48 protein-coding genes (2 of these 48 cut by a window edge) are annotated in these 57671 nt (G+C 60.5%); 32 read left to right on the top strand and 16 right to left on the bottom strand.

Features of this window, described 5'->3' with window-relative positions:
• Positions 1-36 carry the 5' end (the start) of an MBL fold metallo-hydrolase gene (locus QWZ03_RS11560; protein ID WP_290332856.1) on the bottom strand. 834 nt of this gene lie to the left of the window's left edge, so the window shows 36 of its 870 coding nt (coding positions 1-36); its start codon is at positions 34-36; its stop codon lies beyond the left edge, outside the window.
• A gap of 87 nt (positions 37-123) precedes the next feature.
• Here QWZ03_RS11560 and QWZ03_RS11565 point away from each other — a divergent pair, with 87 nt between their 5' ends.
• From QWZ03_RS11565 to QWZ03_RS11585, 5 genes are all read left to right on the top strand, one after another.
• On the top strand, positions 124-456 hold the full coding sequence (locus QWZ03_RS11565) for an ArsR/SmtB family transcription factor (RefSeq protein WP_290332857.1): 333 nt from the start codon (positions 124-126) through the stop codon (positions 454-456).
• Positions 446-883, top strand: coding sequence for a YeeE/YedE family protein (locus tag QWZ03_RS11570; protein WP_290332858.1), 438 nt, complete (start codon positions 446-448; stop codon positions 881-883). Before QWZ03_RS11565 ends, QWZ03_RS11570 begins: the two co-directional genes overlap by 11 nt.
• A gap of 1 nt (position 884) precedes the next feature.
• Positions 885-1304 carry a DUF6691 family protein gene (locus tag QWZ03_RS11575; RefSeq protein WP_290332859.1) on the top strand — a complete coding sequence of 140 codons (420 nt, stop codon included), beginning with the start codon at positions 885-887 and terminating at the stop codon, positions 1302-1304.
• Between the two features lie 8 nt (positions 1305-1312).
• On the top strand, positions 1313-3010 hold the full coding sequence (locus QWZ03_RS11580; RefSeq protein WP_290332860.1) for a SulP family inorganic anion transporter: 1698 nt from the start codon (positions 1313-1315) through the stop codon (positions 3008-3010).
• Positions 3011-3152: 142 nt separating this feature from the next.
• Complete coding sequence (locus QWZ03_RS11585; RefSeq protein ID WP_290332861.1) at positions 3153-3374, top strand: DUF2061 domain-containing protein; 222 nt, start codon at positions 3153-3155, stop codon at positions 3372-3374.
• Here QWZ03_RS11585 and QWZ03_RS11590 read toward each other — a convergent pair.
• Positions 3362-4462, bottom strand: coding sequence for an anhydro-N-acetylmuramic acid kinase (locus QWZ03_RS11590; RefSeq protein WP_290332862.1), 1101 nt, complete (start codon positions 4460-4462; stop codon positions 3362-3364). The two genes, QWZ03_RS11585 and QWZ03_RS11590, sit on opposite strands and share 13 nt — an antisense overlap.
• A gap of 293 nt (positions 4463-4755) precedes the next feature.
• Between QWZ03_RS11590 and tyrS the strand changes: the two genes are divergently transcribed.
• Positions 4756-6030 (top strand): tyrosine--tRNA ligase, encoded by a 1275-nt coding sequence (tyrS, locus tag QWZ03_RS11595; protein WP_290332863.1) that lies wholly within the window; start codon positions 4756-4758, stop codon positions 6028-6030.
• A 64-nt stretch (positions 6031-6094) separates the two neighbouring features.
• Here the strand turns inward: tyrS and QWZ03_RS11600 are convergent, their stop codons facing one another.
• Positions 6095-8521, bottom strand: a complete 2427-nt coding sequence (locus tag QWZ03_RS11600; RefSeq protein WP_290332864.1) for a penicillin-binding protein 1A — start codon at positions 8519-8521, stop codon at positions 6095-6097.
• Positions 8522-8718: 197 nt separating this feature from the next.
• A complete protein-coding gene (locus QWZ03_RS11605; RefSeq protein WP_284196286.1) occupies positions 8719-9705 on the bottom strand; it encodes a malate dehydrogenase in 987 nt (328 codons plus the stop codon).
• A gap of 282 nt (positions 9706-9987) precedes the next feature.
• Between QWZ03_RS11605 and QWZ03_RS11610 the strand changes: the two genes are divergently transcribed.
• From QWZ03_RS11610 to QWZ03_RS11675, 14 genes are all read left to right on the top strand, one after another.
• On the top strand, positions 9988-10716 hold the full coding sequence (locus QWZ03_RS11610; protein WP_290332865.1) for a GntR family transcriptional regulator: 729 nt from the start codon (positions 9988-9990) through the stop codon (positions 10714-10716).
• Between the two features lie 208 nt (positions 10717-10924).
• Complete coding sequence (sdhC, locus tag QWZ03_RS11615; protein WP_284196284.1) at positions 10925-11299, top strand: succinate dehydrogenase, cytochrome b556 subunit; 375 nt, start codon at positions 10925-10927, stop codon at positions 11297-11299.
• Positions 11293-11640, top strand: coding sequence for a succinate dehydrogenase, hydrophobic membrane anchor protein (gene sdhD / locus QWZ03_RS11620; RefSeq protein ID WP_284196283.1), 348 nt, complete (start codon positions 11293-11295; stop codon positions 11638-11640). Before sdhC ends, sdhD begins: the two co-directional genes overlap by 7 nt.
• Complete coding sequence (sdhA, locus tag QWZ03_RS11625; RefSeq protein WP_290332866.1) at positions 11640-13409, top strand: succinate dehydrogenase flavoprotein subunit; 1770 nt, start codon at positions 11640-11642, stop codon at positions 13407-13409. Before sdhD ends, sdhA begins: the two co-directional genes overlap by 1 nt.
• A gap of 26 nt (positions 13410-13435) precedes the next feature.
• Positions 13436-14131, top strand: a complete 696-nt coding sequence (locus QWZ03_RS11630; RefSeq protein ID WP_308447025.1) for a succinate dehydrogenase iron-sulfur subunit — start codon at positions 13436-13438, stop codon at positions 14129-14131.
• Positions 14132-14395: an FAD assembly factor SdhE gene (locus QWZ03_RS11635; RefSeq protein ID WP_284196280.1), complete on the top strand. Its 264-nt coding sequence runs from the start codon at positions 14132-14134 to the stop codon at positions 14393-14395. It abuts the gene before it with no gap.
• An 83-nt stretch (positions 14396-14478) separates the two neighbouring features.
• Positions 14479-15771 (top strand): citrate synthase, encoded by a 1293-nt coding sequence (gene gltA / locus QWZ03_RS11640; protein ID WP_284196279.1) that lies wholly within the window; start codon positions 14479-14481, stop codon positions 15769-15771.
• 123 nt (positions 15772-15894) lie between these two features.
• A complete protein-coding gene (locus QWZ03_RS11645; protein ID WP_290332867.1) occupies positions 15895-18717 on the top strand; it encodes a 2-oxoglutarate dehydrogenase E1 component in 2823 nt (940 codons plus the stop codon).
• A gap of 87 nt (positions 18718-18804) precedes the next feature.
• Positions 18805-20031 (top strand): 2-oxoglutarate dehydrogenase complex dihydrolipoyllysine-residue succinyltransferase, encoded by a 1227-nt coding sequence (gene odhB, locus QWZ03_RS11650; RefSeq protein WP_290332868.1) that lies wholly within the window; start codon positions 18805-18807, stop codon positions 20029-20031.
• Positions 20032-20156: 125 nt separating this feature from the next.
• Positions 20157-21593 (top strand): dihydrolipoyl dehydrogenase, encoded by a 1437-nt coding sequence (gene lpdA, locus QWZ03_RS11655; RefSeq protein ID WP_290332869.1) that lies wholly within the window; start codon positions 20157-20159, stop codon positions 21591-21593.
• Positions 21594-21689: 96 nt separating this feature from the next.
• Positions 21690-22862: an ADP-forming succinate--CoA ligase subunit beta gene (sucC, locus tag QWZ03_RS11660; protein ID WP_284196275.1), complete on the top strand. Its 1173-nt coding sequence runs from the start codon at positions 21690-21692 to the stop codon at positions 22860-22862.
• A gap of 27 nt (positions 22863-22889) precedes the next feature.
• Positions 22890-23777 (top strand): succinate--CoA ligase subunit alpha, encoded by an 888-nt coding sequence (gene sucD, locus QWZ03_RS11665; RefSeq protein ID WP_290332870.1) that lies wholly within the window; start codon positions 22890-22892, stop codon positions 23775-23777.
• A gap of 213 nt (positions 23778-23990) precedes the next feature.
• Complete coding sequence (locus QWZ03_RS11670) at positions 23991-25892, top strand: metallophosphoesterase (protein ID WP_290332871.1); 1902 nt, start codon at positions 23991-23993, stop codon at positions 25890-25892.
• Positions 25893-26437: 545 nt separating this feature from the next.
• Positions 26438-27625: an HD-GYP domain-containing protein gene (locus tag QWZ03_RS11675; RefSeq protein ID WP_290332872.1), complete on the top strand. Its 1188-nt coding sequence runs from the start codon at positions 26438-26440 to the stop codon at positions 27623-27625.
• A 4-nt stretch (positions 27626-27629) separates the two neighbouring features.
• Here QWZ03_RS11675 and QWZ03_RS11680 read toward each other — a convergent pair whose 3' ends face one another.
• Entirely contained in the window at positions 27630-29801 is a 2172-nt protein-coding gene (locus tag QWZ03_RS11680; RefSeq protein WP_290332873.1) for a putative bifunctional diguanylate cyclase/phosphodiesterase, read from the bottom strand.
• 252 nt (positions 29802-30053) lie between these two features.
• On the opposite strand from QWZ03_RS11680, the gene QWZ03_RS11685 reads away from it, so the two are divergent.
• Both QWZ03_RS11685 and QWZ03_RS11690 read left to right on the top strand, forming a co-directional pair.
• Positions 30054-30521 carry a thioredoxin family protein gene (locus tag QWZ03_RS11685; RefSeq protein ID WP_290332874.1) on the top strand — a complete coding sequence of 156 codons (468 nt, stop codon included), beginning with the start codon at positions 30054-30056 and terminating at the stop codon, positions 30519-30521.
• A 128-nt stretch (positions 30522-30649) separates the two neighbouring features.
• On the top strand, positions 30650-30943 hold the full coding sequence (locus QWZ03_RS11690) for a hypothetical protein (RefSeq protein WP_290332875.1): 294 nt from the start codon (positions 30650-30652) through the stop codon (positions 30941-30943).
• A gap of 23 nt (positions 30944-30966) precedes the next feature.
• On the opposite strand, the gene QWZ03_RS11695 is transcribed toward QWZ03_RS11690, so the two are convergent.
• Together QWZ03_RS11695 and guaB are read right to left on the bottom strand one after the other, a co-directional pair.
• Entirely contained in the window at positions 30967-32946 is a 1980-nt protein-coding gene (locus QWZ03_RS11695; protein ID WP_290332876.1) for an O-linked N-acetylglucosamine transferase, SPINDLY family protein, read from the bottom strand.
• A gap of 136 nt (positions 32947-33082) precedes the next feature.
• Positions 33083-34546: an IMP dehydrogenase gene (gene guaB, locus QWZ03_RS11700; protein ID WP_290332877.1), complete on the bottom strand. Its 1464-nt coding sequence runs from the start codon at positions 34544-34546 to the stop codon at positions 33083-33085.
• Positions 34547-34742: 196 nt separating this feature from the next.
• On the opposite strand from guaB, the gene QWZ03_RS11705 reads away from it, so the two are divergent.
• Genes QWZ03_RS11705 through QWZ03_RS11720 form a run of 4 tightly spaced genes read left to right on the top strand, consistent with a single transcriptional unit; the run spans position 34743 to position 37592 of the window.
• Positions 34743-35918 (top strand): patatin-like phospholipase family protein, encoded by a 1176-nt coding sequence (locus QWZ03_RS11705; RefSeq protein WP_284196266.1) that lies wholly within the window; start codon positions 34743-34745, stop codon positions 35916-35918.
• A 22-nt stretch (positions 35919-35940) separates the two neighbouring features.
• Positions 35941-36549 carry a hypothetical protein gene (locus QWZ03_RS11710; protein WP_290332879.1) on the top strand — a complete coding sequence of 203 codons (609 nt, stop codon included), beginning with the start codon at positions 35941-35943 and terminating at the stop codon, positions 36547-36549.
• A gap of 2 nt (positions 36550-36551) precedes the next feature.
• Positions 36552-37073, top strand: coding sequence for a FlgO family outer membrane protein (locus QWZ03_RS11715; protein ID WP_290332880.1), 522 nt, complete (start codon positions 36552-36554; stop codon positions 37071-37073).
• 21 nt (positions 37074-37094) lie between these two features.
• Positions 37095-37592 carry a disulfide bond formation protein B gene (locus QWZ03_RS11720; protein WP_290332882.1) on the top strand — a complete coding sequence of 166 codons (498 nt, stop codon included), beginning with the start codon at positions 37095-37097 and terminating at the stop codon, positions 37590-37592.
• A gap of 71 nt (positions 37593-37663) precedes the next feature.
• On the opposite strand, the gene QWZ03_RS11725 is transcribed toward QWZ03_RS11720, so the two are convergent.
• On the bottom strand, positions 37664-38389 hold the full coding sequence (locus tag QWZ03_RS11725) for a hypothetical protein (protein ID WP_290332884.1): 726 nt from the start codon (positions 38387-38389) through the stop codon (positions 37664-37666).
• An 18-nt stretch (positions 38390-38407) separates the two neighbouring features.
• A complete protein-coding gene (locus tag QWZ03_RS11730; protein WP_290332885.1) occupies positions 38408-39085 on the bottom strand; it encodes a hypothetical protein in 678 nt (225 codons plus the stop codon).
• A gap of 85 nt (positions 39086-39170) precedes the next feature.
• Here QWZ03_RS11730 and QWZ03_RS11735 point away from each other — a divergent pair, with 85 nt between their 5' ends.
• Both QWZ03_RS11735 and QWZ03_RS11740 read left to right on the top strand, forming a co-directional pair.
• The gene (locus tag QWZ03_RS11735; protein ID WP_290332886.1) at positions 39171-41075 is read left to right on the top strand and encodes an ATP-binding cassette domain-containing protein; all 1905 of its coding nucleotides are present in this window, start codon (positions 39171-39173) and stop codon (positions 41073-41075) included.
• 138 nt (positions 41076-41213) lie between these two features.
• On the top strand, positions 41214-42371 hold the full coding sequence (locus QWZ03_RS11740; protein WP_290332887.1) for an MFS transporter: 1158 nt from the start codon (positions 41214-41216) through the stop codon (positions 42369-42371).
• Between the two features lie 94 nt (positions 42372-42465).
• Here QWZ03_RS11740 and QWZ03_RS11745 read toward each other — a convergent pair whose 3' ends face one another.
• From QWZ03_RS11745 to QWZ03_RS11765, 5 genes are all read right to left on the bottom strand, one after another.
• The gene (locus tag QWZ03_RS11745; RefSeq protein ID WP_290332888.1) at positions 42466-44058 is read right to left on the bottom strand and encodes a peptide chain release factor 3; all 1593 of its coding nucleotides are present in this window, start codon (positions 44056-44058) and stop codon (positions 42466-42468) included.
• 122 nt (positions 44059-44180) lie between these two features.
• On the bottom strand, positions 44181-45314 hold the full coding sequence (locus tag QWZ03_RS11750) for an HD-GYP domain-containing protein (RefSeq protein ID WP_290332889.1): 1134 nt from the start codon (positions 45312-45314) through the stop codon (positions 44181-44183).
• 23 nt (positions 45315-45337) lie between these two features.
• Positions 45338-45895 (bottom strand): SiaB family protein kinase, encoded by a 558-nt coding sequence (locus QWZ03_RS11755; RefSeq protein WP_284196256.1) that lies wholly within the window; start codon positions 45893-45895, stop codon positions 45338-45340.
• Between the two features lie 57 nt (positions 45896-45952).
• Entirely contained in the window at positions 45953-46342 is a 390-nt protein-coding gene (locus tag QWZ03_RS11760; protein ID WP_290332890.1) for a DUF1987 domain-containing protein, read from the bottom strand.
• Positions 46343-46369: 27 nt separating this feature from the next.
• Entirely contained in the window at positions 46370-47602 is a 1233-nt protein-coding gene (locus QWZ03_RS11765; RefSeq protein ID WP_290332891.1) for a SpoIIE family protein phosphatase, read from the bottom strand.
• A 181-nt stretch (positions 47603-47783) separates the two neighbouring features.
• Between QWZ03_RS11765 and QWZ03_RS11770 the strand changes: the two genes are divergently transcribed.
• Complete coding sequence (locus QWZ03_RS11770; RefSeq protein WP_290332892.1) at positions 47784-48533, top strand: substrate-binding periplasmic protein; 750 nt, start codon at positions 47784-47786, stop codon at positions 48531-48533.
• A 40-nt stretch (positions 48534-48573) separates the two neighbouring features.
• Here the strand turns inward: QWZ03_RS11770 and QWZ03_RS11775 are convergent, their stop codons facing one another.
• Positions 48574-50496, bottom strand: a complete 1923-nt coding sequence (locus tag QWZ03_RS11775) for an ATP-binding cassette domain-containing protein (protein ID WP_290332893.1) — start codon at positions 50494-50496, stop codon at positions 48574-48576.
• Positions 50497-50708: 212 nt separating this feature from the next.
• Between QWZ03_RS11775 and QWZ03_RS11780 the strand changes: the two genes are divergently transcribed.
• The 3 genes from QWZ03_RS11780 (at position 50709) to QWZ03_RS11790 (ending at position 54323) form a co-directional block, all read left to right on the top strand.
• Positions 50709-52337: a flagellar assembly protein A gene (locus QWZ03_RS11780; RefSeq protein WP_290332894.1), complete on the top strand. Its 1629-nt coding sequence runs from the start codon at positions 50709-50711 to the stop codon at positions 52335-52337.
• A 106-nt stretch (positions 52338-52443) separates the two neighbouring features.
• Positions 52444-53046 carry a LysE family translocator gene (locus QWZ03_RS11785; protein WP_290332895.1) on the top strand — a complete coding sequence of 201 codons (603 nt, stop codon included), beginning with the start codon at positions 52444-52446 and terminating at the stop codon, positions 53044-53046.
• A 104-nt stretch (positions 53047-53150) separates the two neighbouring features.
• A complete protein-coding gene (locus tag QWZ03_RS11790) occupies positions 53151-54323 on the top strand; it encodes an O-succinylhomoserine sulfhydrylase (RefSeq protein WP_290332896.1) in 1173 nt (390 codons plus the stop codon).
• Positions 54324-54378: 55 nt separating this feature from the next.
• On the opposite strand, the gene QWZ03_RS11795 is transcribed toward QWZ03_RS11790, so the two are convergent.
• Positions 54379-57671, bottom strand: partial view of an NAD-glutamate dehydrogenase gene (locus tag QWZ03_RS11795; RefSeq protein ID WP_290332897.1) — the 3' portion only. It continues 1471 nt past the right edge of the window; 3293 of the gene's 4764 nt are visible here — the last part of the coding sequence; the start codon falls outside the window, past its right edge — the gene reads right to left on this strand; its stop codon occupies positions 54379-54381.

The raw sequence follows: 57671 nt of genomic DNA on the forward strand, positions 1-57671 counted from the left end.
ATGGAAGGCTTGAATCTGGGCGTTGGCGGGATGCATACGTATGCTCCTAATCAATATTCTTGAAAACATAATGTAAAAAAGTATAATGTGTCAACCATCAGTCTGTCATGAGAGGTTGAAACGATGACACCAGAACAGCTGGAAGGCTTGCGTGGCGCGGCAGGCCAGGCCGCCGCGCTGCTCAAGGCGCTGGCCAATGAAGACCGCTTGCTGCTGCTCTGCCAACTGGTGGAGAGGGAGAGAACCGTGTCTGAACTCGAATCCATGACCGGGATACGCCAGCCTACCTTGAGCCAGCAACTGGGCGTGCTCCGTAACGAGCAGCTGGTCAGTACCCGCCGTGAAGGCAAATATATCTATTACAGCCTGGCCAGTGACGAAGTCAGCCGGGTACTGGGCTTGATGTACGAACTGTACTGTCCGCCAAATCAGAAGGAGACTACGCATGCAGCTTGATACCTTGCACTTCACACCGCTGGCGTCATTGTCTGGGGGCGCGCTGATAGGCCTGGCTGCGGGCGGTTTTGCGCTGCTGCTGGGACGTATCATGGGCGTCTCAGGTATTGTGGGTGGGCTGTTGAGCCGAGGTGGCCAGGGCGACCGTGCCTGGCGCCTGAGCTTTATAGTGGGTCTGCTGGCGGCCCCGCTGGTATGGCAGTTGGGTTGGCGCCTGCCCGATATCCAGGTGGCAGCAGGCCCTGTCACCTTGGTGGTTGCCGGCCTGCTAGTGGGGTTTGGTACACGCCTGGGGTCGGGATGCACCAGTGGTCACGGCGTCTGCGGCCTAGCGCGAGGAACCCTGCGCTCGCTGATCGCCACCATGACCTTCATGCTGGTTGCCGTGGTGACGGTTTACATCATGCGTCATGTATTGGGAGCTTGAGATGAAATCGTCACTGACCGCGGGCCTCTTGGGGCTATTGTTTGGCTTGGGCTTGTTGCTGGCCGGGATGGCGAACCCAGCCAAGGTATCTGGCTTTCTGGATATCGCCGGGCTTTGGGACCCTAGCCTGGCCCTGGTGATGGTTGGCGGGATTTGCGCAGCGACGGGATTGCTGGCCTGGGCAGGGCATCGCCAGCGCAGCCTGCTGGGCTTGCCGATGCAACTACCCAAGCCCGGCAAACCGGATTCTAGCCTGCTGCTGGGGGCTGCCTTGTTTGGTCTGGGCTGGGGGCTGGCGGGTATTTGCCCTGGCCCGGCACTATTGGGCCTGGCGACCGGTGAGACGGCCTTCGTGCCATTTGTACTCGCCATGCTGGCCGGCATGGGCTTATATACGCTGCTGCCCACACCTCGCTCCTGAGTGCCGCCATGCCTGATTGGCTTAGACATTATCGCCGTGGCGATCTCCCTCACGATCTTTTGGCCAGCCTGACATTGTTGGTGCTGTTGATTCCGCAGGGGCTGGCCTACGCCCTGTTGGCCGGCTTGCCACCCCAGGCGGGCTTGTACGCCAGCATCGTCCCGGTGGTGGTGTATGCCTTGCTGGGTTCCAGCGCCACCCTGTCGGTCGGGCCTGCTGCCTTGCCCTCGCTGATGACCGCTACCGCGTTGGCAGGCATGGCTGCACCGGGCAGTGCCGCCTGGATGGCCCTGGCGGGCATGGTTGCACTGCTGTCAGGTGTCTTGCGCATGGGCCTGGCCTGGCTGCGTTTCGGCTTTATCGCCAATTTTCTGTCGCACTCGGTGGTGGGGGGCTTTGTCAGTGGCTCGGCGCTGTTGATCGTACTGAGCCAGCTGCCGCAACTGCTGGGCATCAGCGCCCATGGCGCTACGGCCTGGCAGATTGCCACCGAACTGGTGCGGGCATTGCCGCAGACCAATCTGCCTGCACTGATGCTGTCCGCAGCGGCGCTGGTCTTGCTGCTGGCCGGCCGGCGCTGGATCAAGCCCTGCCTGCAGAAACTGGGTCTGAGTGCACAGGCAGCCGATCTATGGGGCAAGGCTTTCCCCATCGTGGTGGTGGTGGCAGGTGCCGTCGCCAGTAGCCTGCTGGCTTTGCCGGTGCGCTCTGTAGGTGTGTTGCCGGCCGGTTTACCGCCATTGGCCTGGCCCGCCATGGATATCGCCAGTGCAGGCGCCATCGTGCCGGCCATACTGGCCATTGCTCTGGTCGGTTTTGTCGATAGCTATTCGATTGCCCAGTCCCTTGCACTCAAGCGCCGCGAAAGCGTGGACCCGGATAGGGAGCTGTTGGCGCTGGGTGCTGCCAATACGGCGGCTGGCCTGACCGGGGGCTTTCCTGTGTCTGCCAGCTTTGGCCGCTCTGCCGCCAATGAGCTGGCCGGCGCCCGTACGCAGTTGGCGGGGGTGCTAACGGCGGCCTGGATAGCCCTGATCCTGCTGTTGTTTACCGATCTGTTCGCCAGCATGCCGCTGGCGGTGTTGTCGGCCACCATCGTGGTCGCAGTCTCGCAGATGATCGATCTGTCCATCTTCAGGCTGGCATGGCGTTACGACAGACGCGATGCCTTGGTCTATCTGGCGACCTTGCTGGGTGTGCTGGTGCTGGGGGTGGTTGATGCCATCCTGCTGGGCGTCGGCCTGTCGCTGGCGCTGTTTATCTGGCGTACCAGCCAACCCCATCTGGCTGTGCTGGGGCGGGTGGCCGGCACCGAACATTACCGCAATGTGCTGCGCTACGAAGTCGAAACCGAGCCCGAGATACTGGCGGTGCGGATAGATGAAAGTCTGTACTTTGCCAATATCCGCTTCGTGCGAGCCGGCCTGGTGACCATGCTGGGACAGCGACCCAGGACACGAGAGCTACTGCTGGTGCTGTCGGCCGTCAATGCCATTGATGTCTCGGCGCTGCAAGGTTTGCGTGAGCTGAACCGGGTATTGCTGGAGCAGGGGGTGAGGCTGCATTTTGCGGTGGTGAAGGGGCCGGTGATGGACCAGCTCAAGCAGAGCGGCTTTCTCGACGAACTGTCCGGACAGGTGCATCTGTCCACCCATGCGGCCATGCAGGCGCTCAAGGCCAGCCATGGCCAGGACTATGTCATCTAGCCCTGATGAGAATGCCTGTTTGTGCTTGATGGTGATAGTGTTATTGCTATCGTTACATGAGAAATGTTTGATTTTTTCTTGGGATGGCAGGGCGCTATGATAGGGCCATCAACTTAAGCGCCATAGCACCAAGGAGTCCATCATGGCCAAGACCGCGACATTTGCCCTTACCCACTTTGGGGTGGCCTTCAGCGTGGCCTATATGCTGACGGGCAGCATAGGTATCAGCAGCACGCTGGCCTTGGTGGAACCCGCAGTCAATACCGTGGCCTACTATTTTCACGAGAAAGCCTGGCTGAGATTTGGCCGAGGGCCCGATGCCGCCAAGCCAGTACAGCACTTCGGCCATGCTCATGCAGGGTAGATGGCGCCCAGTAACCTGGGGCCTGCTGCACCCGTCACGGCGGGCAGGTTGCCCGGCTGCCCAGCCAGGCATTGCTTAGCCAGCCAGGCAAAGGCCACTGCTTCAACCCAGTCAGGATGCAGGCCCAACACCTCCGTGCTGTCCAGCCGGCGCGGGGCCAGCAAGGCGGCCAGCCTGCGCATCAGCAGGCTGTTGCGTGCGCCGCCGCCGCATACATAGACTTCACTGGCTTGCGCAGCGTGTCGGTTGATTTCATCAGCGATGCTGCGCGCTGTGAATTCCAACAGGCTGGCCTGCACATCCTGTGGCGGCATGGCCGGCAGCTGGGCCAGGATGGCATCCAGCCAACGTAGATGGAACAGGTCTCGCCCGGTACTCTTGGGTGGATGCTGGGCCAGATAAGGCTGGGCCAGCAGGGTCGCCAGCAAGACGTCATTGACTGCGCCCGTGGCGGCCCAGCCGCCATCGGCATCATACGCCCAGCCCTGGTGGCGGGTGGTCCAGCCATCCATCAGCACATTGCCGGGGCCAGTATCCCAACCGCGCACTTCGCCGTGGCTGGGCAGATCGGTCACATTGCTGATACCGCCTATGTTGACGATGGCACGATGCGCAGCTGCGCCGAACAAGCCACGATGGAAGGCGGGCACCAGCGGTGCACCCTGGCCACCGGCGGCGACGTCGCGGCTGCGGAAATCACTGACCACCGTAATGCCGGTCTGCTCCGCCAATCTGGCTGCGTTGCCTATCTGCAGCGTGTAGGCCAGCTCGGGCCTATGCCGTATGGTCTGGCCATGCATACCGATGGCACGCACCTGCGCGGCCGCCACATCGGCCTGGGCCAGGGTATCGGTGATCGCGGCTGCATAGGCGTCCGCCAGTGCGTTGGCTGCTAGCGCAGCCTGGTGCAGCTCATCCGTCTGCGGGCTTTGCAAGGCCAGCAACGCGGTACGCAGGGCAGATGCAAACGGCTGTAGCGTGGCATGCAGCAACCGGGGGGCGGTGCCTGCGTAGTCCACCAGGGCACAGTCAATACCATCCAGGCTGGTGCCGGACATCAGGCCGATATAAAGCTGGGGAGTGGGCATGGCGCTTGGGGGGGCGAAGTCGGGAGGCAATAGCCTACCAGTCTGTGAGACTGTTCAGGATCTTTTCCCGATAGGTGACGAGGCGAAATAACTTTGAACAGGCCCTGAGGTCCTGCGCCAGGTTTGCTCCCGCGCCCGCGTGGCCAGCGCCCATCCATGGCTTGAATTCATGACCGGCGCTGATGCAATGACTGTATAGGATGTGGGTAGTACCCCGGTTTGCGCTAGAATCACCGGTTCCGATTTTTGCGGCACCGTGTCGGTGCCTTGTTTGCCCTGTGGAGAGTTCCTACATGTCCCAATCCAGCCTTATCCAGGATCTGCAAGATCGTGGCCTGATCGCACAAGCGACAGATGCTGCGGCGCTCGACGAACTGCTGGCCAAGGAATCGGTGACCCTCTATTGCGGCTTCGACCCGACGGCGGACAGCCTGCACATTGGCAGCCTGGTACCCATCCTGGTGCTCAAGCGCTTCCAGCAGGCTGGCCACAAGCCGATTGCCCTGGTGGGTGGCGCCACCGGCATGATAGGCGACCCCAGCTTCAAGTCGGCAGAGCGCAAGCTCAATACGCCCGATGTGATCGAGGGCTGGGTAGCCAAGATACGTGCTCAAGTGGCGCCTTTCCTCCAGTTCGACGGTGCCAACGCCGCCATCATGGCCAACAACCACGATTGGTTCGGCCCCATGAGCGTGCTGGATTTCCTGCGCGATATCGGCAAGCACTTCTCGGTCAATGCCATGATCAAGAAGGAGTCGGTGCAGCAGCGCATCAACCGCGACGATCAGGGCATCTCCTTCACCGAGTTTGCCTATAGCCTGCTGCAAGGTTACGACTTCACCGAGCTGAACCGCCGCTACGGTTGCCGTCTGCAGATAGGTGGGTCTGACCAGTGGGGAAATATCACGGCCGGTACCGACCTGACCCGGCGTCTGAACCAGCAGCAGGTGTTTGGCCTGACACTGCCGCTGGTGACCAAGTCCGATGGCACCAAGTTTGGCAAGACCGAGACCGGCACCATCTGGCTCGATGCAAAGAAGACCTCACCCTACGCCTTCTACCAGTTCTGGCTGGGCACGGCCGATGCCGATGTGTACACCTTCCTGCGCTATTTCACTTTCCTGTCCCCTTCCGAGATCAATGCCATCGAGGCGGCCGACAAGGCCCGCGAAGGTAAGCCTGAGGCACAGCGCATCCTGGCGGAGCAGGTGACGGCCATCGTTCACGGCCCAGGTGCGGTCGAGGCGGCGCAGCGTATCAGCCAAAGCCTGTTCAGCGACAGCCTTGCGGCCCTGACCGAATCGGACTTCGAGCAACTGGCCCAGGATGGCATGCCCGGTGTCGTATTGGAGCGGTCGGTGACCGGCCTGATCGATGCGCTGGTGGCCGCCAATCTGGCCAAGTCCAAGAGCGAAGCGCGTACCTTTATCCAGAGCGGCGCAGTCAGTATCAATGGCAATCGGGCCGCTACGCTGGAGCATGGCTTTGTTGATGCAGAACGCCTGTTCGGCCGTTTTACACTGCTCAAGCGTGGCAAAAAGAACTATGGTCTGATCAGCTGGCAGTGATGCGGCCCTAAAGAAAAAAACGGCGCACGATGCGCCGTTTTTTTGCGTCCCGCCGGCCTACCGGTCAGCGATCCCGTTTCCCTGATTGCGTCCCATCCGGCACGGGCTCGCTGGTTTCTTCGGGCTCGCCTTCCTCGGTTGGGATTTCCTCGCCCTCCAGCAGCTCGATTTCTTCTTCGGGCTCTGGCATGGCGACGCCGCGCATGCCTATGCCGGCGACAAAGCCATTGCCCCGGGTGAACTCGTCAAAGTACCACTCGCCTCCCTGCTGGCTAACGCCGGTGGGCTGCGGCATGGTGTAAGTGGGTAGACCCTTGAGCATGGGCGTCATGAAGCGCATCCACTGCGGCAGGGCCAACTGGCTGCCAGCCGAGCTGGTGCCCAATGAGCGTGGCTGGTCGAAGCCCATCCAGCTGACGGCTACCAGGCTGTTGTGATAACCGGCAAACCAGGCATCACGCGCCTCGTTGGTGGTGCCGGTCTTGCCGGCAAGGTCGGTACGGCCCATATCGTTGCTGCGGTAGGCTGTGCCGTGCTGAGCCACACCTTGCAGCAGGTTGTTCATCAGGAAGGCATTGCGCGGCGAGATGGCACGGATGGCGTTCTGATCGGCAATCCTGGGCTGCGCCTGGAGCAATAGCTTGCCTTTGCCGTCGCGCACCTCCCGTATCAGGTAGGGGTCGACACGGAAGCCGCCGTTGGCGAACACGGTGTAGCCCCGTGCCAGTTGCAGGGGGGTGACCTGGCCTGCGCCTAGAGCCATGGGCAGATAGGGGGGGACTTGGCGTTTTTCAAAGCCGAAGCGGGTGACGTAATCACGCGCATAGGGCACGCCAATATAGTCCAGTACCCGCACGGCCACGAGATTCTTGGATTTTTGCAGGCCGCGCCGCAAGGTAATGGGGCCGGACTGGCTGTAGTCGTCGTTCTTGGGCTCCCAGGCTTTTTCGTCTTTGGGGTCCAGCTTGATCGATAGGGGGGCGTCGTTGACGATGGTGGCAGGGCCGACACCGCGCTCCAGCGCAGCCGAATAGACAAATGGCTTGAAGGTGGAGCCCGGTTGGCGCCAGGCCTGGGCGGCGCGGTTAAAGTTCTGCACCTTGAAGTCGAAGCCGCCAACCAGTGCCCGAATGGCGCCATCCTGGGGGGCCAATGCCACCAGCGCGCCCTGCACCTCAGGTAGCTGGGCGATCTCGGGCTTGCCCTGAGCATTCTGTATGACGCGTACGATGCTGCCCGGCCTGATGCGCAAAGCATCGTTGGCGCTGCTGCGCAACCCCGCGGCTGCAAAGCGCAGGCCGTTGCTATTGATGACCAGTGCTTCGCCCTCGCGGGTCTGCACGGTCACTTCACGGGGGCTGGTTTTCAGCACTACTGCAGCGATCATTTCCTCGGCATCGGGGTGGGTCTCCAGTGCCTCTTCTATCGCGTCATTGCGATCCTCTTCCGCCGGGGGCAATAGCATCTGCCCTTCGGGGCCGCGATAGTTGCGACGTCGGTCGTAGTCCAGCAGGCTGGTGCGCACGGCATCCCAGGCGGCCAGCTGGGCGGTGTAGTTGATGGTGGTGTGTACCACCAGCCCCATGCCATAGGCTTTCTCGCCATACTGGGCGACCATCTGCTGGCGCGCCATCTCGGCGGCGTATTCCGCCTTGGGCCGGGGCTGGTAGGTTTGCATCTCACCTTCGGCCAGCTTGAGTGGCTCGGCCAATGCCTGCTCGTAGCTGGCCTTGTCGATCAGCTTCAGTTCCAGCATGCGCTTGAGGATATACGCCTGGCGTATCCGTGCCCGCTTAGGATTGACCACCGGGTTATAGGCCGCAGGTGCCTTGGGCAGGCCTGCCAGCATGGCGGCTTCAGCCAGGGTAATGTCCTTGAGTTCCTTGCCATAGTAGATGCGGGCGGCACTGGCATAGCCGTATGCGCGCTGGCCCAGGTAGATCTGGTTCATGTACAGCTCGAGCACCTCATCCTTGCTGCGGACGGATTCGATCTTGTAGGCCAGGAGTATCTCGCGCAGTTTGCGGGTGTAGGTCTTGTCCTTGGTCAGGAACATGTTGCGGGCAAGCTGCATGGTGATAGTGCTGGCGCCCTGGCCGCGGCCGCCGCTACCCAGGTTGGCGAGCCCGGCACGCAGTACGCCTTGCAGGTCAACAGCGCCGTGCTCATAGAAACGGGCGTCTTCAATTGCCAGTACGGCATGCTTGAGCTGCGCCGGCATCTCGGCCAGCTTGACCAGGCTGCGCCGCTCCTTGCCGAATTCACCTATCAATATGCCGTCGTCGGAGAACACCCGTAGCGGCACCTTGGCTTGCAGGTTGTCCAGCTCGGCCAAGGAGGGGAGGTCGCGCAGCAGCCACCAGCCGGCACCGATAAAGGCGGCGAGTATCAGCCCTGCTGTGGCCCAAAGCAGTTTGCGATAGCGTCGTAGCAAGGCACGCAACTTCTGCAGGCGTTTTTTGGGAGGGGCAGGCGTCTGGGTGTCGGTCACGTTGGTGGCAAACGGATGGAAGCGTTGAGGTGTGAAATCAGCCTAGCTCTTGCAGCGAGGAGAGGCGGCGTTTGCAGCTACCGTCCATCGCGCGGCGCGTATTGTGCCCGTTTCAGGGCATCATGGCTTGCTTATACGCCGATGACGGGCAACAAAAAAGGCGAGCCAGGGCTCGCCTTTCGCTGCAGGGGTGAAAATCAGCCCAGCAGATGGGCCACGCCTGCGCGCTCTTCTTCGAGCTCGGCCAGGGTGAAATCCATGCGTTCACGCGAGAAGGCATCGACTTCCAGGCCGGTCACGCGGGTGTACTCACCGTTGGCGCAGGTAACGGGCACGCCGTACATCACGCCTTCGGGGATACCGTAGGAACCATCCGACGGAATGCCCATGGTCACCCACTTGCCATTGGTGCCCAGTACCCAGTCACGGATATGGTCAATGGCGGCATTGGCAGCCGAGGCTGCCGACGACAGGCCACGGGCTTCAATGATGGCGGCACCGCGCTTGCCCACCTTGGGGATGAAGGTGTCTTTGTTCCAGGCTTCGTCGTTGATCTTGGTCTTGAGCGAAGCGCCGGCAGCGGTAGCGAAGCGATAGTCGGGGTACATGGTCGGGCTGTGGTTGCCCCAGACGATCAGGTTTTCGATATCGGCAACGGCTACGCCAGCCTTGTCGGCCAGTTGGCTCAGGGCGCGGTTGTGATCCAGGCGCAGCATGGCGGTGAAGTTCTTGGCCGGCAGATCGGGAGCCGACTTCATGGCGATGTAGGCATTGGTATTGGCGGGGTTGCCGACAACCAGCACCTTGACGTCACGGCTGGCGACCTTGTTCAGGGCGGCGCCTTGGGCGGTGAAGATCTTGGCGTTTTCGAGCAGCAGGTCCTTGCGCTCCATGCCGGGGCCGCGAGGGCGGGCGCCAACCAGCAGTGCCACGTCGACATCCTTGAAGGCGACTTCAGCGTCATCGGTGCCGACTACACCGGCCAGCAGCGGGAAGGCGCAGTCTTCCAGCTCCATGATCACGCCTTTGAGTGCGGCCTGGGCCTTCTCCAGCGGCAGTTCCAGCAGTTGCAGAATGACGGGCTGATCCTTGCCCAGCATCTCGCCAGAGGCAATGCGGAACAAGAGGCTGTAACCGATCTGGCCGGCAGCGCCGGTAACGGCAACGCGAACGGGTTTCTTCATCGTTGGAACTCCTGGAGAGCTTTAAGTAGGGAGAGGCGAGTGTGGCCACCAGTTGCAGCAATCGTTCACTTCAAAGTGTCAGCGAGCGAGAGAGGCAAGGGTTTTCATGTGGCAGCACAGCAATCAGGACGAGTCTAGCATCTCAAGCTGCTGAAATCACCCGGAATACGGTTGAAGGGTGACTTTGTTGCATTGCAATCTTGTGTCTTATATAAGACCGGGATGGACAGCGGCGCGGCGGTGGCGTATAAAGCGCGAAATCCCGCTTCCCGCGAGTCGTCCATGTCCGCAGCATCCGGCCGTCACCCGGCCGAACTCCCAGGTCGCCAGCCTCTGTACACGCAAGTGCGCGGGCGCATCCTTGCAGGCATAGAGCAGGGCGAGTGGGATGCCGGGTCGGCCTTGCCCAGTGAGTTTGAATTGGCTGACCGCTTTGGCGTCAGCCAGGGAACGGTGCGCAAGGGGCTCGACAGCTTGGTGGGTGAGGGCGTGCTGGTGCGCCGCCAGGGGCTGGGAACCTTCATTGCCCAGGCGCAGGACGACTGGGGGCGGGCGGGATTGCCGGGGTCGGACCGGGCGCTCGAAACCTCGGTGGAACTGCTTGCCTGCGCCCGCAGCAATGCCGGCGATGAGCCTGCTGCAGCATTGGGATTGCGGCGCGGTGCCATCCTGATCGCGGTCAAGCGACTGGTCAGGGTGTCGGGTGAGCCCTATGCGGTGATCGAAAGTTTTGTGCCGGCAGAGCGCTTCGATGGCTTGGACGCTCGCCGTATCAAGCAGGCCAATTGCAATTTGCGAACCGTCTGGTGGCGTGAATTCGGCTTGCGCGTGGTATCCAATCCGCCGCAGTTCAGAGCGGGGCTGGCAGGGCGCGAGGAGGCCAGATTGCTGGGGGTCGAGGTCGATAGCCCTGTCCTGGAAGTGGCAAGGACCGCGGGTGGTTTGAGTAGTACGCCGGTGGAATGGTCGGTGTTGCGTTGCCGCACCGATCATTACGTCTATCGTGTCTGATATGACACGGTAATGTAGTCGGGACGGTTTTATAAAGGCCAAGCTGGACGGTAATGGCAAATCCGTTTGCTACAATCGAAAGGCTTTGCCACAGGCGTTGCTGCACTGGCCGGTTTTGCCGGTGCCGACAGCGCCACCCGCGGGTACTGCCGCGGGGCAACGGTGCAGCGGCTTGCACTGTGACTCAAACAAAATAAGGAATCGCGTCATGGAGAAAAAACGGCCCAAGCATCTTGATCTCCCGAAGATCAGGCTGCCTATCCCGGGCATCATCTCGATCCTGCATCGTATCAGCGGTGTGGTCCTGTTCCTCGCCATCCCGGTGGTGCTCTGGCTACTGCATGGCTCGCTCTCCAGCGAGACGCAGTTCGATGCCTTCAAGTCCTTCATCGCCTATCCGGTGGTCAAGCTTGCCTTGATTGGTCTGCTGTGGGCCTATCTGCATCATGCCTGCGCCGGCATCCGTTTTCTCTTCCTGGACGTGCACAAGGGCCTGGAGCTCGAGACTGCGCGTAATACTGCCAAGGCTGTGCTGGTTGTCAGCCTGGCGCTTACCGCCATCATCGGAGGTGTCCTGTGGTAAATCGCCATGTCGTCGGCGCGCACTATGGTTTGCGCGACTGGTTGTTGCAACGCGTTACCGCCGTGGTGATGCTGGTTTACACCGTAGGCCTGCTGGCCTTCCTAATCTTGGCCGCGGGTGCCAGCTACGATAGCTGGAAAGCGTTGTTCGCCTGCACCTGGGTGCAGGTGCTGAGCACCGTCACTATCCTCGCCTTGCTGCTGCACGCCTGGGTTGGCGTGCGTGATATCTGGATGGACTATGTCCAGCCTCTGGGGCTGAGGCTGACCCTGCATGTGCTGACCATCCTGTATCTGATCGGTAGCTTTGTTTATGCAGTTAAAGTGGTGTGGGGTGTCTAATGGCGAACGTCGCTAAACGTCAATTCGATGCAGTGATCGTGGGTGCTGGCGGTGCCGGCATGCGCGCAGCATTGCAGCTTTCCGAAGCCGGCCTCAAGACGGCCGTGCTATCCAAGGTTTTCCCTACCCGCTCGCACACCGTGGCGGCGCAAGGGGGCATTTCCGCTTCGCTGGGCAACGTCCAGGAAGACAAGTGGGAATGGCATATGTACGACACGGTCAAGGGTTCCGATTGGCTGGGTGACCAGGATGCCATCGAATTCATGTGCAAGACTGCACCTGAGGCGGTGATCGAGCTGGAACACTTTGGCATGCCGTTTGACCGGGTGGAATCGGGCCGCATCTATCAGCGCCCCTTCGGCGGCCATACTGCCAACTTCGGCGAGAAGCCGGTGCAGCGCGCCTGTGCCGCTGCCGACCGCACCGGCCACGCGCTGCTGCATACCCTGTACCAGCGCAATGTGCGCGCTAATACCCAGTTCTTCGTCGAATGGATGGCGCTGGACCTGATTCGCGATGCCGATGGCGACGTGGTGGGCGTGACCGCGCTGGAGATGGAAACCGGTGAAGTCTATGTGTTGCATGCCAAGGCAGTGCTGTTTGCCACCGGCGGGGCAGGGCGTATCTATGCGGCCTCCACCAATGCCTTCATCAATACCGGCGATGGCCTGGGCATGTGTGCCCGTGCCGGTATCCCGCTGGAAGACATGGAATTCTGGCAGTTCCACCCGACTGGGGTGGCCGGTGCAGGCGTGCTGATCACGGAGGGTGTGCGCGGCGAGGGCGGTATTCTGCTCAATGGCAATGGCGAGCGCTTCATGGAGCGCTATGCGCCCACGCTGAAGGATCTGGCGCCGCGCGACTTCGTGTCGCGCTGCATGGCGCTGGAAGTGCTGGAGGGACGTGGTGCCGGCAAGAACAAGGATCATGTGCTGCTCAAGCTGGATCACCTGGGCCCGGAGGTGATCAATCACCGCCTGCCGTCCATCCGCGAAATCGCCATCAAGTTCGCTGGTGTCGATCCCATCAAGGAACCGATCCCGGTCATTCCGACCACTCACTACCAGATGGGTGGTATCCCTACCAATTACCTTGGCGAGGTGATGGTGCCCAAGGGCGACAACCCGGAAGTGCGTGTCAATGGCTTCTATGCTGCGGGCGAGTGTGCCTGTGCATCGGTGCACGGCGCCAACCGCCTGGGTACCAATTCGCTGCTGGATCTGGTGGTGTTCGGCAAATCGGCCGGCGACAGCATGATCGACTTCATCAAGCGCGAGCGTCCGGTGCACAAGCCGCTGCCGGAGAACGCCGCCGACTACAGCCTTTCGCGCATTGCCCGCCTGGAAAACCAGACCGGCGGCGAAGAGGTGAACGACGTGCGTAGCGCGATGCAGAAGACCATCCAGCTGCGTGCCGGTGTGTTCCGCAATAGCGAGAACATGGCCTTGGGCGTGAAGGAAATCGCCGAGGTGGCCGAGCGTGCCAAGCGCACCCAGATCAAGGACAAGTCCAAGGTCTGGAACACCGCCCGTATCGAAGCGCTGGAATTGGACAACCTGATCGAGGCCGCCGTGGCGACCATGATCGCCGCCGATGCCCGCAAGGAATCCCGTGGCGCTCATTCGCACGATGACTTCCAGAAGCGTGATGACGACAACTGGATGAAGCACTCGTTGTTCTTCAACCATGACCGTCACCTCGATTACAAGCCGGTGCATACCAAGCCGCTGACTGTCGACTACATTCCGCCCAAAGAACGTACCTTCTGAGCGCGCGCCGGAGAACCAACATGAAGATGCAATTCAAGATCTACCGTTACAACCCGGACGTCGACGCCAAGCCTTATATGCAGGATTGCGAAGTCGAGCTGGAGCCTACCGACAAGAAGCTGCTGGATGCGCTGGTACGCCTGAAGGTGGTGGACGACACGCTGTCGTTCCGTCGCTCCTGCCGCGAAGGCGTATGCGGTTCCGATGCCATGAACATCAATGGCAAGAACGGCCTGGCCTGCGTGACCGATGTGGCTGGCCTCAAGCAGCCGGTTGAAATCCGTCCCTTGCCTGGCCTGCCGGTCATCCGCGATCTGATCGTGGATATGACCCAGTTCTTCAAGCAATACAATTCCATCAAGCCCTACGTGATCAACGACACGCCGCCGCCTTCGCATGAGCGGCTGCAGAGCCCCAAGGATCGCGAGGAGCTGGATGGTCTGTACGAGTGCATCCTGTGTGCCTGCTGCTCGACCTCCTGCCCGTCGTTCTGGTGGAATCCGGACAAGTTCGTCGGCCCGGCTGGCCTGCTGGCTGCCTATCGCTTTATTGCCGATACCCGCGATACCGCCACCAATGAGCGGTTGGATAATCTGGAAGACCCGTACCGGCTGTTCCGTTGCCACTCCATCATGAACTGCGTGGATGTGTGCCCCAAGCACCTCAACCCCACCAAGGCCATAGGCAAGATCAAAGAGCTGATGGTGAAACGGATAGCCTAAGTGACCTATACCCAAGCGGACAAGAACCGACTCCGCTGGCGTTCCCGCCGGGGTCTGCTGGAACTTGATCTCGTGTTTGAACTCTTTCTCGAACACGATTTTGATCAGCTGACCCCTGCGGAGTTGGACGTCTACCAAGACTTGTTGATGCTGCCGGACATTGATCTGCTAGAACTGGTGGATGGCAAAACCGACACCACCGATGACCGCCTCGTTCCTATCCTGACGCGGTTGCGGCACTGGCAAGTCGCCAAGAAACAATAATAATGCGCTTAGTTCGAGGGCCGGGAAGGGCGTAATAAGCGGCCTTCTCTGCTTCACCCGACATTCAATCAGGAGCATTTTCCATGGCTGAAGCCTCCAAAGTAACGCTCTCTTACAACGACGGCCAAAACAGCGTCGAACTGCCCGTGCTCAAGGGCACCCTGGGCCCCGATGTGGTCGATATCCGCGCCTTCGGCAAGACCGGCATGTTTACCCATGACCCCGGCTTCCTGTCGACTTCCAGCTGCGAATCCAAGATCACCTTCATCGATGGTGACCTGGGCCAGCTCTACTACCGCGGCTACCCCATTGAACAGCTGGCAGAAAAGAGCGACTACCTGGAAGTCTGCTATCTGTTGCTGAACGGCGAACTGCCGACCAAGCAGCAGAAGGAGCAGTTTGATTACACCGTCATGCGCCACAATATGCTGCATGACCAGATCCACAATTTCTTCCGTGGTTTCCGTCGCGATGCCCACCCCATGGCCGTGATGGTCGGTGTGGTCGGCGCCTTGTCGGCCTTCTACCATGACTCGCTGGACATCAATGATCCGCGCCACCGCGAAGTGGCGGCCTTCCGCCTGATCGCCAAGGTGCCGACCATTGCCGCTCAGGCTTATCGTTACAACAAGGGGCTGCCGCTGAGCTATCCCAAGGCGGGCCTGAGCTACGCCGAGAACTTCCTGTACATGATGTTCTCGACCCCGGTCGCCGAGTACACGGTCAACCCGATCACCGCTCGCGCCCTGGACCGTATCTTTACCCTGCATGCCGATCACGAGCAGAACGCCTCCACCTCGACGGTGCGTCTGTCGGGCTCGTCGGGTGCTAACCCGTTTGCCTGTATCGCTGCCGGTATCGCCTGCCTGTGGGGCCCGTCGCACGGCGGCGCCAATGAGGCCGTGCTGAAGATGCTGGATGAAATCGGTGATGTCTCCAAGGTTGCCGACTTCATGCAAGGCGTGAAGGACAAGCGCTACAAGCTGATGGGCTTTGGCCATCGCGTGTACAAGAACATGGATCCGCGTGCAGCCATCATGCGCGAGACCTGCCATGAAGTGCTGAACGAACTGGGCCTGCACGATGACCCCAAGTTCAAGCTGGCCATGGCGCTGGAAAAGATCGCTCTGGAAGACCCATACTTCATTGAGCGCAAGCTGTACCCGAATGTGGACTTCTACTCGGGCATCGTGCTGAGCGCCATCGGCATTCCGGTTTCCATGTTCACGCCGATCTTTGCCCTGGCACGTACCGTGGGCTGGATCTCGCACTGGAGCGAGATGATCGCTGATCCGACCATGAAGATCGGTCGTCCGCGTCAGCTCTATACCGGTGCACCGCGTCGCGATTACATCGATATCGAGAAGCGCGGCTAAGTACCGCAATACGCGCCCGGTTCCTTGGAATCGGGCGCGTATTTGCAGCTCTACCGAATTACCCAGTTTGTCGAAATCGTCTCGCCCAAGCGAAAAGCAAAAAACGCCATAGGCCACATCACCATGATGCAAGCATTCCAAGCCCAGTCCCACTTGTTCGGCGGCAATGCGCCGTTCATCGAGGACCTGTATGAGCAGTACCTCGCCGATCCACTCGCCGTGGAGCAGGAATGGCGGGACTATTTCGACAAGCTGCAGCAACAGCCCGGCAATACCGATCGCGACATTCCACGCGCCGCCATCGAAGAGTCATTCGTGCAGATGGCCAAGCAGCCACGCGTTGGCGGCATCTCCGCCGCCGCCCAGCAGGAGGCCATGAAGAAGCAGGTGGCCGTGCTCAAGCTGATCTCGGCCTACCGGGTCCTGGGCGTGCGTTATGCCTCGCTTGATCCGCTCAAGCGCCTGGACCAGCAGCCTTTGGTTGAGCTGGATCCGGCCACCCATGGCTTGTCTGATGCCGACATGGCGCTGACCTTTGACTGTGGCAGCCTGATCGGCCCCGAGCGCGATACCCTGGCCAACATCCTGGCGCGCCTGAAGCAGACCTACTGCGGCAGCATCGGCCTGGAATACATGCACATCACCAACTCGACGGAGAAGCGCTGGATACAGGAGCGTTTTGAGTCGACGCGCTCCACCCCCAGCTTCAACCGCGACAAGAAGCTGCGCATCCTCAAGCAGATCACCGCTGCCGAAACGCTGGAACGTTATCTGCACACCAAGTACGTGGGCCAGAAGCGCTTCTCGCTGGAGGGCGGTGAAAGCATGATCGCTGCGCTGGATCATCTGGTGCAGACCTCGGGCGAGCATGGCGTGCAGGAGATGGTAATCGGCATGGCCCACCGTGGCCGCCTGAATGTACTGGTCAACACCCTGGGCAAGCAGCCGCGCGACCTGTTCTCGGAGTTCGAGGGCAAGTACAGCTACGATCTGCCCTCGGGCGACGTGAAGTACCACATGGGCTTCAGCTCCGACATCCCCACACCAGGTGGTGCCGTGCACGTCTCCCTGGCCTTCAACCCTTCGCACCTGGAGATCGTCAATCCGGTGGTGGTGGGGTCGGCTCGTGCCCGTCAGCAGCGCCGTGGCGACCGCACCGGTGGCCAGGTGATGCCGGTGCTGCTGCATGGCGATTCGGCCTTTATCGGCCTGGGTACCAACCAGGGTACCTTCAACCTGTCGCAGACCCGTGGCTACGGCGTCGGCGGCACGGTACACATCGTCATCAACAACCAGATCGGTTTCACCACCAGCGACACGCGTGATACGCGCTCCTCGCTGTACTGTACCGATATCGCCAAGATGATCGAAGCACCGATCTTCCACGTCAATTCCGACGACCCTGAGGCTGTCTGCTTCGTGGTGCAGGCCGCGCTGGACTTCCGCCGGCAGTTCCGCCGCGACGTGGTGATCGATCTGGTTTGCTTCCGCAAGCTGGGCCACAACGAGGGCGATGACCCAATGTTGACCCAGCCCATGATGTACAAGAAGATCGCCAAGCACCCCGGCACCCGCAAGATGTACGCCGATCGCCTGGTGACCGAGGGTCTGTTGAGTGCAGATGAAGCCGATGGCTTGATCAAGGCCTATCGTGCCGCCCTGGACAAGGGTGAGCATGTGGAGCAGACCACGCTGACCGATTTCAAGCGCAGCTTTGCCATTGATTTTGGCGCGTTCAAGGGCACCCACTGGGCGCACCCGACCGATACCACCCTCAGCGCTGCCGAGATCGGCCGTCTGGCCGACAAGGCGACCAAGACCCCCGAGGGCTTCAAGCTGCACCCGACCGTGGACAAGGTGCTGGCTGCACGTCGTGACATGGCTGCCGGCAAGCAGAATATGGACTGGGGCATGTCTGAAATCCTGGCCTATGGCTCGCTGCTGGAAAAGGGCTACGGCGTACGTATTTCGGGCGAGGATTCGGGCCGGGGTACGTTCAGTCATCGCCATGCCGTGCTGCACGATCAGAACCGCGAGAAGTGGGATGACGGCGCCCACGTGCCCTTGCGCAACCTGAGTGAGAACCAGGGGCACTTCCTGGTGATCGACTCCATCCTGAACGAAGAGGCCGTGCTGGCCTTTGAATATGGCTACAGCTCCTCAGCACCGGATGAACTGGTGATCTGGGAAGCCCAGTTCGGCGACTTCGCCAACGGCGCGCAGGTGGTGATTGACCAGTTCATCACCTCGGGCGAGACCAAGTGGGGTCGGTACTGCGGCCTGACCATGATGCTGCCGCACGGTTACGATGGCCAGGGCCCGGAGCATAGCTCGGCTCGCCTGGAGCGCTACCTGCAGATGTGTGCCGAGCACAATGTGCAGATCGTCATGCCGTCGGAAGCCAGTCAGATGTTCCACGTGCTGCGTCGTCAGCAACTGCGTCCGTACCGCAAGCCGCTGATCATCTTCATGTCCAAGCGTCTGTTGCGCTACAAGGACTCGATGAGCCCGCTGGAGGCCTATACCAATGGCAGCTTCCGCCCGGTGATTGCCGATCCGGACAGCCCGGACGCCAAAAAGGTGAAGCGCGTGGTGGTGTGTTCCGGCCAGGTTTATTACGACCTCGCCAATGCCCGCAAGGAGCGCGAACAGAAGGATGTCGCCATCGTTCGCGTCGAGCAGCTCTATCCCTTCCCCACGGATGAACTCAAGGCCGAGCTGGGTAAGTACAGCGCTGCCAAGGAAATCATGTGGGTGCAGGAAGAGCCGAAGAACCAGGGCGCATGGCACCAGATTCGGCATCGGCTGGAAGCCTGTATGTCGGCCAAGCAAGCCTTGCTGTACGCTGGCCGTCCGTCGTCTGCCTCGCCAGCGGTGGGCTATATGAGCAAGCACACTGCGCAGCTCAAGGCCTTCCTGGACGAAGCCATGACGGTAAGCAAGTAAACCGATCTGTAGGGGCGGCCACCAGGGTGGCCGCCCATTGAATTATCAACATCCCAAGCCAGGCTATTCCCAACGGAGCCGAAAAACATGCTGATCGAAGTCAAAGTCCCCCAACTGCCCGAGTCCGTCTCCGAAGCCACCCTGGTTTCCTGGAAGAAGAAGGTCGGCGATTACGTCGAGCGCGACGAAAACCTGATAGACCTCGAGACCGATAAGGTCGTGCTGGAACTGCCGGCACCGCAAGCCGGTGTGATCGTCAGCCTGGTGAAGGGCGATGGCGCCACCGTGGTGAGCCAGGAACTGATCGCCACCATCGATACCGAAGCCAAGGCCGGTGCTCCTGCGCCTGCAGCCACGGCAGCGGCGCCAGCCGCACCCGAAGCCAGCCGCGTTGCCGCAGCCGCTGCTGCAGCGGGTGTGCCCGAAAACGCCATCGGCTTTGGTACCGCCGTGATGCCGGCTGCCAAGAAGGCAGCTGCCGATGCCGGTATCGATGCCAGCAAGATTGCCGGTTCGGGCCGTGATGGCCGCGTGCTGAAGGAAGATGTGGTAGCAGCTGCCGCCAAGCCGGCTGCCAAGGCCTCCGCCCCAGCCGTTGCCGTACCGGCAGGCGACCGCTCCGAGCAGCGTGTACCGATGAGCCGCCTGCGCCAGCGCGTGGCCGAGCGCCTGATCGAATCGCAATCGACTGCTGCCATCCTCACCACCTTCAATGAAGTGAACATGAAGCCGGTGATGGACCTGCGCAACCGCTACAAGGACCGTTTCGAGAAGGAGCACGGCATCAAGCTGGGCTTCATGGGTTTCTTCGTGAAGGCTGCTGTGCATGCGCTGAAGAAGTACCCCATCGTGAACGCCTCGGTAGATGGTAGCGATATTGTCTACCACGGCTATTACGACATCGGTGTGGCCGTGGGTAGCCCGCGTGGTCTGGTGGTGCCGGTGATACGCAATGCCGATCAGCTGAGCCTGGCCCAGATCGAGAAGCAGATTGCCGACTTTGGCAAGCGTGCGCAGGAAGGCAAGCTGACCATGGAAGAGCTGAGTGGCGGTACCTACACCATCTCCAATGGCGGCACCTTTGGTTCCATGATGTCCACCCCCATCATCAACCCACCGCAATCGGCCATCCTGGGCATGCATGCCACCAAGGAGCGTGCCGTGGTGGAAGAGGGCGTCGTGGTGGTTCGCCCCATGATGTATCTGGCCCAGTCCTACGATCACCGCATCATCGACGGCCGTGAAGCCGTGTTGAGCCTGGTGGCCATCAAGGAAGCCATCGAAGACCCAGCCCGCCTGCTGCTGGATATCTGATGCGCCAGGGCGAGGCGCAAGCGCGGGACACCGTCCTGCCTTGCCCCTCGCGGTAATGCAACACAGCGCCGGACATGATGCGTATTCCATGCCCGGCGCCCAACACCTCACATAGGTTCTGAACCATGTCCCAACAATTCGACGTTGTCGTTATCGGTGGTGGCCCTGGCGGCTATGTGGCCGCCATTCGTGCCGCCCAACTGGGCTTCAAGACTGCATGTATCGATGCCACCAGCAGTGCTGATGGCAAGCCCAGCCTGGGCGGTACCTGCCTGAACGTAGGTTGCATCCCTTCCAAGGCACTGCTGCAATCGTCCGAGAACTACCATCACGCTGTCCACAGCTTTGCCGATCACGGCATCAGCACTGGCGCGGTCAAGATGGACGTGACCCAGATGCTCAAGCGCAAGGAAGAAATCATCGCCAAGAACACCGGCGGTATCGCCTTCCTGTTCCGCAAGAACAAGGTCACCTCTTTCCACGGTACCGGCAGCTTCAAGGGTAGGAACGGCGACAAGTACGTGCTGGAAGCCAAGCTGGCCGACGGCAAGCTGGAAGCGATCGAGGCGACCCATGTGATCGTGGCAACAGGCTCCAGCGTGCGCCAGCTGCCCGGTGTGACCATAGACAACAAGCTGGTGCTCGATAACGAAGGCGCGCTGGCTATCCCGGCCGTGCCTAAGCGTCTTGGCGTGATTGGCGCCGGCGTGATTGGCCTGGAAATGGGTTCGGTATGGAAGCGCCTGGGCGCTGATGTGACCGTGCTGGAAGCCATGCCCACCTTCCTGGGCGCGGCTGACGAGCAGGTAGCACGCGAGGCGCTGAAGTTCCTGACCAAGGAAACCGGCCTGGTCATCAATACCGGTGTCAAGATCGGCGAGATCAAGGTCAGCAAGAAGGACGTGACGGTGAACTACACCGACGCGGCCGGTGCTGAGCACAAGGTGGTGTACGACAAGCTGATCGTTTCCATCGGTCGGGTGCCCAATACTGCAGGCCTGAATGCCGATACCGTTGGCCTCAAGCTTAACGAGCGTGGCCAGGTTGAAGTGAACGACGACTGCCAGACCAGCCTGCCCAATGTCTGGGCTATTGGCGATGTGGTACGCGGCCCCATGCTGGCGCACAAGGCGTCGGAAGAAGGCGTGGCCGTGGCCGAGCGCATTGCCGGCCAACATCCGCACGTCGATTTTGGCACCGTGCCCTGGGTGATCTACACCAGCCCCGAGATTGCCTGGGTAGGCAAGACCGAGCAGCAGCTCAAGACTGAAGGCGTGGAATACAAGAAGGGCCAGTTCCTGTTCTCGGCCAACGGCCGTGCGCTGGCGCTGGGCGAAGCCAAGGGCTTCGTGAAGATGCTGGCCGACAAGAAGACTGATCGTATCCTGGGCGTGCACATCGTTGGCCCTTACGCTTCCGAGTTGATTTCGGAAGCCGTGGTGGCCATGGAATTCTCGGCCAGTTCGGAAGATATCGCCCGTATCGTCCATGCCCATCCGTCGCTGTCCGAGGCCTTGCATGAGGCTGCTCTGGGCTGCGATGGCCGGACGCTGCATAGCTGATTACGTGTGAGGGGTGGGGAGCAAGGCGTGAGTTGTTGCACGCTGCGCTTTTCTCCTCACGCCTCACTCCTCACACCTTAGACAAAGGAAGTTGCAATGAACCTCCACGAATACCAAGCGAAAGACCTGCTGGCCAAATACGGCCTGCCGGTTCAAAAGGGCATCCTGGCCACCACGCCGGAAGAAACCGCCAACGCCTTCCGTTCCATGGCTGGCAAGTTTGCTGTTGTGAAGGCCCAGGTACACGCTGGCGGCCGCGGCAAGGCCGGTGGCGTGAAGGTGGTCAAGAGCGCCGACGAAGCTGCCGATGTGGCCAAGTCGCTGCTGGGTAAGCGCCTGGTGACCTACCAGACGGACGCCAAGGGCCAGCCTGTCAACAGCCTGCTGGTGTGTGAAGACATGTACCCCGTACAGCGTGAGCTGTACCTGGGCGCCGTGGTGGACCGCTCCACCCGTAGCATCGTGTTCATGGCCTCGACCGAAGGTGGCGTGGAGATCGAAGAAGTCGCCCACAACACCCCCGAGAAGATCATCAAGACCGTGGTTGACCCGCTGGTCGGCCTGCAGCCTTACCAGGCTCGCGAAACCGGTTTTGCCCTGGGTCTCGACGATACCCAGATCAAGCAGTTCACCGGCTTGATGATGGGTGCCTACAAGGCATTCGTTGAAAACGATTTCGCCCTGTTCGAAATCAATCCACTGGCCATCCGTGGCAATGGCGAGCTGTGCTGTGTGGATGCCAAGATCGGCATCGACAGCAATGCCGCCTTCCGCCTGCCATCCATCGTGGCACTGCGTGACAAGTCGCAAGAGAATGACCGTGAACTGAAGGCTTCCGAGTTCGACCTGAACTATGTGGCGCTGGAAGGCAATATCGGCTGTATGGTCAACGGTGCGGGCCTGGCCATGGCGACCATGGACATCATCAAGCTCAAGGGCGGTCAGCCAGCCAACTTCCTGGACGTGGGCGGCGGCGCCACCAAGGAGCGCGTGATCGAAGCCTTCAAGTTGATCCTGGCCGATGAGTCGGTCAAGGGCGTGCTGATCAACATCTTCGGTGGCATCGTCCGTTGCGACATGATTGCCGAGGCCATTATCGCTGCCGTGAAGGAAGTGAACGTGACCGTACCGGTCGTGGTTCGCCTCGAAGGCAACAATGCGGAGCTGGGCGCCAAGATTCTGGATGAATCCGGCCTCAAGCTGACTTCGGCCCAAGGCCTGAATGATGCTGCCGAGAAGATCGTGGCTGCCGTCAAGGCCGTTGCCTAATCACCCGCACGAACAAAGGAAAAAACCATGAGCGTTTTGGTTAACAAAGATACAAAAGTGCTGGTGCAGGGCTTTACCGGCAAGAACGGTACCTTCCACGCCGAGCAGGCGCTGAAGGTAGGCACCAAGGTTGTTGGCGGTGTGACCCCGGGCAAGGGCGGCAGCAGCCACCTGGGCCTGCCGGTGTTCAATACCATGCGCGATGCCGCCCGTGAGACCCAGGCAGATGCCTCGGTGATCTACGTGCCGGCACCGTTTGCCAAGGATTCCATCTTGGAAGCCATCGACGCTGGTGTAAAGCTGGTGGTTTGCATCACCGAAGGCGTGCCGACGATAGACATGCTGTACGTCAAGCGTGCCGTGGATGAAGCCGGTATTCGTCTGATCGGCCCGAACTGCCCCGGTGTCATCACCCCGGGTGAGTGCAAGATCGGCATCATGCCTTGGCACATCCACAACCCTGGCCGCATCGGTATCGTGTCGCGCTCCGGCACCCTGACCTACGAAGCCGTGGCACAAACCACCGCCCTGGGCCTGGGCCAGTCCACCTGTATCGGCATTGGTGGCGACCCCATCCCCGGCACCAGCCATATTGATGCACTGAAGCTGTTCCAGGACGATCCGGACACTGACGCCATCATCATGATCGGTGAAATCGGTGGTTCGGCTGAAGAAGAGGCCGCTGAGTTTGCCAAGGCCTATGTGACCAAGCCAGTCGTGGGCTACATTGCCGGTGTGACTGCCCCCAAGGGCAAGCGCATGGGCCATGCTGGCGCCATCATCTCCGGCGGCAAGGGTACGGCAGAAGAGAAGTTTGCTGCCTTCGAGAAGGCAGGTATTGCCTACACCCGTAGCCCGGCCGAGATCGGCAAGACCATGTTCGATCTGCTGAAGAGCAAGGGCATGATCAAGTAAGCCTGATCAAGCCGCGGTAGACAGACGCCACCTTCGGGTGGCGTTTTGTTTTTGGTGCAGTGCTATCTTGTATCGTTGTGTTTGCGTTGCGGCCTGCCGTGCGCTAACAAAAAGCAGACTTATAACAATGGGGGAAGACACATGGGCGATTACAACTATGGCCTTGGCGCACCGCCACATCGCCGATGGCCTGTGGCCTGGTATAACCCAGCCGTGTTGTTACGCTCTGCCCGCGAGATTGTGTCCACGGCCGACCAGAACCGCAATCTGGACCGGCGCGAGCTATACAGTGGCGACTTCGCTGCCTTCGACGCAACAAGCCTGGCGGAGGACGATACATTCTGGTGGGATTTCGTCTCAGATACCGGCGATAGCGGCAATGCTACCTACACGGTGGCCAAGGCGGTGCTGGCGCCGGAGATGCCGCTGCCAGGCGCTGATGCATTGCGCTTGCCGGCTGGCAGGCTGCTGGTTCTGGGGGGCGATATGGCCTATCCCGGTGCTGGCACCGAGGAGTACCAGTACCGTTTCAATGAGATGTGGGAGGCAGCGAGGCCTGCGCAGGACGAAGCGCGACGGACTGTGCTGGCGATCCCGCAGAATCATGACTGGTTCGACAATATCTCCAGCTTTCAGCGGCATTTCGTCGACGATCATGACGATGGCTTCCTAAACGCCCATACGCCACAGTCGCGCAGCTACTTTGTGGCACGGCTACCTCACGGCTGGTGGTTATTTGGCCTGGATTTCGCCTTGCTGGGGGATCTGGATCGCGAGCAGTACGAGGTGCTGCGGGACCTGGTGCGTACACAGGTTCAGACCGGGCAGAACGTGATACTGCTGTACCCGGAACCGTATTGGACCCGCCCCCTGGGCGATGCCGCCCGACCCGGCTATGCCAAGCGCTACCAGCGGCTGGAGGCGCTGCTGCTGGCACAGGGGGCACGCGTACGTCTGCGTCTGGCAGGGGATCTGCATCACTATGTCAGGGAAACCGCCGCGCAAGGCGAGGGTGGCCTGGACTTTGATGATGCGCTGATTACCTGTGGTAGCGGCGGCGCTTTTCTGCACCCCACGCACGCACGCAAGACTTCGCAGGCTAAGCGCATGTGCCTGGAGGTGGACGAGCAGGCCATGACCGACGACCTGCGTCAGCGCGTCAGGGTAGGGACGGTAGACACGCCCGATGCAGCGGAACTGCGCGGCTATCAGGCTCAGTGCAGCTACCCCGATCCAGCCCAGAGTCGTTGCCTGTCCTGGCGCAACTGGCGGGCCTTGTTTCAGTCTGCCGGTGGCCTGCACTGGTCAGAATTGCTGGAGAGCCCGGCTGCGCTGTGGCAGAACATCGTGCAGGGCAATATGTTGTTTCCCTTGCTGCTGGGCGTGCTGTATTGGGCTGCGGTCTATTGCAACGCCTTTGTTTTCTCCCATTCCTTCCATGCCGACGGTTTCCTGCCACCTGCGGCGTTTGCCAGGCTGGACTATGGATCGTTTCTGGCATTGTGGGTGAAGGCGCTGTTCTTCAGCCCGCTGGCGTTTGCCGTGCATGCCGTGCTGCTGGTGCTTTGCTGCGCCATTGCCAGAGAGGACGGGCCCAGGGTGGGGGTGTTGACCGGTGTGCCCCACGCCCTGTTGCATATGTTCTGGGCGGCCAGCCTGTACTGGCTGCTGAGCCGCTATGGGCAATTCCACCTTCTGGCCGGCAGCGTGGCCGCGCCGCGCTATCCCTGGGCAGATGTGGCCAGCATGGGTACCGCCTTGTGCCACTATTTGCTGCCTGTCCTGGCGGGCTTGCTCAAGGGCGCCATGCTGATCGTGCTGGGCGCTGCCATAGGCGGGCTGACCTTTGGCTGCTACTTTGCCCTGATGGCACGCTGTGGCTATCTGGGCAACAATGCCTTTTCACCCCTGGCCTGGCAGGGTTACAAGGGTTTCCTGCGTTTCTGTATCGATGCCCAAGGCAATCTGCATGGCTATATGTTGGGCACGGACCAAGTACCGCAACGCTGGCAAGCTAACCCGGATGCTGCGGCAAAGCGACCCATCTGGGTAGAGGCGGCGGGGCAGAAGGCACCGGAGTGGCGCGTGTGTGACCAGTTCATGCTGCGTCGCTAGAGTTGGGCAAGTATCTGAATTAACGTGAGATTTGTGGTACTTGCGTGCTGTTTTCCTGCTTGCTGGTGTTGGATTGGTTTGTTTATGCCATACCATTTTGACTAAGTGGTGTTGGCCATATCTGCCGTTCGTCGGCTGCCTTAAAATTAGGCAGTCTTTCCATATCAGCAAATAAGATATTTCTGTAGCTTGCCGACTTTGCTAGGGAAAACCCGCATAGATGGGCTTTGCTAGCGTCGGCGGATGACTGGAGGACGCATACGCCCCTGGGGTACTGGATATCCATCCTGTCGTGACGCGACGGTGGCGCTCCCGATAACCTTGCTTTCCCGGTCACGCAGCGCTGCCCGTGAAAATATCGCCTTATATGCCCTGAGTGTGGGGCGCCGATATTTGTCATCCGCGTCTTGCTTGGCCTGGGGGTTGAGGCTGTTGGAGGGTTCCGGCAAGGAGGAATTCAGCGCCATGCAGAACAAGCCGCTTGCAAAGGATACGGCGTGGGGAATGCGCGAGTTCGGCCCTCCGATATACAGATCGGACAGGCCTTGAAATGGGATGTTTGCGATAGCAATGGGCGCTTGCTGCTGAGCAAGGGCCACGTCATCAGCAGTGATGGTCAGCTGGACAGGCTGGTGCGGGTTGGGCTTTATGCCGATGCGGAAGCACTGGCACGTACGCGGGCCGAAGGACCGACCGAGCCTATTAAGCCACCCTCGGTGACGGCAACTCTGGCCGTGGCGCGCAAGAAGCTGGATTACCTGGTGGGCAATGTCGAGCAGGTGATACGGCAAGGCGTGTTCCTTCGGGGGATTGAAGAGATCACCCAGCATATCGATGCCGCCTGCAGCCATGATCAGAACGTGGCCATGGCCATGGTGCTGTTGCGCCAGGAGGGACGCTATGCAACCCGCCACATGATCAATGTGGCGACGGTGGTGCGCCTGGTTGCCCGCGCCATGAATATGCCCAAGGACAGGGAAGGCTCGGTGGTAGCGGCTGCGCTGACCATGAATCTGGCCATGGCGGACTACCAGGATGAACTCAAACAGCAGGCGGAACCGCTGACGCCCACCCAGCGCGCCCGGCTAGACAGGCACCCGCTGGAAGCGCGCGAACTGCTGCTGCGTGCCGGGGTGACGGACCCGCTCTGGTTGACTGCCGTCGAACAGCATCATGAGCATTTTGATGGGTCGGGCTATCCAGGCAGATCACGTTGCATCGTCGAGGCTCAGCTACTGTGCCTCGCAGATGTCTTCTGTGCCCGTATTGTGCCCTGTGCCTATCGCCCTGCAGTCGCCTCCAATGTGGCGCTGCGGGGCATCTTGCTGGAGCGCGGCAAGGCATTCGATCCCACCGTTGCTGCCGTCTTTATCAAGACCCTGGGCATATACCCACCGGGTATGCTGGTACGCCTGGTCAGTGGTGAAGTCGGTGTGGTGTTGCAGCAGGGCAGCAATGCGCAGCAACCGGCGGTGGCGACCTTCATCAGCCCCCAGGGCACACCCACCAGCCTGATACTGCGCCGAGATACCAGCCAGGATTCCTATGCCATTGCTGCCGCCATCGACCCCAAGTCGTTCTCAGCCTATGTCAATATGGAGGCGATCTGGGGCGCCACGGCGGCGGCCCATGGGCCGGAAGCCCATAGTCGCGCCAAGCACGCCGTGCGCGTAGCCGCGGCATTGAGCGCCAATGCGGCCGTGGAACATGGCCGTCCTGGGCTGGCTGCCTGATGCACTAGGCAGGATGCTGCGGGCCGGCATCCTTGACCAGAGCAATGAAATCGCTCTGCGCCATGGGTTTATGGAAGTAAAAACCCTGGTACTCACCTATGCCCAGCTGGCTCAATACCGCCAGTTGGCTACGGCTCTCAAGTCCCTCGGCCACGGTCTCCATATCCAATGCGCGGCACAGATCCACGATGCCAGCCAATAGCTTGGCCGAGCGCTCGTCACGATCGATGTCGTGCAGGAAAGCCCGGTCTATCTTGATCACGTCAAAGGGTAGGTCGCGCAGGTAGCTGAGCGAGGAGTAGCCTGTACCAAAGTCGTCCAGCGCCAGCACGAAGCCATGCGCCTTGAGGGTATGCAGCAGCAAGCCGGTGACCTGCTTGCTGTCGAGAAAGGCGGATTCCGTCAGCTCTATCTGTATACACATCGGCGAGATATCTGCTTCCCGGCAGGCCGACAGTAGCACTTGCTCCAGTTGCGGATCCCGTATCTGCAGGGGTGAGAGATTGATGGCGACCGAGATCTGCTGGCCAGTCTGTTGCAATTGCCTGGCCAGCAGGGCGGCTTCCCGTATGGCCTGATGGCCTATGGTGAGAATGATGCCAGTCTCCTCGGCAATGGGAATGAAGCTGACGGGTGAAACGGCGCCGAACTCCTTGGTTGTCCAGCGCACCAGCAACTCGCAACCCACTACTCGGCCATCGGCTTTCACCTTGGGTTGGGCTACAAAGGTAAGCTGGCTGCGCTCGGCAGCCTGCCGCAAAAGGCTGGTGAGTTTGATACGGCTCAGTGCGTCGCTATCCAGCTCGGGCCGATAGCGGTCTACCCGGTCCCGCCCGCTTTGTTTGGCGGCATACATGGCCGAATCGGCATGGCGCAGTAGCGTGCCCGAGTCGTAGCCATCCTGCGGTGCCAGGGCTATGCCTATGCTGGCGCTCACGCTCACCTGGTGCCCTCTGACAGATATAGGCATGCGCATGGCCTCAAGCAGGCGTGCGGTCAGTTCTTCCAATTGCCGCATGGATGCCGTATCACCCAGCATGGCGACAAACTCATCACCCCCCCAGCGCGCCAGCGTGTCGGCGGGTGACAGCATGGTGAGCAGCCGGCCAGCCACAATTTGCAGCAATTCATCGCCTGCCTCATGTCCCAGCGAGTCATTGATGCGCTTGAACCCATCCAGGTCTATGAACAATACGGCGAGCGGGTTGTACTCGCTGGCATGAGGCAGGCGCAGTTCCAGTTCCTCCTGAAAGGCATTGCGATTGGGTAGCTGGGTCAGCGCATCCTGTCTGGCCATGCGCTCCAGCGCTTTGACTGCTTGCTTGCGCTCACGTATGTCACGCAAGGTGGCAATCAGGTAGGGCGCGCTGCCGTTACTTGAGGCAAAGCTGCTGATGCTGATCTCCACCGGCAGTTGTTGTTCATGGGTCAGTTGCAGCAAGCTTTCTGCCTGGGCGTGTCCCAAGCGCTGCAGCCGTCTGAGCATGGTATCGGGCAGGTCAACAAAGCGACTCAGTGATTCGCCCACCAACTGATGGAGCTTTAGCTTGATCAGGTCAGTAAAGGCGCTATTGGTCTCGATGATCTGCCATTGTTCGGTCAGCACCAGCATGGCATCGCGCGAGCTGGCAAAGGCAGAGGCCATCAAGCGCAGCGACTCTTCGGCCTCGCGGTAGCGCGTAATATCCTTGACCGTACCGACCATCCGCAACGCCCGTCCCTCATCGCTGCGCGACACGGCTTGCCCGCGTATGCGGAGCCAGCGGATATTCCCCTCCATGCAGGCCCTGATGGAGATATCGACGGCATCTGCATTGCCGAGCACATGCATGCTCCAGGCGAGGCGCGCCTGTTCCAGGTCGTCTGCTTCCACGCGGGCAAAGCAATCCTGGCTATTGAGAACGACGATGTCGGGTGGATGGTTAGCGACGATGAAGGTCCGGATGGTAACGGTGTCAGACGCTGCCTCCCATTCCCAAATGGATTCTCCACTGGCCCATAGTGCCAGTTCCAACTGGTGCTGCGCCTCAGAGGCTAGCCGTAATGCTTCATAAAGATGCTGGCTGCCGCCCTCGCCAGGCGGGCGATCTGCAGCATGCTCGGTTGATAGCGGGTTGGCCAAGTGCTCGGGAATGATTGCGTCCTGATCGAGCGACGCTGACGGTAGGGTTGTCATAGCCGCTGAATGTTGCCAATGACATCAGCACACAGGCTTTGCGTGTACGCCAACATGGTTGCCTTGTACAACACTGTGATAGCCAGCAACCGCATGGCAGTTTCCTTGTACTTACGCCCCGTTTCTTGGTTATATGAGATAGGCGAGGCACCTGCCAGTACGGGGCGACCAACGTACTGTGCAGGTTTGGTAGCAGGACAATCACTGACGCGGTAATCTGTTTCGGTCTTTAATTTTTTGTCTGGTTACGTCATGAAGAAAATCAGCCTGCTCCTTGGTCTTTTACTCAGCCTGAACGTATACGCAGGAGAGCAACCTTATAACGAAGCCGCAGATGCCCGTGCCGACGTGAAGCAGGCGCTGATCGAGGCACGCAAGGCGCAGAAGCCTGTGCTGCTGGTGTTCGGCGCCAACTGGTGCAAGGATTGTGTCGCATTGGATACGGCCTTGAAGACCGAAAAGAATGCGGCCCTGATCGCCAAGGAATTCAAGGTGGTCAAGGTTGATGTGGGTCGCTTCGACAAGAATCTGGATATCGATACGGTTTATGGCAACCCGATCAAGAAGGGGATACCTGCCGTGGTTGTGCTGGCACCGGATCAGCGCGTGCTGTATGCCACCCGCGCGGGCGAACTGGCCAGTGCGCGCAGCATGAACGACGAGGGTGTGTATGGCTTTTTCCGCAATGTGGTGGAGCAGGCTGGCAAGCAGGGTAGCTAGTCCTAGGTGGCAGCCGCAGGCAGGCGGGGGACTCATGCACCCAGCACAACACGCCGCAGTGGCAAAGACTGGCGGGCTTGGCAATGGCAAAGCACCCGAGACAATGTCAGACCTTTCAGGCTAGGGGGTTGCCTGCCACCCACTGCGCCTTGTGTGGCCGCTTGCTGCCGGAAGGCACGACGGTAGACGAGCATCATCTGATACCGCGCAGCCTGGGTGGCAGGGAGACTGTGCGCCTGCACAAGATTTGCCATCAGACACTGCACGCAGTGTTTACCGAGCGCGAGCTTGCCGAGCATTTCCATACTGTGGAAAGGCTCCAGGCGCATGCGACGATTGCCAGCTTTCTCGCCTGGGTGCGCCGACGGCCACCCGAGTTCTACGACCGACCGCGCTTTAGCCAGGATCGGCGCGGGCGCTAGGCGCGGCTGGTCCGGTACTGGCGCTAAGGCAAATCGAACCCGGCTGGCGGCAAGCCAGCCAGCTGGCGTGCCCATATGGCCTCATAAGCGCGTTCCAACGCTGCAATGCTGGCCTGGCTGTCGAACAGGGGCCAGTTTTCCCGGTTGTCCGCCAGTCTGGCTCGCAATGCTGCCAATTGTCCCGGCTCGGTCGCGAGTTGGCGGGCCAGTGCCTGGTAGGTGGGCAAGGAGGTAGTGACCAGTTCAGGCAGGCCAATGGCTTGCAGGCAACTGGCGGCAACCCGACTGGCAAAGCTATCAGCCACACAGGTCAGCAAGGGTACACCTGCCCACAGGGCATCGCTGGCCGTGGTGTGAGCATTGCAGGGCAGGGTATCCAAGGCCAGGTCTGCCAAAGCCAGGCGTGCCAGGTGTTCGCCTTGGGCAAGGGGCGGTGCAAACACCAATCGGTCGGCGGCAACGCCGCGCTTGTGGGCTTCTTGTCGCAGTCTTTCGCAATTGTGGGGCGAGGTGGCCAGTAGCCATAACACGCTGCCGGGTACTTGCTGTAGCAACTGCATCCACAAGTCGAACATCGCTGGCAACAGTTTGTAGTGCTGGTTGAAGCAGCAGAAAACAAAACCGGTTTCAGGCAGGCCTACCGCTTGCCGGCCAGGGGCGGGGCTGGCGTTGGCTAGCCTTGCGTTGATCTGATAGCAGTGGGGTAGCCGGATCACCGCCTCGTTGTAGTATTGCTCGGCACCGGGCGGGATCACCCGTTTGTCGGCGATAAGGTAGTCGCACCAATTCGCGCCCAGCGTACCGGGATAGGCCAGGTAGTGCACCTGCACCGGTGCGGGTCGCCAGGCCATGACCTGGCTGCGGCTGTTGCGGGTCCAGCCTTTCAGGTCGATCAGGATATCAATCTCATCGTCTCGCAGGCGTTGCGCCAGCTGTTCGGCATCCAGCGTGTGTACCTGGGCGAAGTGGTCAAAGCTGTTGCTGATCTGGCCTCGCACGGCGGAGTTGTCATCCAGGCCATAGTCGTAGCCCCAGACCTCGAAGCGAGTGCGGTCGTGTCCGGCAAATAGGCCGGCAGTGAGCCAGCTGGTGGCATGGGCAAAGAAATCGGCTCCCACATAGCCCAGCCTGATGCGTTTGCCCGGTGTGACAGCGCGGCCAGGCAAGGGCTGCGGCGTATAGTGGCTGGCCCATCGCTGGGATATCTGCTGCTGCGTGGCTGGGTTGCTATCCACAGCCATATGCACGAATGGCGAGATGCGTGCGGTCTTGTCATGCTGCAAGGCGGTGCTCAGGCTGCCCAATTGCTGTGACAATCCATCCCATTCCAGCAGGTTCAGCCGCATATACAGGCTGCCCGAGATGGCATCGGCGTAATGCAGGCGGTGCCGCACAGCCTGGTCATAGGCGTGCATCGCTTCGGCATAGCGCCCTTGCTCCTGCAGAATGCTGCCGTAGTTTTTCCAGGCGACGGCGTAGCCAGGGTCCAGCTCTATGGCCAGCCTATAGTGTTGGCTGGCCGCATTCAGATCACCCGCCAAGTGGCGCAATGCGGCGTAATTGTTATGTGCCAGGGCCAGGTCGGGTGCCAGTGCCATGGCCTGCAGATAGGCTGCCTCGGCCGTTGCATTGTCACCGCGCTCATGGGCATTGACGCCTAGGTTGTTCCAGCCCTGGGCATAGTCGGGTTGTGTTTCAACAGCACGCCGATAGGCCTTGCCTGCCTCGGCGTGCTGACGCTGGCTACGGTAGAGGTTGCCCATATCAGTCAGGTAGGCGGCAGAGGCCCCCAGGCTATGCCGCTCCACCTTGGCCAGTGCAGCGGCCAACTCTTCAGCCTTGCCCCCCAGTTCTGCTAATTGTGCCTTGAACAGCCAGGCTTCGCGGTAATCAGGATGCTTCTCCAACACCATATTGCTGAAGTTCTCGGCAGCCAGTAGATCGCCGGCCTGACGGCGTTGGTGGGCAATGGCAAGCAGGGCTTGTGGTGTCAGCTGGGTCATGCAGGGGATTCTAGGGCCTACAGGACATGATTTCATCTACTGTAGCCCGCAGTGGCGCTGGCGGTGGCCCGGCGGCATGGCAGTAAGCAACAAAAAGCCCCCGACGCTGCGGGGGCTCTGTTGTCTGATCGAACGATCAATCCACGTGGTAGTTCGGTGCTTCCTTGGTGATCTGCACATCGTGGACATGCGATTCGCGAATGCCTGCCGAGGTGATCTCGACGAATTCGGCCTTCTCGTGCACATCGTTGATGGTGGCGCAGCCCAGGTAACCCATGGAGGAGCGCAGGCCGCCGACCAGTTGGTGGATCACGGCGGTCAGCGGGCCCTTGTAGGGGACGCGGCCTTCAATGCCTTCGGGTACCAGCTTGTCGGCATTGTTGACGTTGTCCTGGAAGTAGCGATCACTGGAGCCCTGCTGCATGGCGCCGAGCGAACCCATGCCGCGGTAGCTCTTGTAGGAGCGGCCCTGGAACAGCTCGACTTCACCGGGGGCTTCTTCGGTACCGGCAAACAAGCCACCCAGCATGACCAGGTTGGCGCCTGCTGCAATGGCCTTGGAGATATCGCCGGAGAAGCGGATGCCACCGTCGGCAATCAGCGGAATGCCCGTGCCCTTGAGGGCTTCGGCCACATTGGCCACGGCGCTGATCTGCGGTACGCCGACACCGGCCACAATACGGGTAGTGCAGATGGAGCCAGGGCCGATACCGACCTTGACTCCGTCGGCGCCAGCCTTGACCAGTGCCAGTGCCGCTGCAGCGGTGGCGATATTGCCGCCGATGACCTGGACCTGTGGAAAGTGTTGCTTGACCCAGCTCACACGGTCCAGCACGCCTTGGCTGTGACCGTGTGCAGTATCGACCACCAGCACGTCCACACCCGCTTCGACCAGCAGGGTAACCCGCTCATCGGTGTCGCCACCCACGCCTACCGCAGCGCCGACGCGCAGGCGGCCCAGGTTGTCCTTGGAGGCATTGGGGTGTTCCTTGGTCTTGATAATGTCCTTGACCGTCACCAGGCCACGCAGCTGGAAGCTGTCGTTCACCACCAGCACGCGCTCCAGTCGGTGGGTATGCATCAGCTCGCGAGCTTCGTCTATGCTGGCGCCTTCGCGCACGGTCACCAGACGATCCTTGGGGGTCATGATGCTGGATACCTTGGCATCCAGGCGTGTTTCAAAGCGCAGGTCGCGGTTGGTAACAATGCCGACTACCTGGCCATTGGCTTCCACGACTGGCAGGCCGGAAATGCGGTGCTGCCGGGTCAGGGCCAGTACATCGCGCACCAGCATATCGGGGGTGATGGTAACCGGGTCTTTGACCACGCCGCTTTCGTAGCGCTTTACCTTGCTGACTTCCTGCGCCTGTGCCTGCGGGTTCATGTTCTTGTGCACGATGCCGATGCCGCCTTCCTGTGCCATGGCAATGGCAAGGCGGGCTTCGGTAACCGTATCCATGGCGGCCGAGACGAGCGGAAGATTGAGGCGAATATCGCGCGTGAACTGCGTCGAGAGATCGACATCGCGCGGCAGGACGTTGGAATGAGCGGGGACGAGCAGGACGTCGTCGAAGGTCAGCGCTTTTTGAATGACACGCATGGCTAAGTCCTTGGCGGCAAAAATCGATTATACCCTAGTTCAATCAAACTTCCGATAGCGAGAGGGTGTTTGGTATATGCAGCTTTGCTGCAACGGTTTGTTTACGCTTTGTTGCGGCAACGCATACCGATGCGGTTGTCTTGCTCTATGCTTCAAATAGCCGGGTTAGACCCGCGCCTATAAGAATGAGGAGACCATGTCTGATACCCGCTCTCCATTGATTGGACTCATCATGTCCGGCGGCGGTGCCCGTGCCGCCTACCAGGTCGGGGTATTGCGCGCCGTCGCCAAGATGCTGCCGCACAATGCGCCCAATCCTTTCCAGATCATCTCCGGCACCTCGGCCGGCGGCATCAATGCAGCGTCCCTTGCATCAGGTAGCCATAATTTTCGCAAGGCGGTCTGCAAGCTGGAATTCGTCTGGAAGAATCTCAGCGTGGAGCATGTCTACCGCACCGATCTGCGGACCATGATAGGTAACTTCTTCCACTGGGTTGGACCGCTGTTCACCGGTGGTTTTGGCAAGTTCAATCCGAGATCGTTCCTGGATAACGCACCGCTGAATGATCTGCTGGACAAGCTGATTGACTTCAACGGTATCCAGTCCGCCATCGATGGCGGCCATCTACGGGCGCTCAGCATCACGGCATCGGGCTATAACTCGGGCCAGTCTGTGTCTTTCTTCCAAGCAGCTGAAGACATCAAAGGGTGGAACCGGGTGCAACGGGTGGGGACGCGTGCCCGCATCGAACTGCGCCATCTGCTGGCATCGGCTGCGATTCCCTTTGTGTTTCCCGCCGTGCAGATCAATCGGGAGTGGTTTGGTGACGGATCGGTACGCCAGGTGGCACCGATCAGCCCTGCGCTGCACCTGGGGGCAGAGAAGATACTGGTGATCGGTGTATCGCCAGCGCGGGAAGAACCGCTGGAGCGGCTGTATGCACCGGATTACCCCACGCTGGCGCAAGTGGCCGGGCACTTGATGAATAGCATCTTCATCGATGGCATGGAGGTGGACTTGGAGCGTATCGCCCGGGTCAACCGTACGCTCAGCTTTGTGCCGGAGGAAGTGAAGGGCCGCCGTGACGTACAACTGAGAGAGGTGGAGATGCTGATCATTTCACCCTCCAAGCCGCTGGAAACCATTGCATCACGCCATACAGCGCGGTTTCCCTGGACCATGCGCTTTGTCCTGGGTGGGTTGGGGGCGCTCAAGCGGCAGGGTTCGGTATTGGCATCCTATCTGCTGTTCCATCGTCGTTACGCCCGTGATCTGATCGAGCTGGGCTACACCGACGCCATGCGGCGGCGCGGCGACATCATCCGCTTTCTCGGCTATGATCCAGCGGCGTTGCCGCCCACAGAGGATTGATGCCGTGCCGAGGAGAGTTGCCGTGTTACGCCGCCCTTTGCTGTTGAGTCTGGTCCTGCTGCTGGCTGGCTGTTCCTTGATGCAGCGTCTGCGCGAGTCCATGCCCACACGGGCGCCAACCTTTGGCTCCGAAGAAGTCGCCCAGCCGGGCAAGACGGCCAAGCCGGTGGATCCGGTTGCCAATGTCAAACTGCTGCGTGCACCTGCAGACTGGGGGGAGCTAGCCCGTGAGGCGGCCTTGCGCATGTCGCAGCGTGCTTCGCAGGTCAAGGAGCTGGGCAGCCGAACCGTCTATGTGAATGAGCCTGCGCTGCCTACGCCGTTTGCCCGCGCCCTGCGGCAGTTCCTGCAGAGCGATCTGACCCAAATGGGCTTGAGCGTGGCACAGCGCAAGGAGAAGGGTGAAGTCTGGCTGGATGCGGAAGTGCAGTCCGTGCGTTTGAGCAGCGGCCTGCAGATCGTGGTGACGACGGCCATCAGTGACGGTAACCGCTTCCTGTTCCGGGAGACCGATGTCTATATGGTGAACCAGTCAGATGTCCGCCTCTATGATGAATCGATGCTGCCGCCACCCCCACAGCCTCCAGCTCCCCCAACGCCCACCAAGACCATGTCGGTGACGGGAGGGTGAGCATGCGCAGACTGTATCCACTTATGCTGGCGTTGCTGCTGGCCAGTTGTGCCCAGTACCAGGCAGGTAGCCGCAACCCCTTGATACGTACCAGCTACGATGCTGCGGACCAGTTGGTGCAACTGACCCAGCCGACGCTGCCCAAGGATGCACCGCTGATCGTTGCCACCTTTGTGCATCTGGATCACCTGACCGAGGCGGCGACGCTGGGCCGCGTATTGTCCGAGCAGGTGGCAACACGTTTTACACAAATGGGTTACCCTGTGGTCGAACTGAAGCTGCGGGGCAGCGTGTTTGTGCGTGAGGGCAAGGGTGAGCTGCTGCTGTCGCGGGAGGTCAAGGACATCAGCTTGGCCCATAATGTACAAGCCGTGGTAGTGGGCACCTACGCCACTTCTCCCGACAAGATTTTCCTCAACCTTAAGATCGTCCGCCCGCAGGACAACCGCGTGCTGTCGGCCCATAGCGTGGCCATCGATCTCAATGAAACCACCCAGGCCCTGCTGTTGTCCGAGCCATCCTGATACAAACTTCGCTACCCTGATATGAACTGGTTATTTACTCGACGCATGGGCTTCTTGGCCCTGGCGCTGGCTTGCGCCGGCATGATGGCCTTCGCGCTCTACCTGCAGTATTACAAGTACCTGAATCCTTGCCCACTGTGCATGTTCCAGCGCGTCTTCGTGGTGGGCGTGGGCGTTGTGGCCTTGCTGGCTGCGCTGCATGGCCCAGGGCAGCGGCGCTATCGCTACTACGGCATGGCTACCGGCATTATCGGTCTGATCGGCTTGGTCGTGGCCGTACGGCATACCCTGCTGCAGTATTTTCCGCCTGCCGATCTAGGCAGCTGCGGTGCCGGCTTGATGCAGATGTTTGAAACCATGAATGTCATGGAAGTCATCATCCAGGTGATGGCCGGTGGCAGCGAATGCGCTGTCATAGACTGGAGTCTGCTGGGCCTGTCACTGCCCGGATGGTCGGCAGTGGGTTTTGTCGGCTTGACTGCAACGGCGTTTGCACTGGCATTCCGGCGCCAGCGCTGACATAGAGCTTGCTTTGCTGGTTGCAGACAACAAAACAGGGTGCCATGGCACCCTGTTCTGTTAATCCATCATTAGTTGGCGACCAGGTTTAGCAAGTCTGCCGTCCCGATTTGCTTCTGTAGTTTGCTGGCGGCTTCCGGATCGTTGGCCAGGAAGTAGAAGAATTCCCGAGCCAGGCTGACGAAGACATGCCAGCGCTCCTGGTGGGGAAACAGGGTCAGTACCTGGTCTACGCCGGTCCGATAGCTGTCAGTGTTCTGCGCGACGTCGCGGATGGTGAACAGCAGCAGCTTGATCAGCCGGAGGCGGGCGTTGATGTTGCTCTCTTCCATGCCGGCCTTGCGCAGCTCTTCCACGTATTTGTTCATGCTCTTGATCTGGTGCGCCTGCCGTTCCAGCTGTATCAGGGTGGCTTGCGACCAGGGGTCGGCATGCATGCGGCTCAGTGCGTCCTGCAAGGCCGTATTGTCGCCGCCCAGGCTGCTGGCACCAGGCATGGGCGTGGCTGCCGGGGGCGCTGCGGGGCGTCCAGGTGGTGGTGCGGCGACTGCCTCGCCGTTCCAGTGCGGAAAAAACTCCCGTATCAATTCGACAAACTGGCCATCTTCGGGGAAATTGCGCAAGGTCAGCTCAGCGGCTTTGCGATAGCCCGCTCCATCCTGCGGCAGGTCTCGCAAGGTGGAGAGCAAGTGGCGCAAGAAATGGCGCGACAGCGTCATCTGCTTGTTCGCTATACCTCGCCGCTTTAGTTCTTCCAGGTATTGTTCCAGTGCTTGATCAGGCTGGGGACGGCTCATGGTCGGCTGTGGGTTGGGTTAGGCAGCGTGGGCTAGCGGTTTGGGCTCGCCGTGGTTGAAGCCATTCCAGAAATAGAAGAATTCCCGCGCCATCTCTATGAACAGGCGGCGGGTATCTTCCTTGGAAAACAGGGTCAGCATGGCATCCACGCCGGCTCGATAGGCTGTGGGCGTGGGTTCGGCATGGCGTATGACATAGAGCAGCAAGGTCAGCAGGCGCTCCCGGATATCGACCCCGGCATCGTGGGTGCCCTGTTCAGCCAGCCGCACCAGGTACTCCTTGAGGCAGGGCTGCTCATTCTGCGACCAGGCATCGGCATCGAGGCGCTCGAACATTTCCACCAGGCTGCCGCGCAAATCCACCGGCGAGTGTTCCAGCGACAGGGCATCGGCCGCATTCAAACGGGCAATGGTCTTCAGATCGCCTATCCAGAATGGGTAGAATTCACGCGAAGTGGTGATGATTTCCACTTGCTGGTCATCGGGAAACTTGGCAACGGTGCTGTCGACAGCCGAACGGTAGCCGGCGTCGTCGTCAGTCAGGTGGGTATCAGCCTGCGACTCCAACGCGCTCAGCAAATGGCGCAGGAAGTGCTTCCGGCGCGTGATGATGCTGGTTGCAGCCCCCTTGTTTTTCAACAAATTGAGGTAGGCGGTCAACGCAGTATCGGCGTGTTGTGCATCAAAGGGTGGCATGAGCGGGAGGCTTTAGGACCGTCAGTTCATTCTAGTCGATTTCAGGCAAAGCAGAATGCCCCTCGGCGTCTGGTAAAATTGCGGCATGATCCGTTTATCCTCCCTTACCTTAAGACGCGGCACCAAGGTGCTGCTTGATCGAGTCGATCTCATCCTTCACCGTGGCCAGCGTGTCGGCATAGTTGGCCCCAATGGCGCCGGCAAGTCCAGCTTCTTCGGGCTGTTGCGCGGCGAATTGCACCCTGATGCAGGCGATATAGATTACCCCAGCAACCTGGTGGTGGCATCAGTGCGCCAGGAAACACCCGCCTTGACGTCCAGCGCGCTGGATTATGTGCTTGATGGTGATGCCGAGTTGCGGCATATCCAGGCCCAATTGGCCAACCCCGACCAGGATGGCAATCAATTGGCCGAATGGCTGGGCCAGCTCGAAGCCGTGGATGGCTACTCGGCTGAGGCGCGTGCCAGCAAGATGCTGTTTGGCCTGGGTTTCAGCGCGGCTGATTTGCAACGTCCGGTGGCCAGTTTCTCGGGCGGTTGGCGCATGCGGCTCAACCTCGCGCAGGCCTTGATGTGCCGGTCCGATCTGCTGCTGCTGGATGAGCCCACCAACCATTTGGATCTCGACGCGGTGATCTGGATGGAAAACTGGCTGGCCAGCTATCCTGGCACGTTGCTGCTGATCTCGCACGACCGGGATTTTCTGGATGCCACGGTCAATGCCATTGCGCATCTGGCCAATAGCCAGATCACGATCTACACCGGCAATTACGCAGATTTCGAGAACCAGAAGGCTGAGAAGCTGGCCCAGCAGCAACAGGCTTTTGAAAAGCAGCAGCGTGAGATGGCCCACCTGCAGAAGTATGTGGATCGCTTCCGCGCCCAGGCCACCAAGGCCAGGCAGGCACAGTCGCGTATCAAGGCGCTGGAACGGATGGAAATCATCTCGGCCGCGCATGTGGATTCGCCATTCGATTTCAGCTTCCGCGAGCCGGTGAGCAGCCCCAACCAGTTGCTGAGCATAGAGGAAGGCGCGGTGGGCTATGGCGGCAACCGACTGCTTGATGGGCTGGACCTTGCCGTGGAAGCAGGCGCGCGTATCGGCTTGCTGGGCCGTAATGGTGCCGGCAAGTCTACTCTCGTCAAGTTGCTGGCGGGCGAGCTATCCCTGGTTGCAGGCCACCGGGTGGAAGGCAAGGGCTTAGAGATAGGCTACTTTGCCCAGCATCAACTGGAGCATCTGCGGCTGGATGAAAGCCCGCTCTGGCATTTGCAGAAGTTGAGTCCGCAGGTGCGTGAGCAGGAGCTGCTCAATTTCCTTGGCGGCTTTGATTTCCGTGGCGATATGGCCCGTAGCCCTGTGGCGCCTTTCTCGGGCGGTGAGAAAGCCCGTTTGGCGTTGGCAATGATAGTTTGGCAACGCCCGAACCTGCTGCTGCTGGATGAGCCGACCAACCACCTGGATCTGGAGATGCGCCACGCGCTGACCATGGCCTTGCAGGACTATGTCGGTGCCATGATCGTGGTATCGCATGATCGCCATCTGCTACGCGCCACGACTGATCGTTTCCTGCTGGTCGAGGGGGGGCAAGTCAGCTACTTTGACGGTGATCTGGATGACTACAAGCGCTATCGCAAGGAAACTGAAAGTAAGCCTGCGGTGGCGGCCAACGCTGGTGTGGTGGTGGAATCGGATCGCAAGCAGCAGAAGCGGCAGGAAGCGGGTGATCGCAGGCGCATGTCGCAGCTGAAAAAGCCGCTGGAGAAGGAGCTGGGCCTGCTGGAGAAGCAGATGGCTGCCTTGACCGAAGAGAAGGAGGCCTTGGTAGCCGAGTTGGCAGGCGAAGCCATTTATGCTGCAGAGGCCAAGGAGCAGTTGAAGGACAAGGTAAGGCGCCAAGCCGAGCTTGAACTGACCCTGGGCGAGCTGGAAGTGCGCTGGTTGGAGTTGCAGGAAGAGCTGGAAGTGCTGGCGGACGACGCGAGCTGAGTTTGCCTATACCGCCCCATGCAACCTGCTGGGGCGGTAGTTTTATATTTGTAATTTTCGTGCAAGTTTTGCGCCTGTATCCAGTAGAGTAGCGCCAGTGCTTTCTACTGTGCCTTTCGTGTTGTTCCTGGTGTCTGTATGTCATCCGATTTAGCGCTTACTTCCCCCCCCGAAAGCACTGGCCGCTGGCAACAGGCGGCCATCCCGGTACTGTTCCTGCTCTTGGGTATGGTGTACGCCAGCTGGGCTTCACGCATCCCGGCGGTACGTGATGCCCTGCAACTGGATGCCGCCACGCTGGGTACCGTCCTGCTGGGCGGTGGTCTCGGTGCAGTGCTGTCGTTCCCCCTGGCTGCCTGGCTGATAGGCCATTACGGCGCCCGCAAGGCGGCACTGTTCTCAGGTGTGGGCTTGTTGACGATACTGCCTTGCCTGGGTTTGCTGCCAAGCTGGCCGCTGCTGATGCTGGGGGTAACCTTGATCGGGGTGGGTAGCAGCTGCTTTGACGTTGCCATCAATGCCCTGGGCGCGGAGGCCGAGCGGGCTGCGGGTCGTTCCATCATGTCCATGCTGCATGCCTGGTTCTGCGTGGGCACGTTTGGCGGGGCGTTGCTGGGGAGTGGTGCAGCCAAGCTGGGCTTGTCGCCCGCAATGCACTTTGCCTTGGCTGCGCTGCTGCTGGGGCTGCCACTATGCCAGGCCTACCGCGTGCTGCCGTGCGACCGACCTGACCCGGAGGCTGGCCGCAAGCATTTTGCGCTGCCCCACGGTGCACTGATCTGGCTGGGCATGATTGCCTTTCTCGGCGCAGTCTCCGAGGGTTCGCTCACCAGTTGGATTGCGCTGTACCTGCACGACCATCTGCATGCCAGCGAGGCAGTGGCACCATTGGGCTACGCTGCGTTCGCCGGCTCCATGCTGGTGGCACGCATCGTGGGTGACCGCCTGAAGGAGCGCTTCGGTGCACGTGTGCTGGTGGCGGGCAGCAGTTTGCTGGCCGTGGTGGGGTTGTTGATCGCCATCTTCGCGCCCACCATACTGGTGGCCACGGTGGGGTTCGCCCTGACTGGGCTGGGTGTGGCGGCAGTGTTTCCCTGCCTGTTCAGTGCCGCTGGCCGGGAGGGCGCGACTGCTCTGGCTGGGGTGGCCACGCTGGGCTACAGCGGCTCGCTGATGGGGCCTCCTATCATGGGCTATGTCGTACACGGCATGGGCTTGCAGGCGGGCCTGGGTTTTCTGGTGCTGGCCAGCCTGGGGGTATGCGTGGCAGCCATGAGTGCACGCTTGCTGCGTTAGGCCGTACCCATCTGATTCTTGAAGCTGATGATTTAAAATGACAAAGCCCGCCGCTATAGCGACGGGCTTTTTCTTGCGGCAAGCGAAACCAAGCTTACAGCTTGGCAGCATGCTCCCGGGTGGCATGGAAGGCTACCTTGGGCCAGCGCTCCTGCGCCAGCTGCAGGTTTACACGGTTGGGTGCCAGGTAGGTCAGGTTGTCGGCGGCATCGCGGGCCAGGTTCAGGATCAGGCCCTTTTCGAAGTCGGCCAGCATGCGATTGTCGTCGCAGCTGACCCAGCGCGCGGTATGGATGGCACAGTTCTCGAATACGGCGTCCACTCCGTATTCATTCTCCAGCCGGCTTTTGACCACTTCGAACTGCAGCACACCCACGGCGCCCAAGATCATGTCTGCACCCGACAGGGGCTTGAACACCTGTACGGCACCTTCTTCGCCCAGCTGCTGTAGGCCTTTCTGCAGCTGCTTGAACTTGAGCGGGTTCTTGATGCGCACGCTGCGGAACAGCTCAGGCGCAAAGTAGGGGATGCCGGTGAAGGCCAGCTTTTCACCTTCGCTGAAGCTGTCGCCTATCTGGATATTGCCGTGGTTGGGCACACCGATGATATCGCCGGCGTAGGCTTCTTCCACCTGCTCACGGGTGGAGGCCATGAAAGTCACTACCGAGTTGGCGGCCACATCGCGCTCCAGGCGCAGATGCTTCATCTTCATACCGCGCTCGAACTTGCCCGAGCAAACGCGCAGGAAGGCGATACGGTCGCGGTGCTTGGGATCCATATTGGCCTGGATCTTGAACACGAAGCCAGAGAACTTTTCTTCGTCCGGCTTGACGTCACGTACCGTCGCATCCCGGTACTGGGGAGCCGGCGCCCAGTCGATCAGGGCATTCAGAATTTCGCGTACACCGAAGTTGTTGATGGCCGAACCAAAGAATACCGGTGTTTGGGTACCGGCCAGGAAGGCCTCAAGGTCAAACGGATGCGAAGCGCCACGTACCAGCTCCAACTCCATCCGGGTCTGTTCGATTTCCAGCGGGAACAGTTCATCCAGGCGCGCGTTGTCTATGCCCTTGATGACCTCGACATCCTCGATATTCCTATCCTCGCCGGGCGAGAACAGCAGGATTTCGTCCTTGAGGATGTGATACACGCCGCGGAAGGTCTTGCCCATGCCTATGGGCCAGGTGATGGGTGCGCACTGTATCTTCAGCACGCTTTCCACTTCGTCCAGCAGCTCCAGCGAATCACGCACTTCACGGTCGTACTTGTTCATGAAGGTGACGATGGGCGTATCACGCAGGCGGCAGACATTGAGCAGCTTGATGGTCTGCTCTTCCACGCCCTTGGCTGCATCGATCACCATCAGCGCGCTATCCACGGCGGTCAGCACGCGGTAGGTATCTTCCGAGAAGTCTTGGTGGCCAGGTGTATCGAGCAGGTTGATCACATGCTCGCGGTAGTCGAACTGCATCACGCTGGATGCGACCGAAATACCGCGCTGCTTTTCGATTTCCATCCAGTCGGAGGTGGCGAACTTGCCGGTCTTCTTGCCCTTGACGGTACCGGCCATCTGGATGGCGCCCGAGAAGTACAGCAGCTTCTCGGTCAGCGTGGTCTTGCCGGCATCGGGGTGGGAGATGATGCCGAAGGTGCGTCGACGGGCGACTTCCTGAGCGATGGGCGACATGGTCAAGCGCCTTGAATTCTTTGAGAAAAGGGCGCGATTGTAGGCCAGTAGGGCATGAAAGTCGATGTGCCGTGGATGGCAAGGCCATGGCCCCAATATTTGGCCGGTTCTTGCAGCGGGCATCAGCCCCAGATGCTGTCTATGTCTACATAGGCATTGAAGGTGGCCGGATCTATAGTTTCACCAACACCATAAAGCGGGTTATGGGTGTCGCGCTGCACCGGCGGGGAGAGCGGCAGACCATCGGCGCCAATCAGGCTGACCACCAGGGGGTGATTGGGTGAGCTGCCGGGCCGCACCACTACGCCTTTCTCGCCATTGGCCAGCCGGAGCTGCAGGCCGGGTGGAAAGATACCGACGGCACGTATGAACTGGGCCGCCAGGGTCTGGTCCACCGTCTTGCCGCGCTCCAGCAGGATGCCGCGCAATGCAACCGTCAGCGGAACAGCAGAGCGATACTCGCGGAAGGTGATACGGGCGCAATAGATATCCGCCAGCCGCAATATCTGTCCTTCCGGGCTCAGTTCATGACCCGCCGTGCCATTGGGGTAGCCGGTGCCGTCAAAGTGCTCATGATGCTCCAGTACGGCGCGCAACCAGATGGGATCATTCACGCCCATGCTCTTGAGCCTAGTGGTGGCTTCCTCCGGGTGCTTGTGTAGACGTTCTTTCTGCTCGTCGGTCAGCGGTGTGCTCTGGGCCTTGATTTCATCCTGGAAGCAGGTGGTGCCCAGATTCATGGTCAAGGCAGCGCAGATCAGACCGAACTCACGGGCCGGGGTCAGCTTGAGATCGCGCGCGGCCAGCCGTGCGATGGTGGCGCTATCCAGCAGGTGACGGCTGCTGTAACGGCCATCCTGGCGCAGGCTGATGATCGCCTGTGCAAGCTCGGGCTTGGCACCGCACAGGCTGTCGACACAACGGGCAATCTCGGTAATGCGGGAGATGAACTGACCGCTTTGTATGGTCAGGTCCACATTCTCGTACAACAGCTCCATTTTCTTGCGCAGATCCAGCCACTCCTGTGCGGGGCTGGCTTCTGGCTCGCTGTCCTCGGCTTCGACCTGTGCGATACGTGATTGCCGCAGGGCGTTGCTGTCGGCAAACACGCCGACCGCAACCAGCCGGTCTACCTGTCCTTCGCTATTGATGAGATAGCCCTTGCGCAGCAGCAGGGTGCCTTTCTCATCGTAGACGTCCCAAGGCAGGGCCTTACCTACCTCGATATCCGAGTGTCGAACCCGTGATTGGCTCATGATCTACCCCGTTATCGCCGGTTCTAGATCGTGGCTTTGAGCAGGAAAATCACGGTGCCGGGTCGGGCCGCATCCTCTATAAGGCGGTAGGTCAGGGCTGCCTGTGCGTCCCGTGCGATGGTTAACAGGCCCAAGCCCGCCCCTTTGCTGCCGTCTGGCGTGTCCTGCCGGATGGCTTGGGCATAGGCTTCCTTGATCTCGGCATGGGTCATCAGGCGCAGGGGTTCTATACGCTCGCGCAGGGTGTGGGCCTGGGCGGCATCAACCCGGTTGGCGCACTCGAGCAGGTAGTGGCCCTGTGTGAGCGTGACGGAGATGCTGCCCCAGCGCAGCTGGTGGTCGTCTTGTTCGCTGGGGGTCAGGGTGTCCTGGGCGTAATGAATGATGTTCTGCGTCATTTCGACCAGGGAGGACAGCAGCCGGCGACGGATAGGGTTGCTGACGCCGTCCCTGTCCAGCTTGACCTTGAAGCCCTCCACCATGGCCGTCAGCAGTGGCTGCGACAGGTAGCCACTGTAGAAGAAGCAGACATTGCCGGCGGTAAACAACTCGCCATATTCCTCAAATACATCGTCGAGCATGGGGCTGTGCTCCCAGTAATGGCTGCCTGGGTGGCCAGGCAGCAGAAAGAGATATGGCTAATCGGTATTCACCGGGACATCGGTAAACCTGAGGGCAGGGTAATCCTGGTGGATCTCCTGGCCGAACTCGAAAAGTGTCTCGTCGTCCTCATCATGAAACCAGTTGAGGCTGACTTCATTGCCTGCCAAAGCTGCTTGGTTGAAGGCATCGAACATGGAAAACAGCAGCTTGGTACTGGAACTGTTGAAGTAGGCCAGGGAGACGTTGATGCGAATCTCGGTGCCTGTACAGCCGGCCAGGTACTGCCGTACCCGTTCCAGCACGCCACCATAGAAGGACGTTGCGTTCTCGGGATAGGACTCGCCCTTCAGGCTCAGCGTGTGCTGATCGAAACGGAAGTCCACCTCGGGTGTACTGGGGGTGGCGGCAATAAACAGGTTTTCCATCTTTTCATCCTCGGGTACGGGAGGGGCTCAGGGTCTGAAGCACAAAAAAGTAAGGTCATCGCGGCGGGGCTGGTCTGCCTGCCAAAGACTATAGGCATTGAGTACCGACATGCTGATTACATCGGCACGTTCATTGCGCTGGGCGATGATGGATTCCCGGATGCGGCGTTTGCCGAAGGCGGTTTGCTTGGGGCCGCCTATCTGGTCTACCAGGCCGTCGGTGGTGACGAACATAAGGGTGCCCTGTGGTGCCGCAATCACCTGATTGCTCCAGCAGAAGTCCATGGGCGTATCGACATAGCCTACGCCCATGCGATCTCCATCCAGCTGTACAAAATCCTCGCTGCTTTGATCCAGTACGAACAATGGTGTCTTGGCTGCGGCATAGGTCAAGGTCCGCTTGGCTTCGTCGAACCAGAAGAAAGCACCGTCGAGTCCATCGTCCGATTGCCCAAAACCGGCCCTGGGCCCGGTCTGCCCCAGCAGGAGCTTGATGGCACGGTTGAGTTCGGACAGCACGGCAGCAGGATCGCGTGGATTGCTCTGTTCTATGGCCTGCACCAGCAGCGACGAGGTAATCAGGGTCATGAAGGCACCCGGCACACCGTGGCCGGTGCAGTCGGCCACCGCACCGAACCAGCCATCCTGGAACCGGGCAAAATGATAGAAATCGCCGCCCACCACGTCACGCGGCTCCCAGACCAGCTCGCTGTCCTGCAGGGTATGGGCCAGTGCCTCGCGTGCAGCGCGCATCATGGCTTGCTGTATCACCCCGGCGTATTCAATGGAGTGGCGTATCTGGCGGTTCTTTTCGGCTTGCAGATTGGCGATCATGCGCATCAGCCGCAAGCAGGAGCCCACACCGGCATAGAGGCCATCACGCGTGACGATAAAACCGGCTGCCAGGGTCTGCTCGCCGTGTTCCACCACCCGGAAGGAGAGCGCTTCCAGGTTGAGTTTCTCGTCAACGATCAGCGGGTCTCTGTCCATGAAGGCGGTGCAGCCCTGCGGCCCGTAGCGCTCCTGGTTCTGCGGCGAGGACATCTCGGACATGAAGGCATTGCGATTGATCAGGCCTATGGGCACGCCGCTTTCCACGACAGGGAGGCTGACCAGATCACGATCGCGGGCAAAGCGGCTTAGCACCGTGACATTGGTGGTGTCGGGAGCGACAGGATCAACCTCGCTGGAGATACCACCAGCGGAGGGGAGTCGATGTACGGTCTGTCGCCTGAAATGATCGACGCTGAGGAGATCCATGCTGGCCCGGGGTCTAGTGCGTTTGCAACAACTGCGGCATCTTGCTGGTACAACACCAGTGCCGCTTGTGCCGGCGCTGTCTATTCCGTATAGCCCAGGCCGTGCCTAAACGCCAAGCCCGGATACCGGCAGGGTCCAAAAGCTGGCTGACGGCGATGGCTGGCTGCACTACCCTATAGCCATGTGTAAATTCTCTGGCCTGTTGCCAATACTGTTGCTGCTGAGTGGGCTATTGCTTGCGCCCACCTGGGCGGGAACGCGGCTACAACTGATTACGACCGATTACCCTCCCTATTGTGCAGCCGACCTGCCTGAGCAAGGGGTTTTTACGGCCCTGGCAAAGGCAGCGTTCAAGGCGGGGGGGTATGAGACCGATGTGGTGTTCAAACCTTGGGCGCGTGCGCTGGCCGAGATCAAGGCCGGCAAGCACGATGCCATCCTGGCCGTTTGGTTTCAGAGCGAGCGCAATAAATTCCTCGCCTTCACCGACCCACTCTGGCTTAACCGCATCGGCTTTATGGGAAGGGTTGGCGAGCTTGTTGATACCCAACACCTATCCACGCTGAGGGGGCGCAAGATAGGCGTGGTGAGGGGATATGCCAATCCGCCCGAGTTCGAGGCTGCCAACCTGACGGTGGACGAGGCGGTGGACGATGAAACCAACTTGAAGAAACTGCTGGGGGGGAGGGTGGACCTGGCCTTGGTGGACAAGGCGCTGGCGGAACACCTGATACGCAACCGTATACCCGAGGCGGACGGGAGGCTGGAGTGGCGCGAGCCACCCATCGCTACCATGCCTCTCTATGTGGCCTTGTCACGTAGCAAGCCGGGCTATGAACAACGCCTGCTTGCGTTCAACCGGGGCCTGGCCGAAATACGCCGTACCGGTGAGTATGAACGCATACTCAAGCGGCACGGCATAACGCAATAACAGGTGGCAAGGCAGCTTGTGCCTTCCGCCTGGCAGTCGCTCAGCTATCGCCCAACTGCTTCTTTTCCAGGGCTTCCCAGCGCTCCATCTTGCTGAGGACCAGCATATCGATCTCGTCGATGCGTGCCTGCCAGGCGGCGGCATCGGTGGGGGCGTTGCGATAGATATTGGGGTCCAGCAACTGCTCCTGCAACGTGGCCTGTTCGGTTTCCAGTGCTTCAATCTCGGCCGGCAAGCGTTCCAGTTCGCGGGTTTCGTTGTAACTCATCTTGGCGGCGCGTGCAGCGCGGGCCGGTGCTGCAGCGGCGCCCGGTTTCTCGGCGACCGATTTCTCCTCGGGCTTGGCTGGCGGGTTCTTGGCAGCAGCCTGCATGCGGGCCTTGGTCGCCATCCAGTCGTCAAATCCGCCGGGGTTTTCTATCAGTTTGCCGTCGCCCTCAAAGGCAATCACTTGCGTGACCACATTGTCGAGGAAGGTCCGATCGTGGCTGACCAGGAACACGGTGCCACTGTAATTGGCCAGCAGCTCTTCCAGCAGTTCCAGTGTGTCGATGTCCAGGTCGTTGGTGGGTTCGTCCAGTACCAGGATATTGGCAGGCTGGGTGAACAGCCGGGCCAGCAGAAGGCGGGCACGTTCGCCGCCGCTCAATGACTTTACCGGGCTGCGTGCACGCTCGGGGGCAAACAGAAAGTCTTCCAGGTAGCTGATGACGTGTTTCTTCTCGTTGCCGATCTGGACGAAGTCGCTACCTGGGCTGATGACATCGCAGATGGGGGTGTCTTCAGGCAGAGCGGTACGGAACTGATCGAAGTAGGCAATTTCCTGCTTGGTGCCCTGGCGAACTTCGCCGCTGTCTGGTGCCAGTTCGCCCAGTATGAGCTTGAGCAGGGTGGTCTTGCCGGCGCCATTGGGGCCGATCAGGCCTATCTTGTCGCCACGCAGTATGCGGGTGGTGAAGTCACGCACCAGAGTACGGCCGTCGTAGCCCTTGCTGACGTGCTCCAGCTCGGCCACCAGCTTGCCCGAGCGCTCACCGGCATCGAGGGCAAACTGCACATTGCCCACCCGGTCGCGCCGTGCCGCACGGTCGCGCCGCAGCTGTTCCAGCCTGCGCACCCGGCCTTCATTGCGGGTGCGGCGTGCCTCCACGCCTTTGCGTATCCAGACTTCTTCCTGGGCCAGGAACTTGTCGAACTTGCGATTCTCGGTGGCCTCCTGGGCCAGCATGTCTGCCTTGCGGGCCTGGTAGGTGCTGAAGTTGCCGGGGAAGCTATTGATATGGCCACGGTCCAGTTCAATGATGCGGGTGGCGACATTGTCCAGAAAACGCCGATCGTGGGTGATCAGCAGCACGGCGCCGGCAAAATTGCGTATCAGGCCTTCAAGCCATTCGATGGCGGACAGGTCCAGATGGTTGGTGGGTTCGTCCAGCAGCAGGAGCTCCGGCTCGGAGACCAGGGCGCGGGCCAGCGCCACGCGCTTCTTCCAGCCACCGGATAGTTCGCCAACCTTTTTTTCGGCAGGCAGGCCCAGGTTGCTCAGGGTGCTCGAAACCAGGCTATCCAGCCGCCAGCCATCACGTGCCTCCAGATCGTGCTGCAGCGCCATCATGCGGTCCAGCGCGGCGGGGTCGTGCTCGGCGGCTATGGCAGCAGCGTGGTAATCGGTCAGCAACTGCTTGACCTCGCCCAGGCCGGCTGCGACGGCTTCGAAAACAGTGGTGTCGGGGTCGAAAGGCGGTTCCTGTGGCACGTAGGCCACGCGGGATTCATTGGCGATGCGGATATAGCCGTCATCGAGCTTAGCCGTACCTGCCACTGCCTTGAGCAGAGACGACTTGCCTGCACCGTTGCGGCCGATCAGCCCGACGCGTTCACCGGGTTCCAGTACGAAGTCGGCATGATCCAACAAGGCTACATGGCCAAAGGCAAGGCAGGCATTCTCTACTATCAGGACAGGCATGAGACTTATCTATGAAGGCGCGTAACCCGCCATTATACCGGTCAGTCCTGGCAGCTTAGGGGTCTATCTTGCCGTAGAGAGTTGAAGTCACTTGAATTTGTGTCGATAAGAGGTTGAAGCAGCAGATACATAAGCGGTCTATGATGTAATTAATATAAGTTCGTCCGTCAGGCGTAGCTTGGGCAGGCGGACGAGATACGAGAGGCAGGGATATGAGCGAAACGGGTACTGGGCTAACGATCAGCCTGGATGCAGCTAGCCGTAACTTGTGCGCGCACTATGTGCCTGGCGAGGGCATTGCTCCGCCGACCAAGCCGACCATACTGGCTGCGCTGGAAGCATCGGGCTGGGCGGACTGCGCGCTGGATGAAAAGGCCATTGCTGCTTTCGTGTCCACTTGCGGCAAGGCGACAGAACCGCAGGACGCTATCCTGGGGGCGCAGCAGGATGGAACCTTCGAAATCATGATCTCGCCGAGCCGGCTATGCGCCTGGCTGACGGTGACACCACCGCGTGGCGGCAAGGCAGTAACGGCGGAACAGGTGCGCGAGGCCATCAGGGTGCGTCATATCACCCATGGCATCAAAGAGGACGATCTGGCTGAGGCGATGGCTGCAGGCCAGTGCAGGGATCTGGTCATTGCCGAGGGGGAGGAGCCGGAATCCGGCATTCCTGCACGCTTCGAAAGCCTGCTCGACAGCCTCAAGACCCAGAAGCTGGAGACTGAAGAGGGGGATGTGATCGATTACCGTGACCTGGGTAGCCTGGTCGTGGTCGATCCAGGTACGCCGTTGATGCGCCGCACTCCCGCTGTGCAAGGCAAAAATGGCGTGGATGTATTTGATCGTCCGGTGCCTGCCAAGCCCGTACCAGACCCGGCCTTTGCCAAGGGGCTGGCTGGGGCTACACCCGACGAGAATGACCCCGACCTGTTGCTGGCCACCATTGCGGGCGCGCCCTCGCTGGGCGAGAACGGGATTTCGGTGAATCCCTTGGTCGATGTGCAGGATGTAGATCTGAGTACCGGCAACATTGCCTTTGACGGTACCTTGCAGGTCAAGGGTGATATCAAAGCGGGGATGACCGTGCGGGTGGCGGGTGATGTGGTCGTGAGTGGCACCATAGAGGCTGCGGAAGTCGTCGCGGGTGGCAATGTCGTGGTCAAGGGTGGGATCATCGGTAAGTCGGAATCCACCAGTGGGGGGACAGATGGCCCGGCGGAAACCGCCCGTATCCATTGCAATGGCACGGTACAGGCCAAGTTCATCGAGCATGCGGTGATCGAGGCGGGCAAGGCCATACAGGCTGACGGCGGTATACGGCAAAGCGAGCTGACGGCGGGCGAAAGCATCATGGTGGGCAAGCCAGGTAGCAATCAGGGCAGCCTGATTGGGGGGCGGGCACGCGCCCACCTGTTGGTACGGTCACCCGTCATTGGGTCGCCCTCGGGGGTGCCCACGGTAGTGCAAGTAGGTTTTAACCCCTATCTGAATGCGGAACGCAGCGGCGTGGAAGTACAGCGCAAGCGCAAGATGGAAGAGCTCGCCAAGCTAAGGCAGTTGCTGACCTTCTTTGAGCAGAATCCGGCCAAGGCAGTGGGTGGGATGCGTGAGAAGGCGGAGCATACCAAGGAGACATTCGAAGGCGAGATCAAGGCCATGGATGCGCGCCTGGCCGAGCTGGCCGAGCAGATGGAGCTGGCCGATGGCGCCTATATCGATGCGCCGCGCCGCATACATGGTGGGGTGAACCTGCAGATAGGGCAGAAACTGCTGCAGATAGTTGAAGACAAGAATGGCGGTCGGGTGCGGCTGGTGGACGACCAGATCAAACTGGCATGAGCCTCAGCCACGGCAGGATTGGCTATTAGGAAGTGAGCAAGCGCCATGAGGCCAAGCCGGATGGCTGCGCTACACTGTGCGGCCATGATCGATGGACGCCTGTCTTATGCTCGGTATTACCGACTTTCCCGCTTTTCTGGTGGCTTCCACCCTGCTGATACTCTCACCTGGCCCCGGCACCCTGGCCATACTGGGTTCAGCCACCGCCTCGCGCCGGGCAGGCTTTGCCGCGTTGGCAGGCACCAGCACTGGTGATGCCATCCTGCTGGCGGCGGCTGCCATCGGGGCGGCTACCCTGCTGGCCTCCAATCCCATGGCATTCAACGTGCTCAAGTATGGCGGCGGGGCCTATCTGGTTTGGCTGGGTATCAAGAGCCTGCTGTCTAAGGAGCAGGGCCTGGCCGTCAGCGGCCCGGGGCAGGGTAGTCCATTTCGTCGCAGCCTGCTGGTGACTTTGCTCAACCCCAAGGCGGTCGTTTTCTTCATGGCGTTTTTCCCCCAGTTTGTGCCACCGGGTGCCAGTATCTGGGCCTTTGCCGTGCTGGGCGCTGTCTTTATCGGCCTCAACTGCATCTATCAGGCCATGTTGATCGTCGGTGCCGGCTTTATCCTGCGCCATCTGGACGAGGCTCCGCACTATGCCCTGTGGGTGAACCGCCTTCTGGGCGCCGTTTTCATCTTGTTTGGCGCCAAGCTGGCCGTGGGTTAGTGCTGCCGAGGACGGACAGTCGTCACCTCTTTTAATCAACCGTGCCTGTTGTTTGCGCAGCCATGGCGCGATAAAAAAACCATCACCTCAGGAGCCCAAGCACCATGACCGATGATTTCGACTATCAACTGGAAACCCTGGCCATACGTGCGGGGCAAGAGCGCAGCCAGTTTGGTGAACATGCCGAGGCGCTCTATCTGACTTCCAGCTTTGTGGCCGACAATGCAGCCCAGGCTGCAGCCCGCTTTACCGGGGCCGAGCCGGGTTTCATCTATTCGCGCTTTACCAATCCGACCGTGACGCTTTTCCAGGACAGGCTGGCCGCATTGGAAGGGGCAGAGGCTGCGGTGGCGACGGCCAGCGGTATGTCGGCCATTCTGGCGCTATGCATGGGGCACCTCAAGGCGGGGGATCATATCCTGGCGTCCAGCGGTATGTTTGGCGCCACCATTCAGTTGTTTTCCAACTGGCTGGCCAAGTTTGGTGTGACCAGCAGCTTTGTGCCGCCTACCGACCCGGCCGCCTGGGATGCCGCCGTGCGGCCGGAGACCAGGTTGTTCTTCCTGGAAACCCCATCCAACCCACTGACCGAGATTGCCGACATTGCTGCCATTTCGGCTGTTGCACATCGGCACGGTGCCATCATGGTGGTGGACAACTGCTTCTGCTCGCCGGCTTTGCAGCGCCCCATTGCCTTGGGGGCCGATCTGGTGATCCATTCCGCCACCAAATACCTTGATGGGCAGGGGCGGGTGCTGGGCGGTGCGGTGGTGGGGAGCAAGGCTTTGATCGAGCCTATCTACCAATTCTTGCGCACTGCCGGCCCCACCCTGAGTGCCTTCAATGCCTGGGTGCTGGTCAAGGGATTGGAAACGCTGGGCCTGCGCATGCGTGCCCACTGCGAGAACGCGCTAGCCTTGGCGCAGTGGCTGGAGACGCAACCGGCCATCGAACGTGTGTACTACCCCGGTTTGCCTTCGCACCCTCAGCATGAGCTGGCCAAGCGGCAGCAGTCTGGCGGCGGTGGCATTGTCTCGTTCGAGGTCAAGGGTGGGCAGGAGGCAGCGTGGCGCCTAGTGGATAGCGTGCAACTGCTCAGCCGCACGGCCAATCTGGGCGACGTGAAGACCACCATCACTCATCCCTATACCACGACCCATGGCCGCATCTCGCCCGAGGTCAAGGCGGCGGCAGGCATTACCCAAGGCCTGATACGTATCTCGGTAGGGCTGGAGCATATCGACGATATCAAGCGCGATCTGGCTCGCGGCTGGTAATAAAAAAGCCCCCCGGTACTACCGGGGGGCTTGATCGACCTGCTTGTTGCGCTGCTTAGGCAGCCAGGCGGTTGCGTATCTCGCGCATAGCGGCGGACAGCATGGCCAGGTCCGGCGTGGCGACACGCAATTCCTCGAACATGCGGCCCACGTGCTCCAGCGCCACTTCGCGTGCCTTGAGCCAGGCATCCACCCGCTTCTGTACCGTGCCCGTGCCTGCCAGTACCCGAGCAGTCAGGCCGGCGTGTTCGCGGTAAAGCTCATCGCGCAGCGCCATGCGGGCCAGGGTTTGCCAGCGGTTGTCGCGTGGCAAGCCGTCTACCACCTCGCGCAGCCAGTCTATCTGCAGTGCGCCTTCCAGCTTGAAATAGGCCTGGGCGACATCCTCCACGCTGGCCTTGCTTTCGCGGGCCAGGCGGGCGATGTCCAGCAGGGCCAGGACAGCATCCAGATACACCACGCGGCCAGCCAGTTCAGCCTTGACGCCAGCTGCCTTGAGCCGTTCGCGGGCACTGGCGAAATTGGCCTTGTCGGCCACCCACTTGTCCAGCTTGGGCAGCAGGGTGGGGATTTCGTCGGTGAGCTGCACCAGGCGCTTGTCGGCGTCGGCTTCGGTCAGTTGCACACGCAGTACCCAGCGGGCTACGCGTTCCAGCTGCTTGCGCACTTCCAGCATCAGATCGTATTGGGTGTTGGTCGGCACCGTATTGTCCAGTGCCTCCAGCTCAGCCCACAGCTTGTCGGCCTGCATCAGACGGCTGGCAACGCTCCAGGCGTGCACGATTTCGGCGGGCGTGGCATTGGTTTCCTCGGCCACCCGGAATACAAAGCTGATACCCATACGGTTGACGCACTCGTTGGTGAGTACGGTGGCCACGATCTCGCTGCGCAGCGGATGGCTGGGCAACTGCTTCTTGAACTTGTCTGCCATCTTGGTGGGGAAGTAGCCCGACAGCAGCTCGTCCCATTCCTTCATGGCGGGCAGGGGCGAAGCCAGTAGTTGGTCGAACAGGCCCAGCTTGGCATAGGCCAGCAATACGGCCAATTCCGGGCTGGTCATGCCCTGGCCGGCAGCCTGGCGCTCGGCCAGCAGTGCATCGTTGGGGAGATACTCGATACGGCGGCTGAGCCGGCCTGCGCGCTCCAGCGACTGCATGAAGCGGCCATGCACGCTCAGCAGCGACTTGGCCTGCTTCAGTTCCAGGCTGATGGCGGCGGTCTGCAGGTAGTTGTCGCGCAGTACCAGTTCACCCACATTGTCTGTCATCTCTGCCAGCAGGGCATTGCGCTGCTTCAGCGTCATGTCGCCGGCCTGTACCAGGCGGCCCAGCAGGATCTTGATATTGACTTCGTGGTCAGAGCAATCCACGCCGGCCGAATTGTCGATGGCATCGGTACAGATATGGCCGCCGCTGAGTGCGTATTCCACGCGCCCCAGTTGGGTAAAGCCCAGGTTACCGCCTTCACCTATCACACGGGCACGGATTTCACGGCCGTCTATGCGCAGTGCATCGTTGCTGCGGTCGCTGGCCTCGGCGTGGCTCTGGCTGCTGGACTTGAAGTAGGTGCCTATGCCGCCGTTATACAGCAAGTCCACCGGTGCCTTGAGGATGGCGCGGATCAGGTCGTTAGGCGCCAGTGCTTCGTCGGTGATGTCGAGCACCTTGCGGATTTCCGGCGACAGCGGGATGGATTTGGCGCTACGCGAGTAGATGCCACCGCCCTTGGACAGCGTCTTCTTGTCGTAGTCCTCCCAACTGGAGCGGGGCAGGGCGAACATGCGCGAACGCTCCTTGAAGCTCTTGGCGGTATCGGGATTGGGGTCCAGGAAGATATGCAGGTGGTTGAAGGCGGCGACCAGCTTGATCTGCTCGGACAGCAGCATACCGTTGCCGAACACGTCTCCCATCAGGTCACCGATGCCGACCACGGTGAAGGGTTGCTTCTGGGTGTCGTGGCCCATTTCACGGAAATGGCGCTTGACCGATTCCCAGGCACCCTTGGCAGTGATACCCATCTTCTTGTGGTCGTAGCCAACCGAGCCGCCGGAGGCAAAGGCATCGTCCAGCCAGAAGCCATATTCCTGCGATACGCCATTGGCGATATCGGAGAAGGTGGCCGTGCCCTTGTCTGCTGCGACCACCAGGTAGGGATCATCAGCATCCAGGCGATGCACGGCCTTGGGTGGGACGACCTTGCCATCGACCAGGTTGTCGGTCAGATCCAGCAGACCACGGATAAAGGTCTTGTAGCAGGCGACGCCCTCGGCCTGATAGGCCTCGCGTTCGGTCGGCGCCTGCTTGAGCACAAAGCCGCCCTTGGAGCCTACAGGGACGATAACCGTGTTCTTGACCTGCTGTGCCTTGACCAGGCCCAGCACTTCGGTGCGGAAATCTTCCTTGCGGTCGGACCAGCGCAGGCCGCCACGGGCCACCTTGCCGAAGCGCAGGTGGATGCCTTCCACGCGTGGCGAGTAAACAAAGATCTCATACAGCGGCACAGGCTGCGGCATGTTGGGGATCTTGGCGCTTTCGAACTTGAAGCTGATGTAGTCCTTGACCTCGCCCGCCGGGCCCGGCTGGAAGAAGTTGGTCCGCAAGGTGGCGGAAATGGTGTGGAAGAAGCCAGACAGGATGCGCTCGTCGTCGATGCTGGGCACCTGGGCCAAGGCCTCCTTGATCTTGGCGCTGAGCGCAGCAACCTGCTTGACCTGCTTTTGCTTGGGATCGTGCAAGGACAGGAACAGCGTGGCCAGGTCGCGGGCGATCTCACGGAAATGCCCCAGGCGCTCTGCAATGTGATCCAGGCTGTAATTGAGGCCGATCTGCTTGAGGTATTTGGCGTAGGCGCGCAGCAGCACGACTTCGCGCCAGCCGAGGCCAGCCAGCAGGATCAGCTTGTTGAAGCGATCATTCTCTGCATGGCCCTCGAAGATGGCAGCAAAGCCCTGCTGGAAGGCATTGCGGGTCTCGTCTTCGTCCAGCAGGCCGGATATCGGCAGCTTGATAGCGATGTCGGTTACCCAGGCGCGGCCGCCGTCGGCGAACTTCAGCGTGTACGGCTGTTCCTCTATCACGCGTACGCCCATGTTTTCCAGTACGGGCAGGCTGTCGCTGAGCGCAATCGGGTCTTCGCGGAAAATCTTGAAGCGATGCAGGGTGGGGTCGGCCAGGCTGGCATCCATCAGCTTCATGGTCAGGCTCTTGCCTGCCAGTGCTTGCTCAATCTTGTCGATATCGCTGACGGCGGTGCGGGCGTCATAGTCGGCGTAGTAGGCCGCGGCAAAGGCACGGGCGTACTTGGCATGCAAGGCCATGCCTCGCTCTTCGCCGGCATGGCTGGCGAGGT

This window comes from Chitinimonas viridis (assembly GCF_030409555.1).
GTDB classification, from domain to species: domain Bacteria; phylum Pseudomonadota; class Gammaproteobacteria; order Burkholderiales; family Chitinimonadaceae; genus Chitinimonas; species Chitinimonas viridis.

Bases quoted from the DNA above. Each gene is read 5' to 3' on its own strand.
- QWZ03_RS11565 (WP_290332857.1), top strand. From the start codon at position 124: ATGACACCAGAACAGCTGGAAGGCTTGCGTGGCGCGGCAGGCCAGGCC.
- QWZ03_RS11570 (WP_290332858.1), top strand. From the start codon at position 446: ATGCAGCTTGATACCTTGCACTTCACACCGCTGGCGTCATTGTCTGGG.
- QWZ03_RS11575 (WP_290332859.1), top strand. From the start codon at position 885: ATGAAATCGTCACTGACCGCGGGCCTCTTGGGGCTATTGTTTGGCTTG.
- QWZ03_RS11580 (WP_290332860.1), top strand. From the start codon at position 1,313: ATGCCTGATTGGCTTAGACATTATCGCCGTGGCGATCTCCCTCACGAT.
- QWZ03_RS11585 (WP_290332861.1), top strand. From the start codon at position 3,153: ATGGCCAAGACCGCGACATTTGCCCTTACCCACTTTGGGGTGGCCTTC.
- QWZ03_RS11590 (WP_290332862.1), bottom strand. From the start codon at position 4,462: ATGCCCACTCCCCAGCTTTATATCGGCCTGATGTCCGGCACCAGCCTG.
- tyrS (WP_290332863.1), top strand. From the start codon at position 4,756: ATGTCCCAATCCAGCCTTATCCAGGATCTGCAAGATCGTGGCCTGATC.
- QWZ03_RS11605 (WP_284196286.1), bottom strand. From the start codon at position 9,705: ATGAAGAAACCCGTTCGCGTTGCCGTTACCGGCGCTGCCGGCCAGATC.
- QWZ03_RS11610 (WP_290332865.1), top strand. From the start codon at position 9,988: ATGTCCGCAGCATCCGGCCGTCACCCGGCCGAACTCCCAGGTCGCCAG.
- sdhC (WP_284196284.1), top strand. From the start codon at position 10,925: ATGGAGAAAAAACGGCCCAAGCATCTTGATCTCCCGAAGATCAGGCTG.
- sdhA (WP_290332866.1), top strand. From the start codon at position 11,640: ATGGCGAACGTCGCTAAACGTCAATTCGATGCAGTGATCGTGGGTGCT.
- QWZ03_RS11630 (WP_308447025.1), top strand. From the start codon at position 13,436: ATGCAATTCAAGATCTACCGTTACAACCCGGACGTCGACGCCAAGCCT.
- gltA (WP_284196279.1), top strand. From the start codon at position 14,479: ATGGCTGAAGCCTCCAAAGTAACGCTCTCTTACAACGACGGCCAAAAC.
- QWZ03_RS11645 (WP_290332867.1), top strand. From the start codon at position 15,895: ATGATGCAAGCATTCCAAGCCCAGTCCCACTTGTTCGGCGGCAATGCG.
- odhB (WP_290332868.1), top strand. From the start codon at position 18,805: ATGCTGATCGAAGTCAAAGTCCCCCAACTGCCCGAGTCCGTCTCCGAA.
- lpdA (WP_290332869.1), top strand. From the start codon at position 20,157: ATGTCCCAACAATTCGACGTTGTCGTTATCGGTGGTGGCCCTGGCGGC.
- sucC (WP_284196275.1), top strand. From the start codon at position 21,690: ATGAACCTCCACGAATACCAAGCGAAAGACCTGCTGGCCAAATACGGC.
- sucD (WP_290332870.1), top strand. From the start codon at position 22,890: ATGAGCGTTTTGGTTAACAAAGATACAAAAGTGCTGGTGCAGGGCTTT.
- QWZ03_RS11680 (WP_290332873.1), bottom strand. From the start codon at position 29,801: ATGACAACCCTACCGTCAGCGTCGCTCGATCAGGACGCAATCATTCCC.
- QWZ03_RS11685 (WP_290332874.1), top strand. From the start codon at position 30,054: ATGAAGAAAATCAGCCTGCTCCTTGGTCTTTTACTCAGCCTGAACGTA.
- QWZ03_RS11695 (WP_290332876.1), bottom strand. From the start codon at position 32,946: ATGACCCAGCTGACACCACAAGCCCTGCTTGCCATTGCCCACCAACGC.
- guaB (WP_290332877.1), bottom strand. From the start codon at position 34,546: ATGCGTGTCATTCAAAAAGCGCTGACCTTCGACGACGTCCTGCTCGTC.
- QWZ03_RS11705 (WP_284196266.1), top strand. From the start codon at position 34,743: ATGTCTGATACCCGCTCTCCATTGATTGGACTCATCATGTCCGGCGGC.
- QWZ03_RS11715 (WP_290332880.1), top strand. From the start codon at position 36,552: ATGCGCAGACTGTATCCACTTATGCTGGCGTTGCTGCTGGCCAGTTGT.
- QWZ03_RS11720 (WP_290332882.1), top strand. From the start codon at position 37,095: ATGAACTGGTTATTTACTCGACGCATGGGCTTCTTGGCCCTGGCGCTG.
- QWZ03_RS11725 (WP_290332884.1), bottom strand. From the start codon at position 38,389: ATGAGCCGTCCCCAGCCTGATCAAGCACTGGAACAATACCTGGAAGAA.
- QWZ03_RS11730 (WP_290332885.1), bottom strand. From the start codon at position 39,085: ATGCCACCCTTTGATGCACAACACGCCGATACTGCGTTGACCGCCTAC.
- QWZ03_RS11735 (WP_290332886.1), top strand. From the start codon at position 39,171: ATGATCCGTTTATCCTCCCTTACCTTAAGACGCGGCACCAAGGTGCTG.
- QWZ03_RS11740 (WP_290332887.1), top strand. From the start codon at position 41,214: ATGTCATCCGATTTAGCGCTTACTTCCCCCCCCGAAAGCACTGGCCGC.
- QWZ03_RS11745 (WP_290332888.1), bottom strand. From the start codon at position 44,058: ATGTCGCCCATCGCTCAGGAAGTCGCCCGTCGACGCACCTTCGGCATC.
- QWZ03_RS11750 (WP_290332889.1), bottom strand. From the start codon at position 45,314: ATGAGCCAATCACGGGTTCGACACTCGGATATCGAGGTAGGTAAGGCC.
- QWZ03_RS11755 (WP_284196256.1), bottom strand. From the start codon at position 45,895: ATGCTCGACGATGTATTTGAGGAATATGGCGAGTTGTTTACCGCCGGC.
- QWZ03_RS11760 (WP_290332890.1), bottom strand. From the start codon at position 46,342: ATGGAAAACCTGTTTATTGCCGCCACCCCCAGTACACCCGAGGTGGAC.
- QWZ03_RS11765 (WP_290332891.1), bottom strand. From the start codon at position 47,602: ATGGATCTCCTCAGCGTCGATCATTTCAGGCGACAGACCGTACATCGA.
- QWZ03_RS11770 (WP_290332892.1), top strand. From the start codon at position 47,784: ATGTGTAAATTCTCTGGCCTGTTGCCAATACTGTTGCTGCTGAGTGGG.
- QWZ03_RS11775 (WP_290332893.1), bottom strand. From the start codon at position 50,496: ATGCCTGTCCTGATAGTAGAGAATGCCTGCCTTGCCTTTGGCCATGTA.
- QWZ03_RS11780 (WP_290332894.1), top strand. From the start codon at position 50,709: ATGAGCGAAACGGGTACTGGGCTAACGATCAGCCTGGATGCAGCTAGC.
- QWZ03_RS11785 (WP_290332895.1), top strand. From the start codon at position 52,444: ATGCTCGGTATTACCGACTTTCCCGCTTTTCTGGTGGCTTCCACCCTG.
- QWZ03_RS11790 (WP_290332896.1), top strand. From the start codon at position 53,151: ATGACCGATGATTTCGACTATCAACTGGAAACCCTGGCCATACGTGCG.